This is a genomic window from Microbispora bryophytorum (assembly GCF_043197435.1).
Taxonomy (GTDB): Bacteria; Actinomycetota; Actinomycetes; order Streptosporangiales; family Streptosporangiaceae; genus Microbispora; species Microbispora bryophytorum.
The window spans coordinates 113854-171083 of record NZ_JBICTF010000011.1 but is presented as its reverse complement, the minus strand read 5'-3'; the positions used below and the strand labels follow the sequence as shown (position 1 = coordinate 171083).

The following is a 57230-nucleotide window of genomic DNA, read 5'->3' as shown; positions in this document are numbered from 1 at the left end:
GCCCGTGCCGGTGCCGGGAGCGCCCGTGGTGCAGGCGGTGGCTGGAGTGCTGGCGGTGCCGGTGCCGGGAGCGCCGGTGGTGGTCAGGCCGGTCCCGGTCAGGGCAAGGGCCGGTCGTCGTGGGTGCTCGTGAGTTCATTGCGCGAGTCGGCGCAGGCGTTGGCGCTGGCACCGTTGCCGGACGATGCGGACATCTGCGTGGCCGAGGCCGAGGATTTGCTGTTCGCGCGGGATCGGATCACGTGCGCTCTTGCCGATCGGGTGGGGCAGGTGCATCGGGCGGGGCAGGCCAAACAGCATGGGCATGCCTCCACCCGCAGCTGGCTGCGCACCGCCGCGGGAATGAGCGTGGCCGGAGCGGGCCGTCTGCTGACCCTGGCGGTGGAGCTGGCCCGCCTGCCGAGGGTGCGGGAGAAGTTCGCCGCCGGGGTGTTGTCGGCGGGGGTGGTGGAGGCGATCTGCACGGCCACCGCGCGGTTGAGTGACGAGCACGCGGGGCTGGCCGAGCCGATTTTGCTGGAGTTGGCGGGTAGGGCGGGGCCGGCGGAGGTGGCCAAGGCCGGGCGGTATCTGCGGGCGGTGTTGGACCCTGATGGTGAGGAGCGGGACGAGCAGGCGGACTACGGGCGGCGGTTTCTGCGGGTCCGCCCCACTGCGGGTGGGGGCTTGGAGGGGGAGTTCTATCTGCCGCGTGAGGCGGCGGCGCGGTTGCGGGCGCTGCTGGATGCTTACGCCAAGCCACGCGCGGAGGGCGATGACCGGCCGCTGCGGGTCCGCCAGGCGGATGCGTTCATCGCGTTGATGGAGCAGAAGATCGTCGCTGAGCTTCTGGTCCTGGTCAACGCCGAATCCCTCCCCACCGACCCCGAACCCGACCACCCCGATCACCCCGAAGACCCCGCCCCCGACCCCGGCCCCGGCCACCCCGAAGACGCCCAGGACGCCCAGAACGCCGAGGACGGCCGCGACGCCCATGGTACGGACAGCGCCGAGAAGGGCGAGGGCATCGAGGGTGCGCAGGGCGGCGAGGGTGTCGGCGACGGTCAGGACGCTCAGGCTGCCGGGGGCGCGGACAGTGCCGAGGATGGCGACAGTGAGGACACCGGCGCGTTCGGCGACCCCGGTAGCGTTGACGGGCCGTGCCCTGTGGAAGACGGCGACGTCGAAGACGCCATCCCCACCGACGAGGCCCCCGGCAACCTCGGCGACGGTGAGGCCGACAGCCTCGGCGACGCGGACCCCGGCGACGTGGGCATAACCGACGCTGCCGCACCTGCTCAGGGTGAGGGCCCCCACCGGCCAGATGACCCGGGCACCGCCGAAGCCGAGACAGCAGCCGCTCCGGCAGCCGATGCCGAGGCGGCAGCCGGTCCGGCAGCCGATGCCGAGGCGGCAGCCGGTCCGGCAGCCGATGCCGATGCCGGGGCAGCCGCGGACGCCGCCGCCGGGAGCACCGACCTTGACCTTGCGTCTGCCGAGGGCGACGACACCGCACCGCCCAGGGGCGCAGACCGCGACCATGCCGCGGCCCACGCTGAAACAAACCCCGAGCCCGCAGCGGCATGGCCTGCCTACGGTGGTGGCACGCCTCCACACGCAGCATCTCCACACGCAGCATCTCCACACGCAGCATCTCCACACGCAGCACCTCCACACGCGGTGCCTCCCAGCGGAGCGCATTCCTGCGCGGCGCAATGGCCGGATCCTCCTCCCGAGGACGCCGCTGCGCATCACGCCCACGCAGGGCATCGGCCTGCGGGGGGTCGCCGGCATGCGCAGGGCACGCCTGAGAACCAGAGCGACATGCGCCACGAGCCGGACCGCCGTCGTGAGCCAGGCCGCCATGAGGCTGGCTTCGATGAGCAGGGCCGGGATCAGCAGGACGCGGCAGATGGCCAGAGCGCGTGCGGGTGCGTCGGCGAGGCGCGGTGCCCCTGCAGGTCGGGGACAACGGGAACAGCACCGGGCACAGGGCCGGAAGCAGCGCCGGGCGCGCCGAGGCCAGGGACACCCCCGGGGACGCCACCGGGGACAGCGCCCGGAACACCGCCGGGCGAGCCGGGGCCGAGGACTCCGCCGGGGGCACCGCAGGGGAGGCCAGCGGAAACAGCGTCGGAGACGCTGCTCGGGGCTGTGCCGGGGGCCCTGCTGGGGGCGGCGCCGGGGTTGTTGCTGGCGACCGGGCAGATGCTGCCGGTTTCCAGTGTGCATCGCCTGGCCCGCACCTCTGCTCTGGTGCGGCTGGTGATGGACGCCCAGGGGCAGGTGCTGGACATGGGCCGCAAGGTCCGCCTGGCCACCCCCACCCAGCGACGGGCCGTCTACGCCCGCTACGCCACCTGCTGGATCGACGGCTGTCCGCTGCCCGCCACCATGTGCCAGATCGACCACGCCGACAACTGGAGCACCGGCGGCCTGACCGACCTGAAACTCCTCGGCCCGGCCTGCCAGTTCCACAACCGCGACCGCTACCAGCACCCCGACCGCTACACCCGCCACAAGACCGGCACCGACCGCTGGGCCTTCACCTACCACCGCCAGGTGGGAGCCCGGCGACTACGGATCTAGGCGAGCATGCGCCGGCGCGCCGCAGGGGTCCGTGGGGGGCCGTGGGAGGCCGTACAGTCCCGCGCCGCACGACAGGGGTAGCGGCGCTCTGTGGCTGGGTGCTGCGTGGCGGCTGCTGTGTGGCTGGCTGCTATTGGCCGGCTGCTCTGTGACACGGTCGGGAGGATGACCGCGTGATGACCGTGTGCTGAAAGGGTGATCACCCGATGGATCGGAGTAAGTTGCTGTGATCGAATCGGGGTGAGGAGGCTGTCGATGTCACGGTTCATCGGGAAGTTCGCGGTGGTCACCGGCGCGGCGCGGGGGATCGGCGCGGCGATCGCACGCCGGTTGGCTGCGGAGGGTGCGACGGTGGCTTGCGTGGACCTCACCGCGGACCGGTGCGCTCCGATCGTGGACGAGATCACCGTCACCGGAGGCAGGGCGGTCGCGTTCGGCTGTGACGTCTCCGACGGCGCTCAGGTCGAGGCGCTCGTGCAGGGGGTGATGGACGAGTTCGGGCGGATCGACGTGCTGGTGAACAACGCCGGGCTGACCCGCGACAACCTGCTGTTCCGCATGTCGGAGGACGACTGGGACAAGGTCGTCGACGTGAACCTCAAGAGCGTCTTCCTCATGAGCCGGGCCGTCCAGAAGCACATGGTGGAGCAGCGGTCGGGGACGATCGTCAACCTGTCGAGCCGGTCGGCGCTGGGAAACCGCGGGCAGGCCAACTACGCGGCGGCCAAGGCGGGCATCCAGGGGCTCACCGCGACCATGGCGATCGAGCTGGGCCCGTTCGGTATCCGGGTGAACGCGGTCGCACCGGGGTACGTCGCGACGCCGATGACCGAGGCGACGGCCATACGACTGGGGGCGACGCCGGAGGAGCACCAGGCCGCCGTGGCGCAGGCCGTGCCGTTGCGGCGGGTCGGCCAGCCGACCGAGATCGCGTCGGTGGTGGCGTTCTTCGCCTCCGGCGACGCGTCGTACGTCACCGGCCAGACGCTCTACGTCAACGGCGGCCCTCGGTAGGGACGCGGCCGCGAGCGACGCGGAGATCGCGCGCGGGCGCTGGAGACCCTCGCGCGCCTCGGCGCGCTGTGATACGGCGAGGGCTGTGAGACGGCGAGGGCCGGGGGCGGCGTGAACGGGAGCCGCCCCCGGCCGGTCGGCGTCAGGTCAGCAGTCGACCAGTTCTGGGCTCTGGTTCAGGATCTGTGCGCGGGGGGTGACGAACTCCCGATAGGCCTCGGTGGCCTCCGGGCGGAACACCGCGACACGGTGGCAGTTCTGGAAGGCCAGGCGTACGCCGAAATGCCTTTCGAGGGCGCCGCGCATCGCGTCGCTGGCCAGGCAGCGCAGCAACTGACCGCGAGCGGCCTCGTCGGGCGGCGGCACGTGGTTGTCGGCGAAGTCGGAGCCGGACCGGTCTCGACGCTCGACCAGCGCGGTGATCGTCGCCCAGGCGTACGGCAGCGAGTCGCGGACGCACGCGACGAAGGCCGCGTCGTCCACCTCACCGGCACGGGCCTGGTCGAGCAGGTCGTTGGACACGGACAGCGACATGAGCTGTTCTCCTCTCGGCGTCTGCTCACTGAGCGGGGACGCAGTAGACGGTAGATCGAACGCTGCGGGCCTCCATCTGGCGCGGAGGCGACACGTTCATGAGGAGGCGACGGCGGGGCCGTACACGAAGCCGGGGTCGATCTGCGCGACCAGGTCCTCTCCCGTCGCCCGGTTGGCCCACGCATGGGCGTTCCTGATGTGGAACTCGGCCGCCTGCCTGCCGAACTTCGTCCAGTCCTTGGGCTGCGCGTCGAGCCGGTCGAGCATGGTGGCCAGGGCCAGATGGCCGGCGGGCTCCAGAGCGTCGAGCGTGAACGGCCGGCCCTGCTCCATCCCGCGGATGGCGGGCGAGTGGCCGAACCAGGTCAGCAGGTCGTCGCCGACGTGCTCGCGGAGGAAGTCGACGTCCTCCGGCGCGTGGATCTTGTTGCCCACGACGGCGATCTCGACGTCGAACCCGGCGGCGTGGTCGCGGTACTGCCGGTAGACGCTCACCCCCTGACGGGTCGGCTCGGCGACCAGGATGGTGAGGTCGAAGCGGGTGAACAACCCGGAGGCGAAGGAGTCCGCCCCCGCGGTCATGTCCACCACGACGTATTCACCGGGGCCGTCGACCAGGTGGTTGAGATAGAGCTCCACCGCGCCCAGCTTGGAGTGGTAGCAGGCGACGCCGAGGTCGTTCTCCTCGAATGGGCCGGTGACCATGAGCGAGACGCCCTCGACGGAGCGCGACGGGAAGAACGGGTCGTTCAGCCGGACCAGCCGCGAGCCACGCCCGGGCGGGGTCGTCTTGACCATGGACGCCGTGTCGCGGATCAGGGGGTTGTCGCCGCGCAGGTAGTCCTTGATCTCGGTCAGCATCCCGCCCAGCGGCGGAGGGTGCCCGGCCGTGCCCCCATCCAGGCCCAGGGCCAGGCCGAGGTGCTGGTTGATGTCGGCGTCGATGGCGACGACCGGCCCCCTTCTCGTCGCGTATCTCGCGAACAGCGACGACAGCGTGGTCTTGCCGCTGCCCCCCTTGCCGACGAACGCCAGGCGCATTCCGACCCCCGATCAGGAATGAAAACCGTTGTCACTTTCATTTGCGCGTCATCATGGCACACGGGTGGAGAGCACGGGGGGATTTCAGGCCGGGGAAGGCGTCGCACCGAGCGGCGGCGGCTGGAAGAGCGAGAGCACCCTGACGAGCGTGGGCCGCAGGGCGTCCCAGTCGGCGGCGGGGGCGGTCCAGGTGAGCACGCTCGTCGTGGTGCCCGTGGAGATCACCCGGCGGTACTGGTGATACTCCACGCCCTTGACCAGGTGGTCCCGCGCCGACGCCCTGCGCGGGGTCCAGGTGAACTCCCAGTCGGCGGAAGGGCCGTGCTCGCCGGTCACGGCCCTGAGCCGCAGTTTGCGATAGGTCCTGGCGTCCGGGCGGAGAATCTCCTCCGCCTCGCCGAGCGCCGCCAGGGGATCGGTGCCGCGCTGCCCGGTCACCTCGACCGTGAACGCCGCCCCGCCGTCCAGCGAGCGCCACGAGGTCGAGTACGGCAGGTCCTCGCGGGTCCAGCCGCGGGGCACGCCGGCCCGCCAGCCGGCGTCGGACGTGTGCCACTTCAGCTTCAACCGCCGCGCGGGCTGCCCGGACGCCGACCCCGACGGGGCGGCCGAGGAGGAGGCCGAGGGGGAGGCCGAGGGGGAGGCCGGAGTTGACGCCGTGAGAGAGGCGACCGCCCCCGCGCCGGCCCGGTTCTCCCCGCCGGGGCGCAGCCCCGCCCAACCGCCCACAGCCCAACCCCCCACAGCCCAACCGCCCACAGCGCACGCGACGAGGACGGCCGCCGCGATCCCGGTGACGAGACGAGCACGGCTGAGGCCGCGGCGTACGGGCGGAGGCGGGGAGGGCGGCTCGATCTCCGCGAGCAGGCGGTCAGCGGTCTCCGCGTCGATCCGCCGCCTGGGCTCCCGGGCCAGCAGCCCGGTGAGCACCGCGCGCAGCTCCCCGGGCACCTCTTCCAGCGGCCCCTGGCCCGGGGGAGGGGTGCCGGTGACGGCCAGATGGAGGGTGGCGCCCAGCGACCACAGATCGGCGGCGGCCGTGCGCGGACCGCCGGCGGCTCGTTCGGGGGCGAGGTAGGTCTCGGTGCCGCGGCCGGCGGGAGGGCCGCCCGGCACAGGATCGCGGGTGAACGCCGGATCGGTGGCCGGCACCGTCATGCCGAAGTCGGCGAGCAGCACCCGGCCGTCGTGCGCGAGCAGCACGTTGGCGGGCCGGACGTCGCCGTGCCGTACGCCGGCGGCGTGGGCGTGCGTGAGCGCGGACAGCACGATGCGGGTGATCCGCGCGGCCTCGGCCGGGGGCAGCGGCCCGTCGCCGGAGACCACCCCGTCGAGCGAGCGCGAGGGGACCAGTTCCGTCACGACGAACGGGGTGTCGCCCTCTTCGCCGACGTCGTAGACGGCGGCGATGTGGGGGTGGTGCAGCCGCTCGGCCTGGCGGGCCTCGCGGGAGATCCGCTGGACGAGCCGCAGTCGCGCGGTCTCGCTCAGGTTCGGGGGCAGCAGGACCTCGCGGATCGCGACGGGCCGGTCGAGCAGCGTGTCGTGGCCCTCCCACACCAGACCGGTGCGGCCCTGCCCGAGGGCGCGGAGCAGCCGGTATCGCCTGACGATGAGCTGCCCAGCAGTACCCATCCCGCCTGCCTCTACGCCCCGGCACGTTCCACCTGAACCCACCTGAACGTGGAGTCTTCCACAACTATCGGGATCAGAGGGGCGGAAGGGAACCGGCCGCGATGTGGGCGAGCGTGACCTCGGCGAGCGTCGCCTGCTCGTGGTCGCGCAGCGCCGTCCAGACGTCGCCGAGGGGCTCCGCGACCCCGTGGAACCCCTCGCTGTCCTGCGGCGCCCCTTCCATGATGAGGACGACGTCGGCGAGCGTGATCTGCTCGGCCGGCCGCGCGAGCCAGTATCCGCCGTCAGGCCCGCGCTGGCTGTGGATCAGACCGGCCCGCCGCATCTGCAGCAGGATGTTGTCGAGGAAACGCCGCGGAATGCGCTGGGCGGCCGCGATCCGCTCGGCCGGGACCGGCCCCGGCGCGGCCGCGGCCAGTTCGGCGGCGGCGCGCAGGGCGTACTGGGTCCGTACGGAGAGCCGCATGTCTCACACTGCGTCTGTCACTGTGTCTGTCACAGCGCGAGGGCCAGGGATCGGGCGCCGGGCGCGGGTCTGAGGTGCACGGTGTCGCCCGGCCCGAGACCGAGCCGGTCGGCCTGCTCCCGCGTCACCTGCACCCACGCCTCGTGCCCGCCGGTCTCCACCTCCACGCGGACCTCGAAGCCGAGCCGTACGACGCGGGACACCACGGCGGGGGAGCCGCCGTCGACGGGGTCCGGGCTGATCTCGATGTCGTGCGGGCGGACCAGGCTGCCGCCGATCTCGGTGACCGGGCCCAGGAAACGCATCACGAACGGGTTGGCCGGGTTGTCGTACACCTCGCCGGGGCTGCCGGCCTGCACGACCTCGCCCCCGGCCAGCACCACGATCGTGTCGGCGACCTCGATGGCCTCCTCCTGGTCGTGGGTGACGAACACGGTGGTGACGTGGACCTCGTCGTGCAGCCGGCGCAGCCACGTGCGCAGCTCCTTGCGCACCTGCGCGTCGAGGGCGCCGAACGGTTCGTCCAGCAGCAGCACCTGGGGCTCCACCGCGAGGGCCCGGGCCAGGGCCATGCGCTGGCGCTGCCCGCCCGACAGCTGGGACGGGTAGCGGTCGGCCAGTTTCTCCAGGTGGACCAGCTCCAGCAGTTCCATGACGCGTCTGCGGATCTCGTCCTTGGGCCGCTTGCGGATCTCCAGCCCGAAGGCCACGTTGCGGAAGACCGTGAGGTGCTTGAAGGCGGCGTAGTGCTGGAACACGAAGCCGACGCCCCGCCGCTGCGGGGACAGCCGGGTGGCGTCGACGCCGGAGATCCGCACCGTGCCGGTGTCGGGCCGCTCCAGGCCGGCGATCACCCGCAGCAGTGTCGACTTCCCCCCGCCGCTCGGGCCGAGCAGGGCGGTGAGCGACCCCGCGGCGACGTCCAGCGACACGTCGTGCAGGACGGGGGTCGTCCCGAACGACTTGTTCACGTCGCGTACCTCAATTGCCATCGATGCGATCCTTCGGGCGCAGGAGCTTGGTGAGCAGCAGGGTGACCACGGCGATCAGGGCGAGGGCCGTGGCGGCGGCGAACGCGGCCGGCTGGTCGAAGTTCTGGAACCGCTCCTCCACGAACAGCGTCAGCGTCTGGGTCTGGTCCACGAGGCGGCCCGAGACCACCGCGACCGCGCCGTACTCGCCGAGCGAACGGGCCAGGCAGAGCACGATGCCGTAGCCGAGGGCCCAGCGGATGCCGGGGAGCGTGATGCGGACGAACGTCTGGAGGTGGCTCGCGCCCAGCGTGTGCGCGGCCTGCTCCTGCTCGTCGCCGAGCTCCTCAAGGACCGGTACGACGGCTCGCACGACGAGGGGCAGCGCCACGAACACCGTGGCGATCACCATGCCGGGAGTGGAGAAGATCACCTGAACTCCCCAGCTCTCCAGCAGGCCGCCGACCGGGGAGAACCGGCCGTACACGAGGATGAGCGCGAGCCCGACGACGACCGGCGAGACGGCCATCGGCAGGTCGATGAACGCCCCCAGCAGGCGCTTGCCCGGGAACTGGTGCCGGACGAGCAGGAGTGCGGCGCCGACCCCGAAGACCGTGTTGGCCAGGACCGCCCAGCCGGCGACGACGATCGTGACCTTGAAGGCGTGCAGGGCCGACGGGGAGGTCAGCGCATCGACGAACGGCCCGAGACCGTCGCCGAAGGTCCGCCAGGTGATCAGCGCGACGGGCAGCACCAGCAGGAACAGAACGTAGACGACGGTGACCCCGCGCAGGACGTGCTTAGCCACGGCGGCTCCCCCAACGCTGCAGGATGTCGAGCGTGATCAGCGCGACCAGGGCCACCACGAGCAGGACCGTCGAGATCGCGGCCGCGCCGGTGGTGTCGTCGCCCTCGATCTGGCTGAAGATGTTCACCGCCGCGACCTGCGTCTTGAACGGCAGGTTGCCCGAGATGAGCACGGTCGAGCCGAACTCGGCGATCGCCCGGGTGAAGGCGAGAGCGGTGCCGGACAGCATCGCGGGGATCAGGTTCGGCAGGATGACCCGGCGGAAGGTCTGGAACGGGCCCGCGCCGAGGGACGCCGCGGCCTGCTCCATCTCCGTGTCGAGCTCCAGCAGGACCGGCTGCACCGTACGGACGACGAACGGCAGCGTGACGAACAGCAGGGCCAGCACGACTCCGGCCCTGCTGTAGGCCAGATTGATCCCGAGCGGGGACTGCGGGCCGTACAACGCGAGCAGGACGAGACCGGCGACGATGGTCGGCAGCGCGAACGGCAGGTCGATGATCGTGTCGAGCACCGCCCGGCCGGGGAAGCGGTCGCGGACCAGCACCCAGGCGATGACCGTGCCCATGACCAGGTTGACCAGGGCGACGAGCGCCGAGGCGCCGATGGTCAGGGTGAGCGCCGCCCAGGCGTCGGGGGTGGTGACCGAACGCCAGAAATACCCGGGCCCCTCACCGGCCGAGCGCCAGACGACGGCGGCCAGTGGGATCAGCACGATCAGGCTCAGGTACAGCACCGCGGTGCCGAGGCCGGCGGCGGTGCCGCCGGTCAGGCGCCGGACCGGGCGTGCGGTGATCGCGGTCGCTTCCCGCGTCACTTCGAGCGTCATTTTTCGGTCGCCACGCCGAGCTTGCGTTCGATCTCCGCGACCTTGCCGGTCGTGGAGTCGAAGAAGTCGGCCGTGAGCTTGTCCCAGCCGCCGAGGTCCTGGATCGTGAACAGCTGCGGCGGGGCGGGCCAGTCGAAGCCGGTCACGCCGTCGACGACCGGGCGGTAGCCGTTCTTGGCGAAGATCGTCTGAGCCTCGTTCGAGTAGAGGTACGTGAGGAAGGCCGCGGCCTCCTGGGGGTGGGCGCTGTTCTTCGTCACGGCCACCGGGTTCTCGATCTGGAGCGTCGAGTCCGGGACCGTGTAGTCGATCTCCTGGTTGTTCTGCTGAGCGAAGATCGCCTCGTTCTCGTACGTGATGATCGCGTCGCCCTTGCCGCCCGTGAAGGTCTGCAGCGACTTGCGTCCGCTGTCGTCCTGGACCGGCACGTTCTTGAGCAGCGCGTCCAGGTAGGCGAGCCCGGCGGCCTGGTCGGCGCCCTTGTTCGACTTGGCGCCGTAGCCCGCGAGCAGGTTCCAGCGGGCGCCGCCAGAGGTGAAGGGGTTCGGCGTGATGACCTCGACTCCGGGCTTGACGAGGTCGTCCCAGGTCTTGATGCCCTTCGGGTTGCCCTTGCGGGTGCCGATGACGACGACGGACTTGGTGAGGATCCCCTTGCTGGGACCGGAGTTCCAGTCCGGCGCGACGATGCCGGCCTTCACGAGACGGGTGATGTCGGTCTCCAGGGAGAACTCGACGATGTCCGCCTTGAGCCCGTTCGCCACGGCGCGGCTCTGGTCGCCGGACGCGCCGTACGACTGGGTGAAGGTGATGTTCTTGCCTTCGGGCGTCTTCTGGAACGCCTTGATGACGTCCTCGAACGCCGCCTGGGGGGTGGAGTAGGCGACCAGCGCCAACTGGACCTTGTCGCCGCCGCCGTTGCCCCCGCCGGCGTTGTCGTCTCCCCCGCAGGCGGTGACCAGGGTGGTCGTCGCCATGACGGCGGCTGCGATGGCCCCGAGCCTGCGTACTGTCATGCCCGTCCTCTATTCCGGAGATTCCTACCAAGTCAGTCGGTTTAGTCGATATTAAAGACCGTTCCAGGAATCCCGTCAAGCCCGATGGGTTTGCTGGGTTTGTGACGGACGTGACAAACCTGCTTCCAGTGATTGTTGTGAAATTTCCAGACAGGACGTGTCGACCAGTGCTAGGAACGTTCGCTATTGGGACACGACCCAAAAGCTCACTGAGGAAGGACCTTCATGCGCGACCCGGTCACCGAGGACGCCTACGAGCAGGACGGCTCATACATCCGGCCGTACATCACGGGCGAAGGCCAATACGGCGGGGAGGGAGACCGGTTCTGGTCCGAGGAGCAGGACGAACACGCTCTCGACGGCAGGCCGGACGACGGCGGGGACGTGTTGTCGGAGGACTGGCGGCCGGACCAGCCCGCGCAGACTCCCGCCGACCACGCCGACTACGACGACTACGCCGCCGGGCGCACCGCCCGGCTCCACGCGGAGCATCCGGTGGACGACGAGTACCCGGTGGGCGACGACTACCCGGTGGGCGACGAGCACCTGGCGCGCGAGGAGCGCCTGACGGGCGACGGCGACACCGATCCGCGCGGCTTCCTCGGCTCGGGCTGGCGCAACGCCCCCGACCCCGACGATGACGACGACGAGCGTTCAGGGCGCGGCGGGATGCTGCTGCGGACCGGGCTGATCGCCGTCGGCGCCCTGGGCGTGATCTGGGCGCTGGCGCTGTGGGTCGGGCAGCCCTCCGGAACGGAGTGCGAGGACGGGGCGAGCTGCGCGGCCAAGGCGGGGACGGCCGCGACGGCACCGGTCTCGCCCGCACCCGGCGACGACGCCGCGGCGGGGGAGCCGACCGACGAGCCCACGGACGTCACCGACGACGCGGCGCCCACCGACGCCCCTACCGGCCTCCCCACCGACGCCCCCACGGCCGAACCCGTACGGACCCGGCCCGGCACGTCCGGGACCTCGGCGCCGGCCGCGTCGTCGGCGCCCACACACGCGTCCCGGTCCCACGGGCAGGATTCCGGCTCCCGGGCCGACTCCACCCCGCGCCCGGTGCGCTCCCGCGTGTCGGTCGACACGCAACGGTCGTCCGCCGACGAGCGGTCGGACGGGCAGACCTCGCGGACGGACACCGGGAGGTCCGAGGAGCAGGCGGCCACGGCCCCCACGTCCGAGCCGGTCACCGAGCAGCCGACCACCGCGCCCGCTCCCGCCGAGGACACGTCGAACCGCGGCGGCGGTCTGTTCGGCTGGCTCTTCGGCTAGAACTCTTCCCGGACTCTTCTCCTAGGAGGCCGTGCAGCTGTCCTGGGTGGCGTCGAAGCCCTCCACGTCCTCGAGCGTCCTGGGGGGCTTCATCCCGTTCCAGTCGGCTCCGATCCCCAGCACGAGGGTCTGCGTGGTGGCCGTGCGCACCAGGCGGGACCGTGACTTCTTGAGTTCGCGGAACAGCCGGGACGCCCGGCTCTCGCCGTTGCCCGAGTAGGCCACCACGGTCTTGGCGTACGGCGTGGGCGCCTGCTCGACCTTGACGATGTGGTAGCCGCGCTGTTCCAGCTCGGCGGCCACCTGGGTGCCGAGCCCCTGCTGCCCGCTGCCGTTGCGCACCAGGACGTGGATCTGCGACTTCGGGATCTTCTGCTCGCCGCTCTTGACGTTCTTGGCGATCTGGTCGGCGGCGATCATCCTGAACAACCGCTGGGCCTGCGGCTGCACCCACTCGACCCGGCCGGGGTTGGTGATCGAGTAGCGCCAGGGGGTGGTGACGAAGCGGATCTGCCCCGCGGTCAGACCCTCCGCGCTCGTCGCGAGGTCCTTCATCACGCCGATCGTGAGGTCGGGGTCGGTGGTGATCGACTTGGTCGCCGCGTCGAGGAACCCGAACAGCGTCGCGGGGTTGGTCAGCGTCTCGCCGCTCATGGCCTCCTTGGCCATCGACGCGAGGAACATCTGCTGGCGCTGGATCCGGCCGATGTCGGAGCCGTCGCCGAGCGAGTAGCGGGCACGGACGTATCCGAGTGCCTGCTCGCCCTTGAGCGTCTGCCTGCCCGCGGGCAGGTCGAGCAGCGCCTTCTTGTCGTGGACGGCCTGCGGCAGGCAGACCTGCACGCCGCCCAGCGCGTTCACCATCGCCTTGAAGCCGGTGAAGTCGACCTTCACGAAGTGGTCGATGTGGATGTCGGTGAGGCCCTCGATCGTTCTCCAGGTGCAGGCGATGCCGCCGGAGTTGAACGACTCGTTGATCATTCCGACGTGCGGCCGCTGGCCCGGCAGGTTGCCCTTCGCCGGGCAGGCGGGGAGGCGGACGAGTGAGTCGCGCGGGAAGCTGATGAGCACCGCGCCGTCCCGGTTCGGGGAGATGTGCGCCACGATGATCGTGTCGGTGCGCTCGCCGGGGAACTTGCCGTATCTGGCGTTGGCGCCGTTGCGCTGGTCCGAGCCCACGATCAGCACGTTGAGCGCCTTGCTGATCTTCTGTGGGCGGGCCTCGCCCCCGAGATCCTTCTGGGTCACCGCCTCGTGCTTGACGTTGCCGCTCAGCGTGACGTAGCCGCCGACGGCGAACGTGGCGGCGCCGGTGAGCGCGCCCAGCGCTCCCGACACCGTGACCCACAGCCATGCCCGCCATTTGGGCGGTGTCCGGGGCGGCGGCGCCGGGAGGTCCTCCACCGGGGGGGCGGGACGGACGTCGACGTGACCCACTGTCGTGCTCCTGAGGGTCGGACCAGGCATTTCTCACCAGGTCGAGAGCCAGTAGCGGCAAACGGGGCCAAGTGTAGCGATCTCCCCTGAACGTCACCTTTCAAACGTAGTAACCACCGCGCAAGATCAAGCGGGCGGCGCCGTGCTGCCGCGGGTGGTCAGGCGCGGGGCCTGGTCCTCCAGCGGCCTGGTCTCCGCGCCGTCGATCAGCGCGAGCAGCCGCTGCGCCGCGTGCGCGCCGTACGCCGGGATGTCGCGGGTGAGCACGGTCAACGGCGGGCGGACGACCTGGCAGAGCGGGGAGTCGTCCCAGGCGACGATGGACAGGTCGCCCGGCACGTCGAGCCGCATCTCCTGGGCGACCGACAGGCCGGCCACGGCCATGATGTCGTTGTCGAAGACGATCGCCGTGGGCCGCTCGGATGAGCTGAGCAGCCGCCGTGTGGCCCGCGCGCCCTCCTCGCCCGTGTAGTCGGTGTGCACGATCGGGCAGGTGTCCAGCCCGAGGCCCGCGCAGACGTCGCCGAACGCCCGGTCGCGGATCGCCGTGTGCGACAGCCGGGGCAGTCCGGCGACGCGGGCGATCCGCCGGTGCCCGAGCGCGACGAGATACTCCACCGTCTCGCGCACGGCCGCGCTGTCGTCGGCCCAGACCGGCACGAGCGATCCGGCGGCCGAGGGATGCCCGAGGACGACGACGGGCATGCCCATCTCCTCCACCTGCGGCACGCGGGGATCGTCGAGGTGGAGGTCGACGAGGATGGCGCCGTCCACCCGGCCCTCCCCCCACCAGCGGCGGTAGACGCCCATCTCGGCCTCGTGGCCGCCGACCACCTGGAGCAGCAGCGCGTAGGAGCGGGCGGAGAGCTCCGCCTCGATGCCGCTGATCAGCTCCATGAAGAACGGCTCGACGCCGAGGAACCGGGCGGGCCGGCACAGGGCGAGGCCCACGGCGTGTGCGCGTGCGCCGTTGAGCGCCCTGGCCGCGATGTTGGGACGCCAGCCGATCTCGTTCGCAATGGCCAGGATGCGGGCCCTGGTGGCCTCGGACACCCCCGGCTGGCCGTTCAGGGCGTACGAGACCGCGCCCTTGGAGACTCCCGCCTGGCGTGCGATGTCCGCGATAGTCGGTCTTCTCACGTGTCCCCTCGAACTGAACCGGTCCAGTGACGCTCACCCTACTACCGTTACTTTGCCTCCATCTTGTTCCTATTGACACCGGCGACATCCGGATTTTACGGTCTCGGTACTTATCCGGTTCAGCACCAGCGAGCCGAACGTCATCGGGGCCTGGAAGGAGAGTCACCATGCGAAACCGATCGCGGTTTCTCATACCGGTGCTGGCGGCCGGCCTGCTGAGCGCGGCCTGCTCGGGAGGGAGCGGATCGTCCACGCCGACCGGCCCCGGAGGTGCGGCGGGAGGCGGCGCAGCCCCGGCGGATGGCGGCAGCGGGGCGCTGCCCCGCAACCAGACTCTCTACACCAGCGGCACCCAGTGGGGCCCGCCCGCGAACTGGAACCCGCTGCGCGAGTGGGACTTCGCCACCGGGACCAAGGGCCTGGTCTACGAGACGCTGTTCATGTACGACCCGAACACCGACAAGTTCACGCCCTGGCTGGCCGAGAGCGGCGACTGGACCGGCGAACTGGAGTACACGCTCAAGCTGCGCAAGGGCATCACCTGGTCGGACGGCAAGCCGTTCACGGCCGACGACGTGATCTTCACCTTCGAGCTCGGCAAGATGGAGACCGTCCCCTACCACCCGCTCTGGGACTGGATGAAGAGCGCCGAGAAGGTCGACGACTACACCGTCACGTTCACCTTCACCACGGCCAACCACCAGGAGTGGGCCAACCATCTCTACAGCCGGGCCATCGTCCCCAAGCACCTGTGGGAGGGGCGGTCCGAGGACGAGGTGATGAACGGCGTCAACGACAAGCCCGTCGGCACCGGTCCGTACGCCTACCAGTCCCACGACCAGGACCGCATGGTCTGGGTCAAGCGCGACGGCTGGTGGGCGACGAAGGCGTTGAACAAGGACGTCAAGCCCAAGTACGTCGTCGACATCGTCAACTCCAGCAACGAGGTCGCGATGGGCCTGCTGCTGCAGAAGGGCCTCGACGTCAGCAACAACTTCCTGCCGGGCATCGCCAATCTGGTCAAGGGCAGTTTCGGCATCAAGACCTACTACGACCAGCCGCCGTACATGCTGCCGGCGAACACCACCTGGATGTGGTTCAACACGGTGAAGAAGCCGATGGACGACAGGGAGTTCCGCAAGGCGGTCGCCTACGCCATCGACACCAAGAAGATCGTCGAGGGCGTCTACGGCAACCTGGTCAAGGCGTCCGACCCGTCCGGGCTGCTGCCGCAGTGGGACAAGTACGTCGACAAGAACGTCACCTCCAGGCTCGGCTTCTCCTACAACCCCGACAAGGCCAAGCAGCTGCTCGCCGACGCCGGCTACAAGGACCGCAACGGCGACGGGCTGGTGGAGTCGCCGAGCGGCGGCAGGATCTCGCTGAAGCTGATCGTGCCCGCCGGGTGGACCGACTGGATGGAGGCGGCCCGGGTCATCAGCTCCAGCGCCAAGGCCGCCGGCATCGACATCGAGGCCGACTTCCCCGACTACAACGCGCTCGTCGATGTGCGCAACCAGGGTAAGTACGACATCGTCCTCAACAACGACAAGCAGCTCGCGAACACCCCCTGGCTGTACTACGACTACCTGTTCCGCCTGCCGGTGCAGAAGCTGCAGACCACGACGAACTTCGGCCGGTACGAGAACAAGCGGGCGTGGGAGCTCACGCAGCAGCTCGACCAGGTCAAGCCCGAGGACGTCGCGGGCATGAAGAAGATCACCTCTGAGCTGCAGAAGATCCAGCTTGAGGACATGCCGGTCGTCCCGCTCTGGTACAACGGCCTGTGGTCCCAGACCACCGACTCGGCCTGGAAGAACTGGCCCAGCAGTGCGCCGAACACGCCGAAATACCCGCCGACGGTGTGGCGCAACTGGCTGGAGATGGGCGGCACGCTCATGCTCACCGAACTCCAGCCGGCCTCCGGAAGCTGATCTCCTCGCGCCTCCCTTCCACCCTGAGCACGGGAGGGGGGCGCCGTTCCGCGACCGGGAGGTCGAACCTTGCGCCGCTATTTCGGCAGAAAACTTCTCATCTACGGCCTGACGTTCTTCGTGGCCGTGACCATCAACTGGATGATTCCGCGGTTCATGCCGGGCGACCCCGTGCAGAGCATGCTCTCGCGGGCGAACGTCGCGCAGCCGGCGGCCGTCGAAGCCATGCGGGCGCACTACACCGCGATGTTCGGCTTCGACCTGCCGCTGTGGCAGCAGTACCTCAACTTCTGGGGCTCGCTGCTGAAGGGCGACCTCGGCATCAGCATCTGGCTGTTCCCGACGCCGGTGTCCGACGTGATCATCCGGGCGGTTCCGTACACGCTGGGCCTGCTGATCCCGTCCATCCTGCTGAGCTGGTTCGCGGGCAACCGGTTCGGCGCCTTCGCCGCGCGGCGCAAGTGGCTCGACAACACCGTGCTCCCCGTCGGCTACGTGCTGACGGCCACGCCGTACATGTGGCTGGCGATCCTGCTGGCCTGGGCGCTCGGCATCGTCGCGGGCGTGTTCCCGGTCGCCGGGGCCTACGGCTTCGACCTGCGGCCGTCCCTGTCGTGGGAGTTCCTCGGCAGTCTCGCCCAGCACTGGTTCCTCCCGTTCGCCTCGCTGTTCCTGGTCGCGTTCGGCGGCTGGGCCATCGGCATGCGCAACATGATCATCTATGAGCTGGAGGCGGACTACGTCGACTACCTGCGGGCGCTCGGCGCGCCCGCGCGGCTGGTGCGGCGCTACGCCTTCAGGAACGCGATCCTGCCCCAGGTGACCGGCCTGGCCCTGCAACTCGGCGTGCTCGTGGCTGGCGCGCTGGTCACCGAAATCGTCTTCAGTTATCCCGGGCTGGGGCACCTGATCCTCCAGGCCATCCAGAACCAGGACTTCTTCCTGCTGCAGGGCACCTTCCTGTTCATCGTCATCGGCGTGCTGATCGCCAACTTCGTCATCGACATCGCGTACGTCCTGGTGGACCCGCGCACCCGGACCGGGATGGGAGGAGCGGCGTGAGAAACGGTCTTAGAAACGAGGCGCTGCACTTCGCGCTGCGCAACCGCAAACTGGTCGCCGGGACGATCATCGTCGCCGTGCTGCTCGTGGCCGGTCTGGCCGGGCCGATGCTGTTCGACCACGGGCCGAACGACTACGTCGGGCCCTCCATGGCGCCGCCGTCGGGGGAGTTCTGGTTCGGCACCACGACGTTCGGCCAGGACGTCTTCGCCCAGTTCGTGTACGGCCTGCGCTCGACGTTCCTCGTGGGCGTGCTCGGCGGCGTGCTGGCGGCGGTCGTCGGCATGGTCGTGGGGTTCGTCGCGGGCTACCGCGGCGGGTGGGCCGACGAACTGCTCACCATGCTCACCAACATCGTGCTCGTGCTGCCCGCGCTGGTGGTGCTGCTGATCGTCAACGCCTACCTGGGCGTGCGCAGCATCGGCGTGCAGGCGCTGTTCATCGGGCTGACCTCGTGGCCGTGGGCGGCGCGGGCGATCAGGGCGCAGACGTTCTCGCTGCGCTCGCGCGACTTCGTCGACCTCGCCCGGCTGAGCGGCGTGCGCACCCCGAGGATCATCCTCCAGGAGATCGCGCCGAACATGAGCTCGTACCTGTTCCTGACGTTCATCCTGCTGTTCGGCAGCTCGATCCTGATCGCCGCCTCGCTCGACTTCATCGGCCTCGGACCCACTGAAGGGGTCTCGCTCGGCCTGATGCTCAACAACGCCGCGCGCTGGAGCGCGCTCCAGCTCGGCCTGTGGTGGTGGTTCATCCCTCCGGGCGCCGGCATCACGGCGATCGTCGGCGCGCTCTACGTCATGAACGTCGGGCTGGACGAGGTGTTCAACCCGAAGCTGAGGGAGATGTGACGTGGCGCTGAATGTCACCGACCTCCGGGTCTACTACCGGACGCTGCGCGGCGAGGTGAAGGCGCTCGACGGCGTCACGTTCTCCGTCGCGGACGGCGAGATCATGGGCCTGGCCGGGGAGTCCGGCTCGGGCAAGTCCACGCTCGCCAAGAGCCTGATCCGGCTGGACGGCCGCATGCGGCACGCCGGCGGCACGGTGGAGCTGGACGGCAGGCAGATGCCGCTGTCGGACGACAGGGGGATGGACCGGTTCCGCTTCCGCGAGGTCTCGCTCATCCCGCAGTATTCGATGAGCGCGCTCAATCCGACCAGGAAGATCGGCAAGATGGTCGGGGAACTGCTGGAGTCGCGCGGCGAGCGGCCGGACAGGGCCGAGCTGGAGCGGCGGCTCGAACTGGTCGGCCTGTCGGGGGACGTGCTCGACCGCTATCCGATCGAGCTGTCCGGCGGCATGAAGCAGCGGGTGGTCATGGTCGTCTCCACGCTGCTGAACCCCTCGTTGCTGATCGCCGACGAGGTCACCTCCGCGCTCGACGTGTCCAGCCAGAAGGCCGTGGCCACGACGCTGCTCGGGTTCCGCGACCGCGGCCTGGTCACGAGCATGATGGTGGTCACCCACGACATCTCGCTCGTCTACCAGATCGCCGACACGATCATGGTGATGTACGCCGGGCGGCTGGCCGAGAAGGCCCCGGCCGACGTGCTCGTCACCGCCCCGCGGCATCCGTACACCGCGCAGCTCATCTCCGCGCTGCCCGAGGTGGGGGTGCGCCACGAGGACCGCCGGCTGACGGGCATCCCCGGCAGTCCGCCGTCCCTGCTCAAGCCGCCGGAGGGATGTCGGTTCCGCGACCGCTGCCCGCTCGCGTTCGACCGGTGCGCCGAGCAGCCGCCGTTCGCGGAGGTGGCCCCCGGCCACTTCGTCGCCTGCTGGAAGGCCGAATAGATGCTCAAGCTGGACGGTGTGTCCAAGACCTACCGCGTCGGCGCGTTCGGCGGGGGCGAGCTGAAGGCCGTCTCCGACGTCGGCTTCGAGGTCGGCGAGGGCGAGGTGGTCTCGCTCATCGGCGAGAGCGGCAGCGGCAAGAGCACGCTCGGCCGGATGATCCTGCGCCTCGCCTCGGTCAGCTCCGGCACGATCACCCTCGACGGCAGGGACATCTCCTCGATCAGGGACCGCAAGGAGTACTACCGCCAGGTGCAGGGCGTCTTCCAGGACCCCTTCAGCTGCTACAACCCCGTCTTCCGGGCCGACCGCGTCTTCACCATGATCAAGGAGCAGTACTTCCCCCGGGCCGGCGCGGACGAGTGGCGCACGCGTGTGGAGACCGCGCTGGAGAGCGTGCGGCTCGACCCCGGCAACGTGCTCGGCAAGTATCCCCACCAGCTCAGCGGCGGCCAGCTCCAGCGCATGCTGATCGCCAGGGCGGTGCTCCTCGACATCCGGCTGCTGGTCGCCGACGAGATCATCAGCATGCTCGACGCGTCGACCCGCATCGACGTGCTCAACCTGCTCGCCGACCTGCGGGCGCGCGGCCTCGGCATCCTGTTCGTCACGCACGACCTGTCGCTCGGCAACTACGTCAGCGACCGGACTGTCGTGCTCCGGCACGGGAAGGTCGTGGAGATGGGCCGCACAGACCTCGTCTTCGGCGCTCCGGCGCATCCGTACACGCGCTCGCTGCTGGCCTCGGTCCCGCGGCTGCACGCCAAGTGGACGGACGCCGAGGGGACGGACGCCGTGCCTGAGGACATGGTCGAGGACGCGCCGTGCGCGTACCACGAGGCGCCGCAGGAGAGCCGGACCCGTCCCGGGCTGGCCGAGATCGACAGTGATCACTATGTGGCGTGCGCCGGTAAGGAGAAAGCGTGAGCTCGTACCGTCCCCTGCGCGACGGGTGGACCGTCACCGCCGTGTCGTCGACCGGGCAGCTCCGGCCGGTGGTCGCGGGCCTGCCCGCGGCCGTTCCCGGTTGCGTCCACACCGACCTCCTCGCCGCCGGGCTGATCGAGGACCCGTACCTGGACGACAACGAGGACCGGCTGACCTGGATCGGGCGTACGGCGTGGTCGTACGAGACCACCTTCGTGTGGGACGGTACTGACGACGACCGGGCGGACCTCGTCTGCGAGGGACTCGACACGGCCGCCACGCTCGTGCTCAACGGCGTCGAGATCGGCACGACGGCCAACATGCACCGGTCGTACCGGTTCTCCGTGCGGCACCTGCTGCGCGCCGGCGAGAACACGCTCAAGATCCTGTTCGACCCGCCGTACGGGTACGCGGAGGCGCAGAGGGCGGCCCTCGGCGACCGCCCCGGCGCCTACACCGAGCCGTACCAGTTCATCAGGAAGATGGCCTGCAACTTCGGCTGGGACTGGGGACCGACGGTGGTCACCGCCGGGATCTGGCGGCCCATCGGCATCGAGACCTGGAGCGCCGCCCGGATCGCCGAGGTGCGGCCCTTCGCCTCGGCTGACGGCACCGTCGAGGTGCACGTGGCGGTCGAGCGCGCCACCGAGCGGCCGCTCACGCTCACCGCCTCGGTGGGTGGGATCATCGAGACCGTGACCATCGGCGCCGGGCAGCGCCGCGCGGTCGTCACGCTGACCGTGCCGGACCCGGAGCTGTGGTGGCCGCGCGGGTACGGCGAGCAGCCGCTGTACGACCTCGTGGTCCGGCTGGAGGACCAGGAGTGGACGGGCAGGATCGGATTCCGGTCGGTCGAACTCGACCGCGCCGACGACGCGTTCACCTTCGTGATCAACGGGAGGCCGGTCTTCGTCAAGGGCTTCAACTGGATTCCCGACGACTGCTTCCCCTCGCGCGTCACCCGCGAGCGTCTCGCCGAGCGGTTCGCCCAGGCGGCCGCCGCGGGCGCCAACTGCCTGCGGGTGTGGGGCGGCGGGATGTACGAGAGCGAGGACTTCTACGACCTCGCCGACGAGATGGGCCTGCTCGTCTGGCAGGACTTCCCGTTCGCCTGCGCCGCCTATCCCGAGGAGGGCCGCTTCACGGCGGAGGTGGAGGCCGAGGCCCGCGAGCACGTCGCCCGCCTGGCCCGCCACGCGAGCCTCGTGCTGTGGTGCGGCAACAACGAGAACATCGAGGGCCACGCCGACTGGGGCTGGCAGGACACGCTGGAGGGCCGCAGCTGGGGCGGCGGCTTCTACTACGACCTGCTGCCGCGCGTCGTCGCCGAACTCGACCCGACCCGGCCGTACTGGCCGGGCAGCCCCTACTCCGGATCCCCCGGCCTGCCGCCGAACGACCCGTCCAAGGGCACGGTCCACATCTGGACGGTCTGGAACCACCAGGACTACACCCACTACGCGACCTACACGCCGAGGTTCGTGGCCGAGTTCGGCTTCCAGGGGCCGCCGACGTACGCGACGCTGCGCGCCGCGGTCTCCGACGACCCGCTGACGCCGGTCTCCCCGGGGGTGACCCACCACCAGAAGGCCGTCGACGGCAACCTCAAGCTGCTGCGCGGCCTCGGCGCGCACCTGCCGCAGCCGGACGGGTTCGACGACTGGCACTACTACACCCAGCTCAACCAGGCCAGGGCGATGGCGTTCGGCATCGAGCGGTTCCGGGCGCTCGCGCCCCACTGCATGGGCACGATCGTGTGGCAGCTCAACGACTGCTGGCCGGTCACCTCCTGGGCGGCCGTGGACGGCGGCGGGCGGCGCAAGCCGCTGTGGCACGCGCTGCGCCGGGCGTACGCCGACCGGTTGCTGACCTTCCAGGGCGACCAGGGCGGCACGGTGGCGGTCGTCAACGACACCGACGAGCCGTGGTCGGGCGAGCTCGCCGTCGACCGGCTCACCCTGGCGGGGGAGATCCTGGCCAAGGAGCGCCTCGACGTGTCGGTCCCGGCGCGCGGCACGATGTCGGTGAAGCTGCCCGAGGGGGTCGCGCGCGCCGGGAACCCGGCGGGCGAGGTGCTGGTGGCCGCCCTCGACGACGTACGCGCGCTGCGGTTCCCGGGCGAGGACCCGGCCATGGACTACCCGCCGGCCGAGATGGACACGGTGGTCGAGGAAATCGAGGGCGGGCTGCGGGTGCGGGTGACCGCGCGGACGATCGTGCGCGAGCTGGCGCTCTTCCCCGACCGGCTCGACCCCCGCGCGACCGTGGACGACCAGCTCGTGACGCTGCTGCCGGGGGAGACCGCGGTCTTCCACGTGACGGGCGGCGAGGTGGACCCGGGCGCGCTGGTCCGTCACCCCGTGCTTCGATGCGTCAACGAATCCCGTTAGTCTCGGAACTCCCCCTTGACGCCCTAAGGACGCACGTGGACCTGCTCATCAACCCCATAAAGGACTACCCCTGGGGCTCCCGGACGGCCATCGCCGAGCTGACCGGGCGGTCCGCCTCGGGGCCGGAGGCCGAGTTGTGGATGGGCGCCCACCCGGCGGCGTCGTCCCGGCTGGTCAGGGACGGGGTCGAGACCGCGCTCGCCGACGCGGTGGCGGCCGACCCGGTGGGAACCCTCGGGGAGGCGGTCGCCGGGCGGTTCGGGGAGCGGCTGCCGTACCTGATGAAGCTGATCGCGGTGGACGCGCCGCTGTCGCTGCAGGTCCACCCCGACGCCGGGCAGGCCGCCGACGGTCACGCCCGGGGGGACGCGAACTACACCGACCCCTGGCACAAGCCGGAGCTGGTCTGCGCGCTCACGCCGTTCACCGGGCTGGCCGGGTTCCGGCCGCCCGAGCAGTCGGCGATGCTGGTCGAGCGGCTGCACGTCGACGCGCTGCGGCCCGTGGTCGCGGCGCTGCGGGGCGGCGACGTGCTCGGCGCGCTGCGGGTGCTGCTGGAGTGGCCCCGATCCGGGGGCACGTCGCGGCGCGAGCTGGTCGAGGCGGTGGTGTGGGCGGCCTCCGCCGTCCACACGCCCGACTACGCGCTGGTGGTGCGGCTGGCCCGGCGTTATCCGGAGGACCCGGCCGTGCTGGCGCCGCTGCTGATGCGTCGCCACACGCTGGCCCCCGGCGAGGCGCTGTTCCTCGGGGCCGGGGTGCTGCACTGCTACCTCGACGGCTTCGCCGTGGAGATCATGGCCTGCTCCGACAACGTGCTGCGGGCGGGCCTGACCGGCAAGCACATTGACGTGGAGGAGCTGCTGCGGATCACCGACGCCGGGAAGCAGCCCGTGGCGGTGGAGCCGGTCGGCGGTGCGTACGTGCCGCCGGTCCCGGAGTTCCTGCTCCGCAGGATCGTGCCCGGCGCGGCCGAGACGCTCCCGGGGGGCCTGCCGAGGATCGTGCTGTGCACCGAGGGCGTGGTGAACGTGGGCACGGCCGGCTCGGAGGTCAAGCTGCGGCCCGGCGAGTCGGCGTTCGCCGCCGCGTCGGAGGGCTCGGTCGAGCTCGGCGGGGACGGCGTCGCCTTCTGCGCCGAACCTCACCTGTGACTCACTTAGCGTGATGTTTGTCCTACGCCGCGTGATGTGAACACGTTCCGCGGGTAGGAGCCCCTCGTTGTCAAGCGCAACCCGACGAGGGGGATCCATGGGGCGCTTCAGGGTTGCCGGTATCGCTGCGGCGTCGTTGGGGGCGGTCGCGCTCTCCGCCTGCGCCGCAGGCGGGAGCAAGCACGTCACACACGCGAGCCCGGCCGGTCACCAGCAGAGCAACGCGGCGGCCGGTGCGGCGCAGCGCAAGTCCGAGACCGCCGCCGCCGCTCAGGTGAAGGCCAACGAGCTGGGGCAGGTCCCGGTGATCATGTATCACCGGATCGTCAATAACCCGCCACCGGGCGACGACCGCAGCCCGAAGGACTTCCGCGACGAGCTGGAACGGCTCGCGGCGGAGGACTACGTGCCGGTCACCGCGGCCGAGTACACCACCGGCAAGATCGACATTCCGGCGGGCAAGCACCCGGTGGTGCTGACCTTCGACGACTCCTCGCCCTCCCAGCTCACACTCGACGGCATGGGCAATCCGGCGCCGGACTGCGCGGTCGGCATCCTCATGGACGTCGCGAAGAAGCATCCGGGCTTCCGGCCGGTGGCGACCATGTACGTGATCAAGGACCTGTTCGGCAAGGCCCGGCAGGAGGAGCAGATCCAGGTCCTGCAGTGGCTCAAGGACCACAACTTCGACATCGGCAACCACACCCGCGACCATCTCAACCTGCTCGGCAAGCCGAAGGCCGAGGTGGAGAAGCAGGTCGCGGCCGGGCAGACGCTGATCACCGCACTGATCAAGACGCCGCCGGTCACGCTCGCCCTGCCGTACGGCAACCAGCCGCACGAGAAGAAGTGGGCGCTGCAGGGCGCGGACGGCGGCACCCGCTACGACTACAAGGGTGTGTTCCTCGCGGGCTACACCCCGTCGCCGTCGCCGTTCACCAAGGACTTCGACCCGGTCGGCATCCCGCGGATCAGGTCGAAGGAGAAGGTCGGCGACTGCAAGAAGTTCTGCTCGATGGCGTGGCTCGACTGGCTCAAGGCGAACCCCACCGACCGCTACACCTCGGACGGCAACCCCAACACGGTCGCCTTCCCGAAGTTCAAGGCGGCCTTCGTCGCGCCGTCGTTCACGTCCCGTGCACTGCCGTACTGACGGGGACGGATGACCGTGCGGGGGCGGCTACCCTGCCAGCATGGACGACGCCACCGCCGACGCGACCGCCCTGCGCGGACTCACCCCGCGGCTGATCGGCCCGGAGATCTTCGCGGTCTTCGCGGTATCGCTCGGCGCCAGCGCGCTGCTGTCGCTCATCCGCCTCATCGGCGCGCTGACCGCGCCGAAGGACCTGGGCGACCAGCACGCGGTGCTGGTCGGCTCGCTGGCCCCCGGCCGCCCGTGGCTGGATCTCTCGCTGCACCTCGCGGGGATCGCGGTGAACGTGGCGCCCGTGGGGCTCGTCGCCTACCTGCTGGCCCGATCGGGCGAGTCGATGGGCACGATCGGGGCCGACTGGCGCGAGCCGGGCCGCGACACGCTGCGCGGCGCCGTGCTGGCGGCGGTGATCGGCGGCAGCGGGCTGCTGTTCTACCTGTTCGCCTTCCAGTCCGGGATCAACCTGAACGTCGTGCCCGACAGCCTGCCGGACATCTGGTGGCGGATCCCGGTCCTGGTGGCCGAGGCGGCCCAGAACGGCGTGCTGGAGGAGGTGCTGGTCGCCGGTTATCTGCTGCATCGGCTGCGGCAGCGGGGCTGGTCGCCGTGGCGAGCGCTGGGGGCGTCGGCCGTCCTGCGCGGCTCCTACCACCTCTACCAGGGCTTCGGCGGCTTCGTCGGCAACATCGTGATGGGTGTGGTCTTCGGCCGGCTCTACCAGCGCTGGGGGCGGACCATGCCGCTGATCATCGCGCACACGCTGATCGACGTGGTGGCCTTCGTCGGGTACGGCCTGCTGCGCGGTCGCGTTTCCTGGCTGCCCTGATCTCCTGTCTAATCGGGCGGAATGCGTTCTCTCCGGCGCGCCTGATTGATTTGGGCCCGATCCCGGTACATCGTTGACGGGCCGCCGCACGTCCGGATCCCCCCGGGCAAAACCGGCCTGTCCTGGCCGCATTTTTCATTCGGGGAATTCGCATGAAGCGTTTATCGATACGCATTTCATATTCGGTGCGCCGGCGCGCCGCCGTCGACCGCCGGCCCGGTGGTCCCACCCGGCCGCCCGGCCGCGAACGTCCGGCCGGCCTGCCGTACCGGCGCCCAGTTGGAGGCCCGGTAGGAGGCGCTGCGGGAGGGCCGGTGAGAGGTGGAGCCGCATGCCGGGGCTCCGCCGCGCCCGTCACCGCGCGTGCCGTCACTCCGAGGGCTGTGACCGTGTGTGCGGCCGTGTCCGCGCGGCCCGCTTCCGGGAACACCGGGTCGTGGGCGGCGGTCCCGCCGCGACAGGGGACGAGTGGCTTATTACCACCGGTGCCGAGGGCGCGGTCCGATCCGTTATGTCCGCACGCCGGGTGCCCGTAGGGGCGCCCGGCGTGTTGTCTTTGTGCCGGTTGTCTTCGCGCCGGGTCCCGGTCTCCCGCGGGCCGCTCAGGCGAGGCAGCGCAGCGCGCTCCTGACGCGATCGTCGAGACGATGCCCGGCGGGCAGACGCCCGACCGTCGCCTCGACGAACTCCTCGGGGGAGAGATCGGCGGTCAGGCCGTCGTCCACCTGCACCTGCACCCGGCCGCAGGCGCGTTCGACCCGCGCCGGGGACCCCTGCTCCTCCAGCACGAACATGCCGAATCGGACCCGCCAGCCGAGACGGTCGCCGGCCTCGTCGGGCGGCACAGGGGCTGCGACGTCGTCGGCGTGCGTGGCGTACTCCGAGGCGTAGTGGAAGGCCTGGAGACCGGCCGGGTAGGGGCCGGCCGACGTGTGCAGCGTGCCGTCGCGGCCGAGGGCGCGCATCCGCCTTCGCGTCTCCCCGTTCCTGGTCCGCCACTCGTCGAGCACCTGCTCCACCGGCAGGCCCTGCCGCTTGCGCACGCACCATTCGTTGAAGCCGTCGAAGCCGCCGCCCACACCCTCGTGTTCGAGCAGTTCGTAGAACCCGTCGATGTCGTCGTCCAGGCACGCGTGGTTGTACGACTCCTCGCCGGCCAGGTGGGCGAGCACGTCGCGCACGGTCCAGCCGTCGCACCGGGAGGGGCGGTTCCAGCCGTCCTCGTCGAGGGAGGAGCCGAGGGAGGAGAAGAAGCGGTCCAGCCGCGCCGCCTCGGTGTCGAAGATGTCGAAGGGGTCGAGCCCCGCCAGTTCGTCCCGTGCTGAGGTCATGCCTGGGCCGTACCCTGACCTGCCCCGCCCTCACTTCGCGACCGTACGGCCAGCGGCATCGGGCGGTGTCATGACATTTCTCTTATAAAGCGGACATTTAAACCTGCGGTGGCCTCAACAATGCGTAGGGGAAGGGAAAGATCGGGCTTAGCTCGTTTGTCCGGTGATCTGTGTGGAAACCCCGAGATCGATACGCACGGTGGTTGTTCTCTGGTTGTTCTAGGGGGAAAACGAAATGGCAAAAAGCACGAGCGTCGCCGGGGTCCTCGCGATCGGCGCCGTCCTCGCCGGTGGCGCCGTGATCGCGAGCGTTCCTCTCGTCGCGGCTCCGGCGGGGGCCGCCACGATGTCCGCACAGCACAGCCTCGTCCGGCTCGGCCATCCGCACTCCCGGGGGCGGAACAACCGCCAGAAGAACGGGCACCGGCACAATCAGCGGCTGCGGGAGCAGCAGCGCCAGCACCAGTTCCTGATGCGCGACCTCACGCTGGTCCTCGTCCCCTTCCAGAAGGAGACGACGTCCGCGGCCGCGCTGCCGTACAACTGGCAGAACGACAGCGTCTCCGCCCAGACGTACAGCGACCAGGACCAGTGGGCCGCGTTGCAGGACACTTCCGAGGCGGCCGAGCTCGTCCGCGACGGCCAGGAGGGGGACTCCAAGACGATGGTCTCCCCGCGGACGGAAGAGCACGACGTGGATCGGTCCGTCGCCGTGGACGGGAAGAAGGACGGCAAGCGGGACCGCCCGGCGCCCCGGCCGCTCACGCCCACACCCACGCCCACGCCCACGACACCGCCGACGACGCCGCCGACGACGCCGCCCACGGTCGTTCAGCCCGTCGTGCAGTCGGCCGCCAAGCCGGCCGTCAAGCCGGTGGTGAAGCCCGTGGTGAAGGCGGCCGTCAAGCCCGCCGTTAAGCCTGTCGCGCAGCCTGTCGTGAAGCCCGCGCTCGCGCCCGCGACGTGCGCTCCCGCCTGTTCGCCCGGCCTCACCCTGCCCCTGACCCTCTCGCTCACGGCCAAGGTGTCCCTCGCGCCGGGCGCGGGTGCGAACACGGCCGCGAAGCCGGCCACCGGTACGACCGGGACCACCGCGACCACCGGAGCCTGCGTGCCGCTGAGCGCGAGCTGAGCCGTCAGACGTCCCTGCGGGCCAGCAGGACGGCGGCCACCGCGTACGGCACCGCCACCCAGGCGGCCATCGCCGCGAGCGCGGCGAGCGGCGACAGGAGCGCGCCGCCGAGTGACTGGGGGTTGCCGGTGCCGGCCAGCTGGCCCGCCAGGGCGCCTGGCAGGATCGAGCCGATGCGCTCGTTCCAGGGCGCCGGGATGTTGTTGACGATGATCGGAAGCACGTACCAGACCGCCACGAGTGCGGCGACGGCGGCGACGGCCGACCGGGTGATCGCGGCCAGGCACAGGCCGAGCAGCGCGAACATCGCGATGGACAGGCTCAACGCGAGGAAGAGCGGCATCTGACGGCTCAGCGTTTCGGCCGACTGCCCCTGGATGGGCCGATCGCCGATGATGAGCCGCCCGGCGGCGTACGTCGCGAGCACGGCCGCGAGTCCCGTGCAGAAGGCGACGACCGCGACGACGCCCGCCTTGGCGGCGAGCACCCGCCCGCGCGACGGCAGCACGGTGAACGTGGTGCGGATCATGCCGGTGCCGTACTCGCCGGAGAAGGCGAGGACGCCCAGCACGGCCAGGCACAGCGAGGCGAGCCAGTTGGCGAGCTCGGGCAGCGACGACACCTCAAGGCGGTCGCGCTGGTCGGGCGGCAGGCCCTCCCACAGGTGGACGGCGTACCACGCCAGCAGGGCCATGAGAGCGACGACGACGGCGACCACGCCGAAGACGACGGAGGTGGACCGGAGGGTGCGGAGCTTGAGCCATTCGGCGGCCAGGGCGTCGATCACCGGTCCGCACCCCCACCCGTGAGCCGCATGTAGGTCTCCTCAAGTGAGACGCCGCGCGGGGTGACCTCGTGGAGGGGGATCGCGTGCCGGGCGGCGAGGTCGCCGATCTCCTCAGGATCCAGGCCGCGCACCGACAGGCCCCCGTCGTCCTCGGCGGCGACCGTCCCGCCCGCGGCCAACAGCGCGCCGGCGAGGTCACCGGCGCGGCTGCTGCGGACGAGGACGTCTCGCACGGCGGTCAGCTCCCGCATCGGGGTGTCCGCGATGAGCCGCCCGCCGCCGATGATGACGAGGTGGTCCGCGGTGAGCTCCATCTCGCTCATCAAATGGCTCGACAGGAGCACCGTGCGTCCCTCGGCGGCGAGGCCGCGCAGCAGTTCGCGGATCCAGCGCACGCCGTCCGGATCGAGGCCGTTGACGGGCTCGTCCAGCAGCAGCACCGCGGGGTCGCCGAGGAGCGCGGCGGCGATTCCGAGACGCTGGCGCATGCCGAGCGAGAAGCCCCCGACTCGCTTGCGGGCAACGCCGGCCAGGCCCACCTGCTCGATGGCGGACACGACTCGCCCAATCCCGATGCGGTTGGCGCGGGCCATCCAGCTCAGGTGGCCGAGGGGCGTACGGCCGCCCTGGACGGCGCCGGCGTCCAGGAGCGCGCCCACCTCCCGCATCGGGTGCCGGATGCGGTCGTAGCGGCGGCCGTTCACCAGCGCCTCGCCGCTCGCCGGGCGGTCCAGGCCCAGGATCACCCGCATGGTCGTGGACTTGCCCGCGCCGTTCGGCCCGAGGAACCCGGTCACGCGGCCTGGTTTCACGTGGAACGTCAGCCCGTCCACGGCGACCGTGCGCCCGTAGCGCTTGGTCAGCTCTCTCACTTCGATCATGTCCCGACGGTCTCGCGCGCCGCCCGTCTCCCGCGTCGGAGCGAGGTGCGATCCGCCGGACGCGCCTCAGACCGTGGCATGACAGACCGGGGGAGGAGGCGGAGCGCGCCCGCGTATGGCTAGCGTGGGCGCGTGGACGATCCGGACGTGCGGCCGTTGTTCCCCCGGCCGCTGCGCCCCCGTGAGCTGGTCGCGCTCGACCTGCCGGTCGCGCTGGGTTACGCGTTCGTGCTGGTCGTCGACTCCCCGGCCGTGCATCATCCCGTGGCCTGGGTTCTGATCGCCGCGATGACGCTGCCGCTCGCGGTCCGGCGGCGGTGGCCGCTGACGGTCTTCTGCGTCGTCGCGGTCGCGTCCGTGGCGGCCATGGCGCTCGGTGTCACGCGGGAGCCGCTGGCCGCCGCGGCGTACGCGCTCTATCCGGTCGCGCTCACCACGCGGCGGCGCCGGTGGGAGCCGACGGCGGCGATCGGCGCGCTGACCGTCGGGGCGCTGCTGCTGGCGGCGTTCGGCGGCGTGGCGGGCGAGCCGGAGGTCAGGCGGATCGTGGAGACCGTCGTGCTCGGCTCGCTCGCGCTGGGCGGCGCCTGGACGATCGGCAGGGCGGTGCGGGAGCGCCGGGCGTACGCCGCGCACCGGGCCGAGCAGGCCGCCGAGCGCGCGGTGACCGAGGAGCGGCTGCGCATCGCCAGGGAGATGCACGACGTGGTCTCCCACACGCTCAGCCTCATCGGGGTCAAGGCCGGGGTCGCGGCGCACGTGGCGGACCGGCGGCCGGAGGAGGCCCTGGAGGCGCTGCGGGTCATCGAGAGCACGAGCAGGCAGGCGCTGACCGAGATGCGGCACATGCTCGGCGTGCTGCGTACGGCCCCCGGAGAGGTCACCGGCGCGCTGTCTCCGGCGCCGGGCCTCGCGGCGCTGCCGGACATCGCCGAGCGCGCGGCGGCCGCGGGCGTACGCGTGGATCTGGACGTGCGGGTGACGGACGGCGGCCTGCCCCCGGCGTTGGAGCTGGCGGTCCACCGGATCGTTCAGGAGGCCGTGACCAACGTGGTCAGGCACGCCGCTCCGGCGGCCTGCCGGGTTTCGGTGCACGACGAGGGAGAACGGGTGCGGATCGAGGTGACCGACGACGGGCCGGGCCGCCGGGTCCTGCCCCCCGGCCCGCCCGGGGACGGGTTGATCGGGCACGGGGTGGTCGGGCACGGGGTGGTCGGGATGCGCGAGCGCGTCGCGGCGTACGGCGGGGAGTTCGCGGCCGGTCCGCTGCCCGGCGGCGGGTTCCGCGTGCTCGCCCGCCTGCCGCTGGAAAGGGAGGGGACGTGAACGAGCCGATCCGGGTGCTGCTCGCCGACGACCAGGAACTGCTGCGCGGCAGCCTGCGCCTGCTGGTCGACAGCACGCCGGGGCTGGTCGCGGTCGGCGAGGCGGGCACCGGGGCGCGGGCCGTCGAACTGGCTCGCGCCGAGCGTCCCGACGTCGTGCTGATGGACGTGCGGATGCCCGGCATGGACGGCATCGAGGCGACCCGGCGGATCTGCGCCGAGCCATCCGGCGTGAAGGTGCTGATCCTCACGACGTTCGACCTCGACGAGTACGTCTACGCGGGGCTGCGGGCCGGGGCGAGCGGGTTCCTGCTGAAGAACACCCCGCCCGCCGACCTGTTGACGGCGATCCGCGTCATCGCCGCCGGCGAGGGGCTGCTGGCGCCGAGCGTGACGCGGCGGCTGATCGCCCAGTTCACACAGTTCGCCCAGTCAACACAGTTCGGCCGGACCGCCGCGGACCGGCCTCGATCCGGCCCCTCGCTCGACGGCCTCACCGCTCGGGAGCGTGAGGTGCTCACGCTCGTCGCGCGCGGCCTGTCCAACCTGGAGATCGCCGCGAGCCTGCATGTGAGCACGGCCACCGTGAAGACCCACATCGGCCACCTGCTCGCCAAGCTCGGCGCGCGCGACCGGGCCCAGCTGGTCATCGCCGCCTACGAAGGGGGGCTCGTCTCCACGTCACGGCCGCCCTCGTGACAGGGTGGAATCCGTGGAAGCCTTCGATGTGATCGTGATTGGTGCCGGTCCCGCGGGAGAGGTCGCGGCGGGACGGGTGGCGGCGGCCGGCCTGAGCACCGCCATCGTGGAGAGCGAGCTGGCGGGAGGGGAGTGCACCTACTGGGCCTGCATACCGAGCAAGGCGCTCCTGCGCCCGGTGGACCTCGCGGGAGAGGTGCGCCGGGTCACGGGGCTGCGGCTGGACGACACAGCCGAGGGCGGGCCGATCGACGCCGCCGCGGTGCTGGCCCGGCGTGACGCCGCGGTCTCCGACTACGACGACGCGGGGCAGGTCCGGTGGCTCGACTCGGCGGGTGTGACGCTCGTGCGCGGCACGGGACGGCTCGCCGGCCCCCGGCGGGTCGAGGTCACGACGGCCGACGGCGGCGTCCGGACGCTCGTCGCGAACCACGCCGTCATGCTGGCCACCGGGTCCGGCCCGGTGATCCCGCCCGTGCCCGGCCTCGCCGCAGCCGAGCCGTGGACGAACCGTGAGGCGACCGGCATGCGTGCCGTACCGGAGCGGCTCGTGGTGATCGGCGGCGGCGTGGTCGCGTGCGAGATGGCTCAGGCCATGCGCGGGCTCGGGGCCAGGGAGGTCACGATGCTCGTCCGGGGCGGCGAGCTGCTGACGAGGATGGAGCCCTTCGCCGGGGAGACGGTCGCCCGGTCGCTGACGGACCAGGGGATCGACATCCGCACGCACGAGAGCGCCGAGAAGGTCGAGCGGCCGGAGCCGGGAGGCGAGGTCACGGTGCGGCTCGCGAGCGGGGGAACGGTCACGGCCGACGAGATCCTGGTCGCCACCGGCCGCAGGTCCGCCGTCGGCGACCTCGGCCTGGCCTCGGTCGGGCTGCCGGAGTCCGGTCCCGTCGAGGTGGACGAGAGCATGCGGGCCACCGGCGTGGCGGACGGCTGGCTCTACGCGGTGGGCGACGTCAACGGCCACGCGCTCCTCACGCACATGGGCAAGTACCAGGCGCGGGTGGCCTCCGACGTGATCGTCGCCCGGGCGCGGGGCGAGGCGGACGACCGGCCCGGCATGCGCGACCGCGCGGGCCGTGCCGGGGCGCCGCAGGTGGTCTTCACCGATCCCCAGGTGTGCGCGGTGGGCCGCACGGAGGCGCAGGCCCGCGCCGAGGGCTTCGACGTGCGGGTCGTGGAATATGACATGGAGCAGGTGGCGGGCGGCTACCTCCTCGGCGACGGCTACCGGGGCAAGGCCAAGGCGGTGGTGGACGAGCGCCGCCGGGTGCTGCTCGGCGTGACCTTCGTGGCCCCGGGGGCGGCCGAGCTGCTGCACGCCGCGACGATCGCGGTCACGACAGGGGTGACCCTGGACGACCTGTGGCACGCCGTCCCGGCGTTCCCGACCGTCAGCGAGGTGTGGCTGCGCCTGCTGGAGGAGTACGGGCTCTAGAGACTGATCACGGCGGGGTGGCGCGGGTCCTCGACGCGGACGACCACGTCGGCGGCCCGCACCGGGCCGGTCTCGCGCTCGTACCGCTCGTAGGCGGGCAGCGTCCACCGCTCCCCGGGCGGCGTCCGGCGGGTCAGCGCGGCGGGCGATATGGCCAGATGGACGGTCAGGTCGAACGGCAGGCCGCGCCCGAGTAGCAGCGCGCCGTCGAGCAGCACCACCCCGCCCGGCTTCAGCGTCACGTAGTCCGCGCGGGTGGCCCGGTCGCGCTCGCTGTCCCACAGCGAGGGCAGCACCCGGCCCGTACGGCCGGGTTCGAGCGGTCCGAGCACCTCGCGGGTGAGGCCGCCCACGTCCAGCCACTCGTCGTAGAACGCGTCGGGGTCGGTGCGGCCGAACTCCAGCCGGAGCGAGGCCGGGCGCAGGAACCCGGCCACGGGCACCCGCAGGACCTCCCGGCCCCGCAGGCGCAGCGGCTCCACCAGGTCGTCGGCCACCCGTCCCGGTCCTGCGGCGGGAGCGCCGTCCACGGCGACGCGCACCCACGCGTCGCGCGGCCGGTCGGCGATCAGGTCGGCGAGTTCCTCCACGAGCAGGGACGGGGAGACGGGACGCGCACGCACGTTCCCATCATCCACCGGTTCGGATTACCGGCTCAGCCGGCGGCCGGAGATCTGCTCGGGCGCCATCACGATGAAGTGGTCGTGGCTTCCGGGCACCCACGGCGTGAGCGGCAGCGCCGACAGGCGGGCGATCTCCTCCGGTTCCGAGACCGCGCGGGCGTGCCCGACCGCGGTCACCGACCAGCCCGTACGGAACGTCGCGTCGAAGTCGTCGGCCTCGAAGGCGACGACGGCGTTGCGCGCCGCGGCGGCCAGTTTGGAGCCGGGGGCGGTGCGGATGACGATGTTCCCGTCGAGCAGGCAGAAGTTGACCGGTTGGACGGCGGGGAGGGCGCGATCGGTGAAGACGATCCTGCCGATCGGGGCGGAGGCCAGCAGGTTCAGGCACTCCCCTCCGCTGAGGATCTCCAGGCCGGCCGAGTCGAGCTTCATGTCTGCAAGCTTGGGGGATCGGCCGCCGAGCGGGTTAGGGACGAAGGTCCCGTCGTCGACGTCGATCGGCCCCGGCTCAGCTCTCCCGCCCGGCCTTGAGGCGGGCGGCGAGCGCGGCGGCCTGGGTGCGGCGCTGCATGTCGAGCTTGCTCAGCAGGTTGGACACGTAGTTCTTGACCGTCTTCTCGGCCAGGAACATCCGCTCGCCGATCTGGCGGTTGGTCAGGCCCTCGCCGATCAGCTCCAGGATCTGCCGCTCCTGGTCCGACAGCGCGGCCAGCGGGTCCTTCTTCGCGGCCTGGTCGCGCAGCCGGTGCAGCATCGCGGCGGTGGTCTGCGGGTCGAGCAACGACTGCCCGCCGGCCACCGTGCGCACCGCGCCGACCAGGTCCGAGCCGTGGATCTGCTTGAGCACGTACCCGGCCGCGCCGGCCATGACCGCGTTGAACAGCGCCTCGTCGTCGGCGTAGGAGGTCAGCATCAGGCAGGCCAGGCCGGGCACCTTCGAGCGCACCTCACGGCAGACGTCCACCCCGCTGCCGTCGGGCAGGCGCACGTCGAGCACCGCCACATCCGGCTTCAGCGCGGGGATGCGGGCCACCGCCGACTCGGCCGTCCCCGCCTCGCCGACGATCTCGATGTCGTCCTCGGCGTCCAGCAACGCCGCCACCCCACGCCGCACGACCTCGTGGTCGTCCACCAGGAACACCCGAATCATGAACCGGACCCTAGCCTTCCCCGCGCCGCGGGAGAAGTGCCGAAGGTCCCGCGTGACCGTCCCGGTCTCAGCGGCGGGACAGGCGACGCAGGGCGCTCCTGATCCTGCCGCCGAACGGCGCGCGCCGCCGCCGCGGCTGGGCGTCGCGGGCCACCCGCAGCTCCACGAGGGCCGTGGCCGCGTCCGGGCGCTTGGCCGGCGTGGGGTCGCGCATTCGCCGTACGAGGTCCATGACCTCGGGGGCGACGCCGCCGGCGTCCGGCTCGGCGTCCACGCCGGGCGTGGGAAGCTCGCCGGTGAGGAGCTGGAAGGCGATGACCCCGGCCGAGTACACGTCGGCGGCGGGGGTCATCCGGTCGGGGCGCGCCCGGCATTCGGGGGCGACGTAGTGGACGTCGAGGATGTTGGGCAGCTCGTTGGCCACGGTGTGCTTGCGCGAGCCGGGCTTGGCGTAGTCGAAGCCGGTCAGCATCGCGTTCCCGTCGTCGGTGACGAGCACGCAGGCAGGGGTCAGCGCCCGGTGGATGACGTTGTTGGCGTGGACGTGCGCGAGGCCGTCCAGCATGTCCTCCATCACGCCGAGCTTGGCGTCGATGCCCAGCCTCCGCCCGGTCAGGTGCAGGTGCAGGGCCTGCCCGTGGACGTCGTCGAGCACGAGCACGAACCGGCTCTCGTCGTCGATCGCGAAGAAGTCCCGCGAGCGTACGACGCAGGGGTGCGGCGGGATCTTCGCGAGCGACTGGTAGGCGTTGGCGATCCGGCGCTGCTCGGCCACCCGCCGGCGCTGCTCGGCCATCGGGTCGGCGCGGTAGACCCGCAGCAGCACGGTCCCGCTGGCCGGGGCCGTCGAGTTGACGGCGCGATACTCGGTGACCCGGATGTCGCCGCCGAGCTGCTCCTCCACCTCCCAGTTGCCGAAGCGCGGCGGCGCGGTCGAGCGGCGCACGGTGCCGTTCAGCGCCTCCAGGATCGCCGTGCGGTACGGCTCGGCGTCGCGGCTGCACCCGTGCCGCACCCGGGACGCGTCGCTGAGCATGGGGATGACCCCGGCGATCGTGGTGACGTGCCGGGCGTCGCGGCCGCTGGGGTCGACGAGGACGGCTCCGGGGGCGGTCAGCACCACCACGTTGTCGACATACAACCGCTCCAGCTCGCGGTGCTCCTCGATCAGCAGGCCCTTCAGCGCCCGCGCGGTGCCGCGCAGCTTGGCGACCGGTGAGCCGAACGCCTCCCGGTGCTGGGGGAACCATCGCGTGCCCGACACCTCGAACCGGCCCCGGGCGCCCTTCACGTCGATCACCACGAGCGAGTGGCCGGTGAGCACAACCACGTCCACCTCGAACAGGTCCGCGCCGCGCGGGATCTCGATGTTGTGCAGCAGCAGCCAGTCGTCAGGGGCGTTGTCCCGCAGGTGGGCGATGACCCTTCGCTCGGCGTCATTGACGGGGCGTCCGCCACCGACGATCTGAGCCATCTCTGCCGCTCCGCCTCTCTGACCAGATTGAGAACTTAATCCTCCTAGGTAGCGGTATTCCCGCGCCACCACTGATTCCCCCGCATTGTCCCAGGGGAAATCTGGAACACCATCTTCGGGCCCGCTCCAGCCGGGCAACCACGAAGCGCGTGATCACCGATTGGTCGGGGATGTGGGTCATCGCGGTTTGTGGCGGCTGATGCCAGGAAACGGAGTATTTCATGCGAGTTGTCGTGATTGGTGCGAGCGGAAACGTCGGCACGAGCGTGCTCGCCGCCCTCGAGTCCGAGCCGAGCGTGACCTCGATCGTCGGGGTCGCCAGGCGGATGCCGAGCCGGCAGCCGGCGAAGACCGAGTGGCATACGGCCGACGTCTTCCGGGACGATCTCGATCCGATCCTCGCCGGCGCCGACGCGGTCGTGCATCTGGCCTGGCTGTTCCAGCCCACGCACGACCCGGTCACCACCTGGAACTCCAATGTGCTGGGCAGCAAGCGCGTCTTCGACGCCGCCGTCCGGGCCGGGGTCTCCGTCCTCGTCCACTCGTCGTCGGTCGGGGCGTACTCGCCGGGGCCCAAGGACCCGCCCGTCGACGAGTCCTGGCCGACCAACGGCTGGCCGAACGCCGCGTACGGGCGGGAGAAGGCCTACGTCGAGCGCATGCTCGACATCTTCGAGCGCGACCACCCGGACATCCGCGTCGTGCGGATGCGGCCGGGGTTCATCTTCAAGGAGGAGGCCGCGACCGAGCAGCGGCGGCTGTTCGCCGGGCCGTTCCTGCCGCGGCGGCTGATGCGGCCGGGGCTGATCCCGTTCGTGCCGGACATGCCGCGGCTGCGGTTCCAGGCGCTCCACTCGCGGGACGCCGGCGAGGCGTTCCGGCTGGCGCTCACCCGCGACGTGCGGGGCGCGTTCAACATCGCCGCCGACCCCGTGATCGATCCCGCCGTGCTGGCGGACCTGCTCGGCGCGCGGCTGGTGCCGGTCCCGGCCGCGGTGGTGCGCACGGCGGTGTCGGCCGGTTGGCACCTGCGGCTGATCCCGGCCTCGCCGGGCATGGTGGAGATGGTCCTGCAGATCCCGATCATGGACACCACCCGCGCCCGGCGGGAGCTGGGCTGGCAGCCCCGGCACAGCGCGGTGGACGCCCTGCGCGCGGTGATCGAGGGCATGCGGCGCGGTGCGGGCATGGAGACCCCGCCGCTCGCGCCCGACTCGAGCCGGAGGCGGATCAAGGAGGTCACGACCGGCGTGGGCACGCGGCCGTAGCAGGCCGCGGCGAGGGAGGCGCGATGGTGCTGCTCGACCCCGACTGCGTACGGCGGCTGCTGGAGTCGGCCGACCCGGACGTCGCGCTGGTCTTCGTCCGGGGCGAGTGCCTCGTGCTGCCGCTCGGCGAGATCGACGAGAGGCACCGCACGCTCGTGGTGGTGCGCCGCGCGGACCTGCCCGAGGCCTGCGGCGACGAGCCGGTGACGGAGGAGCGGGTGGAGGCGCTGACGCGGTGCCTTGAGAACGCCGTACGCGACCTCGGGTCCTGAAGCCGCCACCCGGCCGGTGATGCGTGACGAGGGCGTCACGCACGGTAACATCGTCTCGTACACCCCCTCTCGAAGTGGGCCCGGACGTCGTGCGGACGTGCCGTGGGCGGCCCTGACATGCCGCCCGATGCCGTCCTCTGAGACAAATGACGGCGTGTCGCGCGCTGACCCAAAATTCCGGAAAGCGCTGCGGACAAAACGGACAGCCAACTTCGCATCGACGGACAAATCAGGATCAAAAGCTATCGCATGCTGTGATCTGATCGTCACTCTTCGTACGGAACCTAGAATGCCGCTCGTATGCGTTGCGTGCACGGTGGGTCACCTGTGAACATCAGGGAAAGGTCCGGAATCCCTCCTACCGGGTCGGCGGCGCGACGGCGGCGGGGATTCCGCCCATGGCGCGCCCCGGACCGGCCGGGAACGGATTCCTGATCGGGCCGACCGACAGATCCGGGAGATCGATCCCGGACAGCGCATATGGGGAGGGGGCCCCGATGACTGCTATCAGGCCCCGCGCGAGCGGGGGACGCCGTCATGAAGGGCGGATTCACGACCCGGAGTTCGGCTCGTGGATCGGCGAGGTGGCCAGAGCGGTCCGGGACGTGGTTGACAGCACACCCCGGACCATCCGCCTCTGCGCCCTGATCGCGGTTGCCGCCGCGTCATGGGCATTCCTCAAGTAGCCGTCCAGCAGCCATGAGGAGGTGGTCGCGGACCCAGGTTAAGGCGGCCGGACAGCCGTGATGGCCCGGTTTACGGGATCGGGACGATACCCAGGGCCAACCAGGGCTCAATCCGGACTCAACCTGGCTCAACCCGGGTCCGCGACGGGCCGCCGGTGCCGACAGGGCCGGCGCCCGCTCAGACGGGGCGGGCGCTGCGCCCGACGGGGGCGGCGCCCTCGTCGGCGGCGCCGTCGTCAACCTGCATCGACAGCCGGATCGTCGACTGTCCGGGGACTTGGTCGATGGTCACCGCGTCGCACAGCTCACCCATGAGCCACAGGCCGAAGCCGCGGTCGCCGCGACCGGTGGGCCGTTCGTCCGGCACCGCACCGGGCCGCAGGACGCCGACATGGTCGGCGACGTCGACGGCGAGCACGCCGCCGTCGCAGGAGATCGCCAGGGTGCCGGCTCCCCCTCCGTGTTCGAGCACGTTGATGGCGGCCTCGTTGGCGGCGATGACGAGGTCGTCCAGCCGGGAGCCGGTCAGGCCTGCCCGCAGGGCGTACCGCTGGATGTTCTCGCGCAGCGCCGCGAGATCATCCGTTATCGGCCACTGCCGGCGGTGATCCACCACCTGTCCTCCTCGCCGCTGTCTTCCTGGCTGGGTCTGCCGCCCGATGTCTTCGAGGCTACCGTCTCGTTACCCGTTCCCTGCCTTCACCTGCCTGCCCTCACCTGGGGGTTGACCGCGCGCCGACCGCGGCGACGGCCTCCGCCAGGCTCGCCGTGAGCGTGAAGGCGCTGGTCAGTCCGGTGAGTTTGAAGATCCTCGTCAGCCGGGCGTTCAGGCTCGCCATCGTCACCGCGCCGTCGCGCTCCTGCATCAGCTTCCGTACGGACAGCAGGATCCGGATGCCGGTGGAGTCGCAGAAGTCCATGCCGCTCAGGTCGAGGACGAGCTCGCGGTGCTCCTCGCCGAGGGCCGCCTCGACGTCCTGGCGCAACCGTTCGGCGTTCGTGTAGTCCAGGGCGCCGTCGAGCGCGACGACCAGCACATGGTCGGCGACCGGGGCGGACACGGGGGTCAGTACGACGGCGGCGGTCACGGAGCACACCTCGGCGGACGTTGTGGGGACGGTCGGGCGTGGGGGGAAGGGGAAGACGGGACCTGGCCGGAGCCCCGGCCAGGTTCGCCAGTCTAGAGCAGCGGCCCCCCTCCGAACCGGGGCGTACGGCCTGCGGAAAGCCGCGACGGAGGGCCAAGCCGGACGATCGAGCTGGACGGTCAAGAAACGCCATATGTGGGTTTTTGCCCGATGGCCAGGGGGAATGGGGGACTGACCGACTGGACCCCTCCTGAAAAGACCGCTTATGCCAGACGTGACAAGGGAGGTCCGGTTCGACACCGTGCACGGACCCTCCCTCGTCGCGCAGGCAACCGTGAGTCCGACGACGCTCACGCTCGGGGTCGAGGAGGAGTTCCTGCTCGCCGATCCGCGAACCGGGCGGGTCGTCCCGGCGGCGCGGGAGATCCGCGAGCGGGCGGCCGGGCCGGGGGCGGACCGGCTGGTGTTCGAACTGACACAGTTCCAACTGGAGAGCAACACCGCCGTGCACACCAGCCTGCGGGACCTGCACGGCGACCTGCTCGAAATGCGCCGCGCGGCCGCGGGCGCCGCCGCGAGCATCGGGCTCGCGCTCGTCGCGTGCGGCACCGCTCTGGACGGCAACCCGGGAGTGCCGCCCCTCTCGCCGTGCCCTCGCTATCAGGCCATGCTCCGCGAGTTCGGGGCGATCATGGATGGTCAGGGCGTCTGCGGCTGCCACGTCCACGTCGGGATCGCCGACCGCGAGGAGGCGCTGCGCGTCAGCAACCACCTGCGGCCCTGGCTCCCGGTCCTGCAGGCGCTGGCGGCGAATTCGCCGATCGCGGACGGCAGGGACACCGGGTATGCGAGCTGGCGTGCGCCGATGATGGGCAGATGGCCGAGCGCGGAGCCGCCGCCGTTCTTCCGGTCGGTCGAGCACTACGAGAGCCTGGTGGCCGGCATGCTGGCCGGGGGCACCATCCTCGACCGCGGAATGATCTATTGGATGGTCCGCCCGTCCGATCATGTGCCGACGCTGGAGATCCGCGCGGCCGACGTGTGCCCGACGGCCGGGGAGACCGTGCTGCTGGCCGGGCTGGTGCGGGGGCTGGCCGAGACGGCGCTGCGCGACGTGCGGGCCGGAGTGCCCGCCCCCGAGGTCGAGGACACCCTGCTGCGGGCGGCCTACTGGAGGGCCGCCCGCGACGGCGTGGACGGCGAGGCCCTCGATCTGCTCGCCGGAGCCGGGGTCTCCGGAGACAAGGTTTGCGGAAACAGGGTTTGCGGAAACAGGGTGCCGGCCTGGCGGCTGGTCGACCGCCTGCTCGATCATGTGCGGCCGGTGCTGGAGGAGAACGGCGACTGGACGCCGTTGACCGACCAGATCGAGCGCCTGCGCCGCAGCGGGTCCGGGGCGGCGCGTCAGCGCGCGGCGTACGCCCGGCGCGGCCGGCTGTGCGACGTGGCCGAGCTGCTCATGGCGCAGACGGCCGCCTCCTGCTGGGCCTGACCGTGCCGGACGTGGGTCCGTTCCCTAGCGCCGAGCGATAGCAAGCCCCCGCCCTCGGCGAGAGGGCGGGGGCGGCGGTCAAACGGTGAGGTCTGTCTCAGACCATGGACACGTCGTGCGATCCGGCCACCACCATGGCGGCGACGGCCTCGACGGGCGTGCCGTCGATGACAAACGTGTCGCGCAGCCGGGTCGCCTCAAGGACGATCTTCAAGATGCCGTGAACGCCGGTGAGCCGCATGGAACCGGCGGCCTTCTCGATTTCGTCCTGTGCGTCCAGCAGCGCTTCCAGGCCGCATGAGTCGCAGAACCGCAGACCGGACGCATCCGCCACGATCTTGACGCGACCCTGGCGAACGAGATGTCTGATCGCCCGGCGGAGCGTGTCCCCGCTGGCGATGTCGAGTTCACCCCGCAGCGCGACCACGACGGCCGGCTGGTGATCGCTCACAGTAATCTCGAGCTGCTGCGTTGTCATATACGCGCCTTCATCCATATTTATCGGGCGTACTGTCTTGAACGACGCTACCCGGCCGAGTGTCAGGTCTCGGTAATGCGCGACGGTCGATGGCATGCGGGTCCGTCCGGCAATCCCACCTGTATGCCAGATTGTGGCAAACAAGTAAAGAAGTCGGGCTTTGTGGCGATCTTCGACAGTGTCTCCCGAACCTTCCGGAATCAGGGCAAAACCCCTGTCCCGTAAGGGCTCCGGCCTTCGGATGACCGCCGAGGCGGGTGCCCGGACGCGGTGACCGCCGCGGGCCGCCCGGTCTCGCGGGGGTGGAGACTGGAGCACTTCAAACATACCAGCCGGCCAAACAAATGAGCCATATCCCCCCTTTCTTCGAAAAATGCTTACTATTCCTATTCTTTCTTTGTGGGCACATTACCGATGATTCGGGCGCGTCTGTGCAGGGACGACGACGTATCCGCCGGGGCCGAGGCTGCCGTCGACGGGTCTGCCGGTGATCAGGTCGATGCCGTCGACCGGCACGGGCTGCTCGTCCTCCGTGTGGTTGATGGCGAAGACCCGGTCCCGCTGCCGTACGACCTCGACGCCGGGGGTGCCGCTCCCGGCCGGCCCGGCGAGCGCGAGGACGCGGGCGTAGCCGGAGTCGTCGAGCCGGGTCGAGACGTACCAGGCCGTGCCGGCGCCGAACCGGTGGCGCGTCACGGCGGGTCCGCCGCCGGGGTAGCGGGCGACCGCCTCCGCCCCGTCCAGGTGGACGACCTCGCTCCACACCGTCGCGGGGCCGAGTTCCGGCAGTTCGACCGGCTCGGCGAGCGGGCGGAACTCCTCCACGCGGACGCCGAGGATCTCGCGCAGCGCCCCCGGGTAGCCGCCCAGCCTGATCCGGGTGCGCTCGTCGGCGATCCCGCTGAAGAACGACACGACGAGCGTGCCGCCGCCCTCCACGTACGCCGCGAGGTTCCGGGCGGCCACGTCGGAGATCAGGTAGAGGCTCGGCACGAGGACGGCCCGGTACGCCGGCAGATCGTGCGACGGATGGGCGAAGCAGACGGCGACGCCCTGCCGCCACAGCACCCGATGGGCCTGCTGGACGGCCGCGAGGTAGTCGATCTCGGCGCTCGGCAGGCCGGGCCCCTGGACGGCCCACCACGCCTCCTCGTCCCACAGGATCGCGACCTCCGCCTCGGCGACCGGCGGCCCGTCGGGTGACCCGCCGGCCGGCGCGGGAATGCGCCCCAGCGCCTCGCCCAGGGCGCAGACCTCACGGAAGACGCGGGAGTCCGGGCCGGCGTGCGGAACCATGCCGGGATGCCACTGCTCGGCGCCGCCGCGGGAGGCCCGCCACTGGAAGAACATCGCGCCCTGCGAGCCCCGGGCGACGTGCTGCAGGCTGTGCCTGGCGATCTCGCCGGGCTCCTTGGGCGACGCGCGCGGGCCCAGCACATACCCCGTGGCCTGCTCCATCAGCAGCCAGGGCCGCCCGCCCGCCCACGATCGGGCCAGGTCGGCGGTGAAGGCGGTCTGCTCGGCCGCCGCCATGCCCCGACCGGAGGGATAGTCGTCGACGGAGACCAGGTCCACCTCGCGCGACCACTTCCAGTGGTCGACGCAGGCCCAGCCGGCCAGCACGTAGTTGGTGGTAACGGGCACGCCGGGGGTCAGCTCGCGAAGCAGGTCGCGCTGCTCGGTGAAGTGGGCGAGCATCTCGTCGGAGACGAACCGGCGGAAGTCGAGCGCCTGCCCCGGATTGGGGAGATACTGCGTCGCCCGGGGCGGGGTGATCTGCGCCCAGTCCGAGTAGTGCTGCCCCCAGAACGCGGTCGTCCAGGCGTCGTTCAGCGCGTCGAGGCCGCCGTACCGCCTGCGCAGCCAGGCCCGGAACGCCGCGGCGGCGTGGTCGCAGTGGCAGGGCGTGCCGTACTCGTTGTGCACGTGCCACATGACCGGCGCGCGGTGGTCGCGGTAGCGCTCGGCGAGGGCGCGGGTGATCCGCAGCGACGCCTCGCGGTACGCCGGGGCGCTCACGCAGTAGGTGTCGCGGCTGCCGTGCGTGAGCCGTACGCCGTCGCGGGTGACGGTCAGGGCATCGGGGTGCGCCAGGGAGAACCACGGCGGGGGAGAGGCGGTCGGGACGGCCAGGTCCACGCCGATCCCTCCGCCGGCGAGCAGGTCGAGCACCCGGTCGAGCCAGCCGAAGGTGTAGCGGCCCTCGGCCGGCTCCAGCCGCGACCAGGAGAAGACGCCGACGGTGACGAGGGTGACCCCCGCCCGGCGCATGAGCGCGACGTCCTCGGCCCACACCTCCTCGGGCCACTGCTCCGGGTTGTAGTCCCCTCCGTACCACAGCGGCATGCGCATCAGCCCTTGATGGCGCCGATGATGACGCCCTTGGTGAAGTGACGCTGCACGAACGGGTAGACGACCAGGGCGGGCAGCACGGCGACGGCGACGATGGCCATCTTGATCGCGAGGGTCGGCGGCGCGACATGGCCGAAGCCGCTCACGCCGACCGTGGCCGTCGGCAGCGGGTTGGAGTCCACGACGTACGACCGCAGGACCAGCGCCAGCGGCCACCTGCGGGTGTCGTCGACGTAGAGCATGGCGTTGAACCACGCGTTCCAGTAGCCGACCGCGTAGAACAGGCCGATGACCGCCGTGACCGCCTTCGCCAGCGGCAGCACGATCCGCCACAGGATGCGGAACTCGCCGGCGCCGTCGATGCGGGCGCTGTCGAGCAGCTCGCGCGGGATGTTCATGAAGAACGCGCGCAGCACGACCACGTTGAACGCCGACACGGCCGACGGCAGGATCAGCGACCAGTACGAGTCCTTCAGCCCGAGCGAGGCCACCATCAGGTAGGTCGGGATCAGGCCGGGGAAGAACACGAACATCAGCAGCACGCAGAACAGGATCGGCCGGTGGAACAGCGTTCCCGGCCGCGACAGCGCGTACGCCCCGAGGACGCTCACGCCGAGGCTGACCGCCGTTCCCACGACGGTGACGCCGGTGCTGACCAGCACCGCGCGGCTGACCACGCTGTCGGAGAAGATCTGGCGGTAGGCGTCGAACGTGATGCCGTCCGGCACCAGCACCAGGCCGCCGACCCGGTTCACCGTGTCGGCCGACGACAGGCTGGTCAGCACGATCGTGTAGAGCGGCAGCAGCACGGCGAGCACGACGAGCACCAGCACGCCGCCCTTGCCGATCCGGCCGGCGGCCGATCCCGGCTCCTCCCAGGGCGCGAGCCCGGACACCTTCGTTGTGTTCATGATCGCGAATACACCCCTCGCTCGCCGAGGGCGTGCGCCACCCGGTTGGCCGCCAGGATGAGCGCCAGCCCGACCAGGCCCTTGAACAGTCCGGCCGCCGCGCCGTAGCCGAAGTCGCCGGTGCGCAGGCCGGACCAGTAGACGAAGGTGTCGAAGACCTCCGACACCTTGCTGCCGACCGCGCCGCGCTGCAGCATGAACTGCTCGAAGCCGACGTTGAGCGCGTCGCCGAGCCGCAGGATCAGCAGCAGCACGATGACCGGCCGCAGGCCCGGCAGCGTGATGTGCCACATCCGGCGCCACCGGCGGGCGCCGTCGACCGCGGCGGCCTCGTACAGGTTCTGGTCGATCGTGCTGAGCGCGGCGAGGAACACGATCGTGCCCCAGCCGGCGTCCTTCCAGACCGTTTGCGCGGTCACGAGCAGGATGAACGTGTCGGAGTTCGTCATCCAGTCGATGCCCGCGTGCCCGTGGTCGCGCAGGATCTGCGCGAGGAGGCCGGCGCCGCCGAACATCTGCTGGAAGATCGCGACCACCAGCACCCACGAGAAGAAGTGGGGCAGGTAGACGACGCCCTGGATGAAGGCCCGCAGCCGCCCGGAGACCACGCTGTTGAGCAGCAGCGCCAGCGCGATCGGCAGCGGGAAGTAGAAGACGAGCTGGAACGCGGTGATGCCGAGTGTGTTCACCACCGCCCGGATGAACTGCGCGTCGCCGAACAGCTGGGCGAAGTTGGTGAACCCGATGATCGGGCTGCCCAGGATGCCGCCGCTGAACGGGTTGTAGTCCTGGAAGGCGATGACGTTCCCCAGCGCCGGGACCCACCAGAACGCGGTGACCAGCACCAGCATCGGCATGGCCATGACCAGCAGCGGCCAGTCCCGGCGCAACCGCGCCGCGAAGGAGTCCTGCCGCGGGCCGGCGGCCGGGCCGGCCTGGGTCGCCCCGGGCCGGACCTCCGTCACACTCCTCGTGTCCGCGTCGGCGCTCACAGCCGCCCGTTCTCCCTGGCGACCTTCATGTAGAACTCGCGGGCCTCGTTGCCGCCCTGCTCCTGCCAGTCCTTGAGGATCGTGGCCCACTCCGAGACCGGCCGCTTGCCGCGGAAGATCTCGTTCATCTTGTCCTCGGTCGGCTGGGTCAGCCCGGCCATCTTGGACGGCCTCTCCACCCGGATGCCGACGAACGGGTCGTTCTCCAGGTATCGCGAGGCCGTCTGCTCCCAGCCGTGGTAGGCCTCGACGTAGCCGGGGTACTGGTTCTCGGTGATCGCGCCGGGCCGTCCGGCCAGGAACAGGTACGTCGGGGCGACCTCCTTGCGGCCGAGCGCGGTCTGCTGGACCTGCCCGTCCTTGATCGTGAAGTGCTCGCCCTCGACGCCGTTGTTCACCAGGTCGTACTCCTGCGTGCCGTACGGCGCGGAGCACCAGTCGGCGATGCCGAGCAGCTCGCGGGTGCGGGCGTCGCCGAGGCCCTTCCTGATGAAGCAGAACATGCCGGCGGGCTCGTTGCGCCAGACGATGACCTTGCCGCCCGGGTGGGCCGGGTAGGGGTCCACGGCCCGCACGTCGATCTTCGGGTTGCCGGGCAGATAGTTGCCGAGGATCTCGTGGATCGCGCCGAGCCCGTCCTTGTACATGACGAGCTGCCCGGTGCCGAAGAGCTCCTTGTGGTCGGCGAACTGGTTGGCCACGACGTCCGGATGGACGTATCCCGCCTCGAACAGCTTTGTCAGGAGCTCGATGGACTGCTGCCACTCCGGCGTCTCGTACTTGTAGATCAGGGTGCCGTCGGGCTGCTTGCGCCACTCGCGCGGGGCGCCGAACGCCCGCTGGACCTCCTGGCCCATGTCGCCGAACGCCCAGCGCTTCTTCTTCGGGTCGGTCAGCTCCCTGCCCAGGGTGAGCAGGTCGTCGGCGCTCTTGGGCACGGACAGGCCGAGCTCGTCGAGGATGTCCGTGCGGACGATCGTGGCGAACGGGTAGGGCGCGTTCTGCCACGGGATGCCCTGGAGCACGCCGCCGAACACGCCGTACGTCCACGCGGCGGTGTCGTAGTTGGCCAGCAGCGGGAACTCCTTGGCCTTGTCGCCCGCGAGATAGGGCGACAGGTCGGCGAAGAGCTTGTTGGCCGCCTCGGTGAAGTGGGCGATGGAGTCGATGTTCCAGCCCGGGATCTGGATCATCTCGGGCACGTCGCCGCTGGCGAGGATCGTGTTCAGCTTGTCGACGTAGGTGTTGCCGTCGGAGATGTTGAACCGGACGACCCCGCCGAGCCGCTCGTTGACGGCGTCGTAGTAGGAGTTGTCGCCGAGACCGGGAGGGACGGTGCCCCACAGCGGGGTCATCGCCCTGACCTCCGCGCCGCTGGTGATCGGCTTGGTGGTGACGGCCTGGACCATCGTGCCCGGCCTGGTCAGGAAGCCGGGTTCGACGAACTCCGAGCCGGGCAGGTCGGGCGTCAGGCCGGTCACCTGGAACGGCACGCGGGCGGGCACGAGGCCCTTGAGCTTGTCGGCGGCGACGGCGGTGCCCTTGGACACCTCTTTCTTGGCCGCGCAGCCGGTGAGGCCGGCGGCGGCGAACGCGCCCGCGCCGACCATCCCGAGGAATCCGCGGCGGCTGGTCAGGGGGCCGCCGGGAGGTTGGCTCATGGGTGCGGTCCTTCCGGGAATCGAGTCATTTAGTTCGTCAATTGGCCAAACAAACTAACCCCGTGAGCGGGGCGGCGACAAGATTCCATGAAACGTTCACCGCCATCGCGGCCGGTGGGCATCCCGTCCTGCGGGCGCCCCGGCCGGCCGCGTGAGACGTCAGGCGCAGCCGACGCGCCGGGTGCTCAGAGCGATGTCGTCCACCCAGAGGTCGTACGCCGCGGGGGAGGGGTTCGGCTGGTAGAGCTGCCAGCCGATCTTGACGGTGTCGAAGCGGGGGAAGACGAAGTCGACGTCGTTGCCGCCGTGGGCGCGGGTGGACACGGTGAGGTCGGGCTTGGGCACCCCGTCGAACCAGAGCGAGATCGCGTTGTCGGCGGGGTCCATCCGCCACTCGACGCACTGCCACCCCCCGGCGTTGGAGGGGGCCGACTCGCGCCAGTTGGTCCAGTCGCCGGTCGGGCCGCCGTCCGCGCCGACGCCCCACAGGTCCTCGCGCAGCGTGGGGACGTACTGGCCGCCGAGCGGCCGGACGATCTCCGGGCCCGCCCCGGTGGCCTCGACCAGCGTGTAGTGGGCCCAGTCGGGCGCGGTCGGGAACGCCTTCACGCGCAGCCGCAGGCGGCCGTAGAAGCCGTTGCCGGGCGGGGCGAAGTCGTCCACCTTGAGGAACGCCCGCCCGTTGCCCTCGGTGTGGACGTGCAGCACCTTCTGCCCGCGTTCGGCGTGCTCCACGGTGAGCGTGCCGTGCTTGGTGTCGACGCCCCAGCCGAGGCTCGCCGCGCCGCCGACCGGCAGCGACTGGAAGTCCTCGCAGAACAGCGTGCCGCCCTTCGCGCAGGTCCCCGGCCCGTGCGGCGGGGGCGGGGGCGCCGCGGAGGCGGCCGGCGCGGCCGTCAGCGGCAGCAGCAGAGCCAGACAGGACAACACCACGCGTGACAGTCGTCGCACGACGCGCTCCTTTTCCCGGTGACAACGGCAGAAGTAAGGTACGTCAGTTGGGAGCGCTCCCATAGAGGCGCGTGGAAGATCGATGAAAGGGAGGGATCGCGCGGATAATCTACGCGTGAAAGGACCTTCCCGGCGATTATTTCTCCAGCTCGGCGGGCTCGCCGCGCTGGCCGTGGCCTGTGCCGCCCCGCGTGCGAAGGCCACCCCTGAGGACGCCGGAACCTTCATCCTGCTGCGCCGCCGATGGCGGGAGGTCACGCTCGGCTGGCCGGGGACGTTCGACCCGGAGCGGGAGCCGTACCGGACCCGGCTGGCGCGGCTGGGCGCGCAGGCCGCCCGGCACCGCGACGCGATGACGCCCACGCGCCGGTCGCTCTGGCCGGACCTGCCCTTCCCCTCTCTCGACGCCACCCCGGCGCGGCTGCGGGCGATGGCCCGGGCGTACGCGCTGCCGGGCACCGGGCTGACCGCCGAGCCGGGCCTCGGCACGGCGGTCGCCGCGGGCGTCGAGCACTACGTGCGGCACGTGTACGCCGCGGACGCCGAGCAGACCGGCAACTGGTGGGACTGGCGGATCGGGACGCCCAGGGCGCTGCTCGACGCGGCCGTGCTGGCCGCCCCGCACCTGACGGACACCCAGGTCTCGGCGCTGTGCGAGGCGGTGGACACCTTCGTGCCGGAAAGCCGCCTGGACGACTACGAGGGCAACAGCACCGGGGCGAACCGGGTCGATCTGTGCACGGTGACGCTGCTGCGGGCGATCGCGGGCGGTGACCCCGGCCGTGCCGCGCTCGCCGCGTCGGCGCTCTCTCCGGTGTTCCCCTACGTCACCGAGGGCGACGGCTTCTACCGCGACGGCTCGTTCATCCAACACGGCTCCGTCGCCTACCAGGGTGGGTACGGCGCGGTGCTGCTGACCGGCCTCGCCACGCTGTTCGCCGTGCTGCGGGGCACACCGTGGGAGATCACCGACCCGGCGGCGGGCACCGTCCTCGACGCGGTGGACAGGGCGTTCGCGCCCTTCGTCCACGACGGCGCCTGCATGGACCTCGTACGCGGACGGGGCATCGACAGGCGGTCGTACGGCGACCACAGGAGGGGCAGGGAGATCGCCGCGGCGGTCCTGCTGCTGGCCGAGACCGCTCCCGACGCGGAGCGGGCCCGCTGGCGGGCCATGGTCAAGGGCTGGGCCCTACGCGACACCGCCGAGCCCATGCTCCAGGTGGCGGAGGGGGCGACACAGGGCGGCGACCTGGCGTTCCACGCGCGCCTGTCGGCCGTGCTGGACGACGCGGCCGTCCCGGCCGCCGCCGAGCCCACCGGGCACCGCCTGTTCCCCATGAGCGCCCGCGCCGTGCACCGCAGGCCCGGCTGGTGCGCGGCGGTCAGCATGGCCTCCTCCCGCGTCGCGCACTACGAGCACGGCAACGGCGAGAACCTGCGCGGCTGGCACACCGGCTCGGGGATGCTCTATTGGTGGACCACCGGCCAGGGGGATCAGTACTCCGACTCCTTCTGGCCCACCGTGGACCCCTACCGGCTGCCGGGCACGACGGTCTCCACCCGGCGGCTGCCGGACGGCGCGGGCGGCGGGTGGGGCGACACCCGCCCGCCGGCCGAATGGGTGGGCGGCGCGACCGACGGGGTGTGCGCCGCCGTGGGTCAGCACCTGTTCGGCCTGGAGAGCACGCTGGAGGCGTTCAAGTCGTGGTTCTTCCTCGACGACGCCGTGGTCTGCCTCGGCGCGGGCATCACCTGCCGCGACGGCGTGCCGGTCGAGACCGTCGTGGACAACCGCAGGGCCGGCGCCCGGCTCACCGTGGGCACCGGATGGGCTCATCTGGACGGCCACGGCGGTTACGTCGTGCCCGCCGGGCAGTCGCTGCGCACGCTGCGCGAGGACCGTACGGCCGCGGGGGTCACCCGGCCCTACGCGACACTGTGGCTGGACCACGGCGTGGACCCTGGCATGGACAGTGGCGCGGCCGGTTACGTCTACCACCTCATGCCGGGGGCGGGCCCGGCGGAGACCGCCGCCCGCGCCGCCGATCCCGGCTGGGCCCGGGTGCTCGCCAACACCTCCGCGCAGCAGGGGATCGAGGTCCCGTCGCTGGGCGTCACCGCGGTGAACTTCTGGACGGGCGGCCGGGCCGGGGGGCGGGCGGGCGGCCTGACGGCCTCCGATCCGTGCGCGGTCCTCGTGCGCGACCTCGGCGACGGCACGGCCACGGTGACGGTGGCCGATCCCCGGTGCGCCCTCGACGGGCTGACGGTGACGTGGGACCACCCGGTGGCCGGGGTCACGCGGGGTCACCCGCTGCTGCGCCGCGTGGAGACCGGCGCCCGGCTCGCGCTCACGTTCGGCGGGCTGGCCGATCAGCAGGGCGCCTCCTGCCAGGTGATCGTGCGACTCGGCGTTTCGACAGCCTGAGCGGAGCGGGGCATCATGAACGCCGTGTCCACCCTGCCCGATGACCTGGACGACGCGCTGGAAGCGTCGCTCGGACGCTTCCCGGCGGCCGAGCTGACGCGAAGCGTGCAGACGCTCATCCGGCAGTACCGGGAGGGCTTCGACCGGAGCGTGCCCGCGCTGAGCTCGGAGGTCGCGGTCGCCGCGTACGCCGGATACCGCATGCCGGCGACCTACAGCGCCGTGCGCGCGGCGCTGCGCCAGGTCGCCCTGTTCGCCCCCGGTTTCGCGCCGCGTACGCAGGTCGACGTGGGCGGCGGCACGGGCAGCGCGCTGTGGGCCGCGAGCGCGGTCTGGCCGACGCTGCGCACGGTCACCGTCCTGGAGCAGTCCCCCTCCGCCATCGCCTTTGGGCAGCGGCTGGCCGGTCACGCGCCCGCGGCGGCCGTACGGGAGGCGCGCTGGCAGCGGGCGTTCGTCGACCGGAGCACGCCCGCGCCGGTGGCCGACCTGGTCACGATGTCCTACGTGCTCGGCGAGCTGTCGCCCGCCGTCCAGGAGGACGTGGTCGGGTCTCTGGCGTCGGAGACGGCCCGCGCCGCGGGCATGCTGGTGATCGTCGAGCCCGGCACGCCCGCCGGCTACGCCCGGATCGCGGCGGCCCGGCAGCTCCTGACGAAGTCGGGCCTGCACCTGGTCGCCCCCTGCCCGCACGACGGACAGTGCCCGATCCGCCCGGACCAGGACTGGTGTCACTTCGCGGTCCGCCTCAGCCGGACCGCCCTGCACCGGCGGATAAAGGACGGCACGCTGAGCTTCGAGGACGAGAAGTTCTCCTACATCGCGGCGTCGGCCCGGCCGTGGCCGCGAGCGGAGAGCCGGATCCTGCGCCACCCCCTCAAGCGCAAGGGACTGGTGACGCTGCGCCTGTGCACGGCCGAGGACGGGCTGGCCGACCGTGCGGTCTCCAAGCGCCAGGGCGAGACCTACCGCGAGGCGCGCGACGTCATCTGGGGCGACGCCTGGCCGCCACCCGCCGATGAGTCACCGAGTCCGGCAGGCCAGGAAGGAGACAGTTCAACGATTTCGTAGGATAGGGCAAATCATTCACCGGCCAGGCGGCCGCCCAAGGCCCCACCCGGTGCGACGGAAGGAGCTCACGGTCAGCACCGTCGACGAAGCGCCAGGCAGGCCGATGCCGCTCACCTCCGCCCCGGAGGCGAGCCGTCTCACGGCCGTGCGCCGCTACGCGGCCCTGGAGACCGCCTCCGGCGCCGCGCTCGACCGGGTGGCCGGCCTGGCCGCGCGGATCTTCCACGCTCCCTTCGCCACCGTCACGATCGTCGGCGACGACACGGTCCGCGCCATCGCCGCGCACGGGCTGCCCCCGCGCCGCGGGCTCGTCGAGAGCCTGTGCGCCGCGGCCGTGCGGCACGGCGGTCCGTACGTCGTCCACGACGCGCTGCTGGACCCTCAGGCGGCCGGCGACCCGGCGGTGCGCGGTGAGCCGGGCATCCGTTTCTTCGCCGCCGCGCTGATCACGACGCCCGACGGCGAGGCGCTGGGCAGCGTCAACGTCATGGACGTCCGCCCCCGTGAGGCCGGCGACGAGGAGCTGGACTGCCTGCGGGACCTGGCCGGCCTCGTCATGGACGAACTCGAGGTGCGGCTGGCCACACACCGTACGGTCGAGATCGAGAGGGAGCTGCGCGCGGGCGCAGAGCGGCTGGCCCGCACTCTGCAGCGCACCTTGCTCCCGCCGGTGTTGCCCCGGGTGCCGGGACTGCGCGCGGCCGCCGCCTATCACCCCGTCTCGGCCGACGAGGTGGGTGGCGACTTCTACGACCTGTTCCCCCTCGACGGCGACCGGTGGGGGTTCTTCCTCGGCGACGTCTGCGGCAAGGGCGCCGACGCCGCCGCGCTGACGTCGCTGGTCCGCTACACCCTGCGCGCCGCGGCGGTCTACGACGCCGACCCGCACGCGGTGCTGGCCAATCTCGACGCGGTCCTGCAACAGGAGCACGCGGGCGGCGAGGCCCCGGTGCCGTACTGCACGGCGGTCTTCGGCGTCCTGCAGCCCGACGATGACGGGTTCGGCGTCACGCTCGCCACCGGGGGCCATCCCCCGGCGCTGGCGGTGCGGTCGAACGGCCTCGTCGAGCCGATCCACCCGGCCGGGGGTCAGCTGATCGGCATCCTGCGCGATCCCCACTTCGCCCAGGTGAGCGCGCGCCTGAACGCCGGCGACGCGCTGCTGCTCTACACCGACGGCCTCACCGAGGCGCGGACGCCGACCGGCTCGATGCTCGACGAAGACGGACTGACCGCCTACCTCGCCGCCGCCAGGCCCACAAGCGCCGACGCCCTCCTCACCACCGTGCACGACCTGATCACGGCCCTGGGCAAGGGGGTCTCGGACGACACCGCGATCCTCGCCCTCTCCGTCCCGCCCGCCACTCGAACGCCGTCCTCCGGGAGTCTCGGTGCAGCATGACAACGGTCTGACCGTCAGCCTCCAGCCGCATACCTCCGGGCCGCACCTGCTGGTCGTGGCCGGTGACCTGGATCATCACACGACGCCACGCCTGCGGGCGGCCCTGGAGGAGGTGAAGTTCGGTCCGGACGCCGACCTGGTGATCGACCTGTCCGGCCTGACCTTCTGCGACTCCACGGGCATCGCCACGCTGGTCGCGGCCCACCAGCGCGCCGCCGACGCGGGCGCCGCCCTGTTCCTGGCCGGCCTGGACGCCGACATCGCCCGCGTCTTCCAGATCATGGGCCTGGACCAGCTGCTCTCCTTCTACGACAGCCCGGAAGAGGCCGTACGCGCGCTGAGTGAATGACGCTGAGTGAGTGAGTGGGGCGGGTGAGGGCTACAGGGGCGCCGCGACGGCGACCGCGATGTTCTGCCTGATGTCGCAGTGGCTGGTCCGGCGGCAGAAACCGTCGGCCACGCTGGTCGCTCCGCCCGCGGTGCTGGCCGCGGTGTGCTGGTGACCGCGATTGCGCGTGGGACTGCGCAGATAGACGATGTTCCGGTTGCGGGTGCCGTTGCCGACGGACGCCGGGCCGTCTCCGTCCCCCCGCCCGGCCCGCGCGTGCGCGGGAGCGGTGAGGAGGACCTGCGCGGCGGCGGCGACCGCGACGAGGACGAGGACGACGGCGAACGGCGGGACACGCCGAGATGCACCGCAGGAATGAAGCATCCGCCACCACCCGTCCGCCCGCCCGTTCGAAGCCCGGTCACTCGAAGCCTCGTCACTCGAAGCCCGGTCACTCGAAGCCTCGTCACACGGTAGCCTCCGCCGGGGTCCGGCCGATGTCTTCGACGCGCCGGGTCCCGCCGCGTTCCCGGCGCGGCGCGTCAGCGCCCGTTGATCACGGTGCCGCTCGTCCGGGGAGAGCTCTGGTTGCGGCCCCGGAGATTCTGGGAGCCCCTGCAGCCGGGTCGGCGCATGCAGTTGGAGGCCTGGGTGTTCACCGACGCGTCCACGCCCGTGACGACCTGCTGGGCGCCCGACATGTTCCGCTGGCTGCCGACGAGCAGGGAGTTGAGGTTGTTCTGGCCGTTGTTGATCACATACCTGGAGTTGGCGCCGTTTCCGTCGCCGCCGCCCCGGCTCGTCGCCGCGTCCGCGCTCGCGGGGGCGAGCGCGAGGCCGGCGCTCGTGAGCGTCAGCGCGGTCAGCGCCAGCAGTCGCGCCGCCGGGCCGGTGAGCGCGTGCCGCCCCCTGTGACGAGCCATGTTCCCCCGCGCCTTCCCCGTCGTCCGTCAAGGAGATCCGCTCGTACGGACCTTCCGGGCATCTACCCCGGGCAGCCGCGCCGGTCACGGCCGCTGGACGAGGATTAGGACCTCCCAGCGGAACGATCTCCGTTGGGCTCTGGTCGCGGGCCGGCCGTGGAGGCCCGGCCTCCGGACGACGATCCGCTGTGCCGCCGGGGTCGTGCCTCCGGAAGGCGGACCACGTCGCTCTGCCGGTCCGACGCGCGCACCCGCTGGGTCAGGTCGCAGAGCCGGGACCACCGGCGGCACATGATGCTCTGCGCGTTGGCCAGGCCGCCGACGCCGATCGTGTTCTGCTGGATGCCGGTCCCGCTTCGCGCGCTCCCCACCGTCAGCTGACTGACGTTGCGGACCCCGTTGCCGAGGCGGACGGTGGCGCTGTTGCCGTTGCGGTCGCCGTTCCCGGCGGCGGAGGAGGGTGAGGCGGCGAGCGCCGCCGTCGCGATCGCGACCGCCGCCAGGGCGAGACCGTCCCGCATCAGCGGTTCACCGCCCGCGTCCGGGGACTGTGCGCGCGGACGTTCTGCGACAGCGCGCAGAGCCGGCCGCGCGGCCTGCACAGTCCGCCCTGCACGCTGCTGAGCCCGCCCACTTCCGCCGAGAACTGGTGGAGGGCGCCGCGCAGGTGTGTGCTGCCCATCGCCACCAGGTTGCGGTTGGCCGAGCCGTTGCCCACGCGTACGGCGGAGCGGTTCCCGTTGCCGTCACCGGCCGCCGCCGCGCCCGCGGGCGCCACCAGAGGCAGTGACAGGGCCAGAGACAGGGCCAGTGCGAGGGCGAGCGCCGTCGCGGGCCGTCGCGGCAGGGAGCCGGGGAATGCCCTGAGGGTGTGAATGATCGGCATCGAGGTGGCTGTACCCCGCCCGCCGGTTCGTGTCCCGCCCCCGGCGGAAACCGGGCCGGATCATGCCCCGATCGACGAACGGCCGCCCCTTGGGTGAAGGGACGGCCGCTCGGCGGTTATCGGCGGGTCACCTCGTACGTCCGCGGGAGCGACCGGATGCCGCCCCGGATCGGCGCCCGGTCCGCCTCGCCGGCAGACGGCCGAGCTACTTGCCGAAACCGGCGGTCAGGCCGCTGAGCAGCTGACGGCGGCCGACCGTGTAGAGGATCAGAATCGGCAGGATGGTCAGCACGACGGAGGCCAGCACAGCGGGCACGTTCACGCCGTAAGGCCCGCCCTGGAACGCCGCCAGCGCCAGCGGGAGCGTGCGCTTGTCGGGGCTCTGGGTGAGGATCAGCGGAAGCAGGAACCCGTTCCAGACCTGCAACGCGTTGTAGATCGACACCGTCACCACGGCCGGCCGCGTGAGCGGGAAGGCCAGGCCCCACAGGGTCTTCCACTCGGACGCGCCGTCCAGCCGCATCGACTCGAACAGCTCCTTCGGCACGTCCCTGATGAAGTTGGACAGCACCAGCACCGACAGCGGGATCGCGAAGGCGATCGACGGCAGGATCAGCGCCGTCAGCGAGTCGTAGAGCTGCATCTTGATGATCAGCAGGTAGACGGGGATGACCGTCGCCTGCAGGGGGATGGCCAGGCCCATGAGGAACAGCGAGTTGACGCCGCGCAGGAAGCGGTTGGCGCCGCTGCTCCGGACGATCGCGTACGCCGCCATGAACGAGAACAGCACCGACGGGATCACCGTGCCGATGGCGACGATGAGGCTGTTCAGGAAGTACAGCGGGAAGTCCATCTCGATCACGAGCCGGTAGTTGTCCAGCGTCGGATCACCGGGCGGCGCGAACGGGTTGGTCAGGTAGTAGTTGGACTGCGTCTTGAGACTGGTGATCACGATCCAGTAGATCGGGATGAGCACCACGGCCAGCCAGAGCCAGCTCACCAGCCCACCCAGCCAGTTCGGGCGCTGCCGGCTCTTCGCCGGATGGCGTCCGTGCGCCCCGGACGTGGCGGGGCGCTTGGCCGCCCTCGATGTGTGGGTCGTGGTCACGGTCAGGCCCCTTCCAACTGACTGGCGTAGGGGTCGCGGCCGCCGATACGGCGTAGCAGCAGCGCCAGAGCGAGGCCCACGAGGACGAGGATGACACCGATCACGCAGGC

At 71.4% G+C, this 57230-nt stretch carries 54 protein-coding genes (2 of these 54 only partly in view); 23 read left to right on the top strand and 31 right to left on the bottom strand.

Annotated elements, in window-relative coordinates; genetic code table 11:
• Together ACGFIB_RS31060 and ACGFIB_RS31055 are read left to right on the top strand one after the other, a co-directional pair.
• A protein-coding gene (locus ACGFIB_RS31060; protein WP_393376654.1) for an HNH endonuclease signature motif containing protein crosses the window boundary here: on the top strand, positions 1-2568 show its 3' portion. 342 nt of this gene lie to the left of the window's left edge; 2568 of the gene's 2910 nt are visible here — the last part of the coding sequence; its start codon lies beyond the left edge, outside the window; it ends in the stop codon at positions 2566-2568.
• Positions 2569-2823: 255 nt separating this feature from the next.
• On the top strand, positions 2824-3582 hold the full coding sequence (locus ACGFIB_RS31055) for a glucose 1-dehydrogenase (RefSeq protein ID WP_393376652.1): 759 nt from the start codon (positions 2824-2826) through the stop codon (positions 3580-3582).
• Between the two features lie 147 nt (positions 3583-3729).
• Here the strand turns inward: ACGFIB_RS31055 and ACGFIB_RS31050 are convergent, their stop codons facing one another.
• The 8 genes from ACGFIB_RS31050 to ACGFIB_RS31015 form a co-directional block, all read right to left on the bottom strand.
• Complete coding sequence (locus ACGFIB_RS31050) at positions 3730-4116, bottom strand: SCO5389 family protein (protein WP_142573525.1); 387 nt, start codon at positions 4114-4116, stop codon at positions 3730-3732.
• A 96-nt stretch (positions 4117-4212) separates the two neighbouring features.
• Positions 4213-5157, bottom strand: coding sequence for an ATP-binding protein (locus tag ACGFIB_RS31045; RefSeq protein ID WP_393376650.1), 945 nt, complete (start codon positions 5155-5157; stop codon positions 4213-4215).
• An 84-nt stretch (positions 5158-5241) separates the two neighbouring features.
• Complete coding sequence (locus ACGFIB_RS31040) at positions 5242-6792, bottom strand: serine/threonine-protein kinase (protein WP_393376648.1); 1551 nt, start codon at positions 6790-6792, stop codon at positions 5242-5244.
• Positions 6793-6865: 73 nt separating this feature from the next.
• Positions 6866-7258: an RrF2 family transcriptional regulator gene (locus ACGFIB_RS31035; protein ID WP_142573530.1), complete on the bottom strand. Its 393-nt coding sequence runs from the start codon at positions 7256-7258 to the stop codon at positions 6866-6868.
• A gap of 29 nt (positions 7259-7287) precedes the next feature.
• Positions 7288-8250 carry a sulfate/molybdate ABC transporter ATP-binding protein gene (locus ACGFIB_RS31030; protein WP_357238545.1) on the bottom strand — a complete coding sequence of 321 codons (963 nt, stop codon included), beginning with the start codon at positions 8248-8250 and terminating at the stop codon, positions 7288-7290.
• On the bottom strand, positions 8240-9037 hold the full coding sequence (locus ACGFIB_RS31025) for a sulfate ABC transporter permease subunit (protein WP_393376647.1): 798 nt from the start codon (positions 9035-9037) through the stop codon (positions 8240-8242). Before ACGFIB_RS31025 ends, ACGFIB_RS31030 begins: the two co-directional genes overlap by 11 nt.
• Positions 9030-9854, bottom strand: coding sequence for a sulfate ABC transporter permease subunit CysT (gene cysT, locus ACGFIB_RS31020; protein WP_393376646.1), 825 nt, complete (start codon positions 9852-9854; stop codon positions 9030-9032). Before cysT ends, ACGFIB_RS31025 begins: the two co-directional genes overlap by 8 nt.
• A gap of 8 nt (positions 9855-9862) precedes the next feature.
• Entirely contained in the window at positions 9863-10882 is a 1020-nt protein-coding gene (locus ACGFIB_RS31015; RefSeq protein WP_357238549.1) for a sulfate ABC transporter substrate-binding protein, read from the bottom strand.
• 225 nt (positions 10883-11107) lie between these two features.
• On the opposite strand from ACGFIB_RS31015, the gene ACGFIB_RS31010 reads away from it, so the two are divergent.
• Entirely contained in the window at positions 11108-12157 is a 1050-nt protein-coding gene (locus ACGFIB_RS31010; protein ID WP_393376644.1) for a chromosomal replication initiator protein DnaA, read from the top strand.
• Between the two features lie 21 nt (positions 12158-12178).
• Here ACGFIB_RS31010 and ACGFIB_RS31005 read toward each other — a convergent pair whose 3' ends face one another.
• Positions 12179-13594 (bottom strand): LCP family protein, encoded by a 1416-nt coding sequence (locus ACGFIB_RS31005; protein ID WP_393376642.1) that lies wholly within the window; start codon positions 13592-13594, stop codon positions 12179-12181.
• A gap of 126 nt (positions 13595-13720) precedes the next feature.
• The gene (locus tag ACGFIB_RS31000; RefSeq protein ID WP_357238555.1) at positions 13721-14734 is read right to left on the bottom strand and encodes a LacI family DNA-binding transcriptional regulator; all 1014 of its coding nucleotides are present in this window, start codon (positions 14732-14734) and stop codon (positions 13721-13723) included.
• Between the two features lie 167 nt (positions 14735-14901).
• On the opposite strand from ACGFIB_RS31000, the gene ACGFIB_RS30995 reads away from it, so the two are divergent.
• The 9 genes from ACGFIB_RS30995 (at position 14902) to ACGFIB_RS30955 (ending at position 25977) form a co-directional block, all read left to right on the top strand.
• The gene (locus ACGFIB_RS30995) at positions 14902-16668 is read left to right on the top strand and encodes an ABC transporter substrate-binding protein (RefSeq protein ID WP_393376640.1); all 1767 of its coding nucleotides are present in this window, start codon (positions 14902-14904) and stop codon (positions 16666-16668) included.
• A gap of 69 nt (positions 16669-16737) precedes the next feature.
• The gene (locus ACGFIB_RS30990) at positions 16738-17730 is read left to right on the top strand and encodes an ABC transporter permease (RefSeq protein ID WP_142573546.1); all 993 of its coding nucleotides are present in this window, start codon (positions 16738-16740) and stop codon (positions 17728-17730) included.
• The gene (locus tag ACGFIB_RS30985) at positions 17727-18581 is read left to right on the top strand and encodes an ABC transporter permease (protein ID WP_393376638.1); all 855 of its coding nucleotides are present in this window, start codon (positions 17727-17729) and stop codon (positions 18579-18581) included. The genes ACGFIB_RS30990 and ACGFIB_RS30985 overlap by 4 nt, the downstream gene beginning before the upstream one ends.
• A 1-nt stretch (position 18582) precedes the next feature.
• A complete protein-coding gene (locus tag ACGFIB_RS30980; protein ID WP_357238561.1) occupies positions 18583-19527 on the top strand; it encodes an ABC transporter ATP-binding protein in 945 nt (314 codons plus the stop codon).
• On the top strand, positions 19528-20454 hold the full coding sequence (locus tag ACGFIB_RS30975; protein WP_357238563.1) for an ABC transporter ATP-binding protein: 927 nt from the start codon (positions 19528-19530) through the stop codon (positions 20452-20454).
• The gene (locus tag ACGFIB_RS30970; RefSeq protein ID WP_393376636.1) at positions 20451-22844 is read left to right on the top strand and encodes a glycoside hydrolase family 2 protein; all 2394 of its coding nucleotides are present in this window, start codon (positions 20451-20453) and stop codon (positions 22842-22844) included. Before ACGFIB_RS30975 ends, ACGFIB_RS30970 begins: the two co-directional genes overlap by 4 nt.
• Positions 22845-22879: 35 nt before the next feature.
• Positions 22880-23998 carry a mannose-6-phosphate isomerase, class I gene (manA, locus tag ACGFIB_RS30965; RefSeq protein ID WP_357238567.1) on the top strand — a complete coding sequence of 373 codons (1119 nt, stop codon included), beginning with the start codon at positions 22880-22882 and terminating at the stop codon, positions 23996-23998.
• Between the two features lie 97 nt (positions 23999-24095).
• The gene (locus ACGFIB_RS30960; protein WP_357265257.1) at positions 24096-25151 is read left to right on the top strand and encodes a polysaccharide deacetylase family protein; all 1056 of its coding nucleotides are present in this window, start codon (positions 24096-24098) and stop codon (positions 25149-25151) included.
• 40 nt (positions 25152-25191) lie between these two features.
• On the top strand, positions 25192-25977 hold the full coding sequence (locus ACGFIB_RS30955) for a CPBP family intramembrane glutamic endopeptidase (RefSeq protein WP_357265255.1): 786 nt from the start codon (positions 25192-25194) through the stop codon (positions 25975-25977).
• A 602-nt stretch (positions 25978-26579) separates the two neighbouring features.
• Here the strand turns inward: ACGFIB_RS30955 and ACGFIB_RS30950 are convergent.
• On the bottom strand, positions 26580-27308 hold the full coding sequence (locus tag ACGFIB_RS30950; protein ID WP_357265253.1) for a maleylpyruvate isomerase family mycothiol-dependent enzyme: 729 nt from the start codon (positions 27306-27308) through the stop codon (positions 26580-26582).
• 235 nt (positions 27309-27543) lie between these two features.
• Between ACGFIB_RS30950 and ACGFIB_RS30945 the strand changes: the two genes are divergently transcribed.
• Positions 27544-28440: a hypothetical protein gene (locus ACGFIB_RS30945; RefSeq protein ID WP_393376635.1), complete on the top strand. Its 897-nt coding sequence runs from the start codon at positions 27544-27546 to the stop codon at positions 28438-28440.
• Positions 28441-28444: 4 nt separating this feature from the next.
• On the opposite strand, the gene ACGFIB_RS30940 is transcribed toward ACGFIB_RS30945, so the two are convergent.
• A complete protein-coding gene (locus ACGFIB_RS30940; RefSeq protein ID WP_357238576.1) occupies positions 28445-29227 on the bottom strand; it encodes an ABC transporter permease in 783 nt (260 codons plus the stop codon).
• Positions 29224-30108 (bottom strand): ABC transporter ATP-binding protein, encoded by an 885-nt coding sequence (locus ACGFIB_RS30935; protein ID WP_393376633.1) that lies wholly within the window; start codon positions 30106-30108, stop codon positions 29224-29226. The genes ACGFIB_RS30940 and ACGFIB_RS30935 overlap by 4 nt, the downstream gene beginning before the upstream one ends.
• Positions 30109-30240: 132 nt before the next feature.
• Here ACGFIB_RS30935 and ACGFIB_RS30930 point away from each other — a divergent pair, with 132 nt between their 5' ends.
• The 3 genes from ACGFIB_RS30930 to ACGFIB_RS30920 are packed head-to-tail and all read left to right on the top strand — an operon-like array spanning position 30241 to position 33573.
• Positions 30241-31434 (top strand): sensor histidine kinase, encoded by a 1194-nt coding sequence (locus ACGFIB_RS30930; RefSeq protein ID WP_393376632.1) that lies wholly within the window; start codon positions 30241-30243, stop codon positions 31432-31434.
• Complete coding sequence (locus tag ACGFIB_RS30925) at positions 31431-32132, top strand: response regulator (RefSeq protein ID WP_393376630.1); 702 nt, start codon at positions 31431-31433, stop codon at positions 32130-32132. Before ACGFIB_RS30930 ends, ACGFIB_RS30925 begins: the two co-directional genes overlap by 4 nt.
• Before the next feature lie 13 nt (positions 32133-32145).
• Positions 32146-33573: a dihydrolipoyl dehydrogenase family protein gene (locus tag ACGFIB_RS30920; protein WP_393376628.1), complete on the top strand. Its 1428-nt coding sequence runs from the start codon at positions 32146-32148 to the stop codon at positions 33571-33573.
• Here the strand turns inward: ACGFIB_RS30920 and ACGFIB_RS30915 are convergent.
• From ACGFIB_RS30915 to mads6, 4 genes are all read right to left on the bottom strand, one after another.
• A complete protein-coding gene (locus ACGFIB_RS30915; protein WP_393376626.1) occupies positions 33570-34196 on the bottom strand; it encodes a nucleoside/nucleotide kinase family protein in 627 nt (208 codons plus the stop codon). The genes ACGFIB_RS30920 and ACGFIB_RS30915 overlap by 4 nt on opposite strands.
• 24 nt (positions 34197-34220) lie before the next feature.
• A complete protein-coding gene (locus ACGFIB_RS30910) occupies positions 34221-34628 on the bottom strand; it encodes a pyridoxamine 5'-phosphate oxidase family protein (protein ID WP_357020470.1) in 408 nt (135 codons plus the stop codon).
• A 76-nt stretch (positions 34629-34704) separates the two neighbouring features.
• Positions 34705-35346, bottom strand: a complete 642-nt coding sequence (locus tag ACGFIB_RS30905) for a response regulator transcription factor (RefSeq protein WP_142573580.1) — start codon at positions 35344-35346, stop codon at positions 34705-34707.
• 67 nt (positions 35347-35413) lie between these two features.
• The gene (gene mads6 / locus ACGFIB_RS30900) at positions 35414-36820 is read right to left on the bottom strand and encodes a methylation-associated defense system protein kinase MAD6 (protein ID WP_357238589.1); all 1407 of its coding nucleotides are present in this window, start codon (positions 36818-36820) and stop codon (positions 35414-35416) included.
• A gap of 221 nt (positions 36821-37041) precedes the next feature.
• On the opposite strand from mads6, the gene ACGFIB_RS30895 reads away from it, so the two are divergent.
• Positions 37042-38088, top strand: a complete 1047-nt coding sequence (locus ACGFIB_RS30895) for an NAD-dependent epimerase/dehydratase family protein (RefSeq protein ID WP_357238591.1) — start codon at positions 37042-37044, stop codon at positions 38086-38088.
• Positions 38089-38111: 23 nt separating this feature from the next.
• Entirely contained in the window at positions 38112-38360 is a 249-nt protein-coding gene (locus tag ACGFIB_RS30890; RefSeq protein WP_142573585.1) for a hypothetical protein, read from the top strand.
• Positions 38361-39224: 864 nt separating this feature from the next.
• Here ACGFIB_RS30890 and ACGFIB_RS30885 read toward each other — a convergent pair.
• Together ACGFIB_RS30885 and ACGFIB_RS30880 are read right to left on the bottom strand one after the other, a co-directional pair.
• Positions 39225-39662, bottom strand: coding sequence for an ATP-binding protein (locus tag ACGFIB_RS30885; RefSeq protein WP_357238593.1), 438 nt, complete (start codon positions 39660-39662; stop codon positions 39225-39227).
• Positions 39663-39759: 97 nt separating this feature from the next.
• Complete coding sequence (locus ACGFIB_RS30880; protein WP_357238595.1) at positions 39760-40134, bottom strand: STAS domain-containing protein; 375 nt, start codon at positions 40132-40134, stop codon at positions 39760-39762.
• Positions 40135-40399: 265 nt separating this feature from the next.
• Between ACGFIB_RS30880 and ACGFIB_RS30875 the strand changes: the two genes are divergently transcribed.
• Positions 40400-41626 (top strand): carboxylate-amine ligase, encoded by a 1227-nt coding sequence (locus tag ACGFIB_RS30875; protein ID WP_357265238.1) that lies wholly within the window; start codon positions 40400-40402, stop codon positions 41624-41626.
• Positions 41627-41723: 97 nt separating this feature from the next.
• Here the strand turns inward: ACGFIB_RS30875 and ACGFIB_RS30870 are convergent, their stop codons facing one another.
• From ACGFIB_RS30870 to ACGFIB_RS30845, 6 genes are all read right to left on the bottom strand, one after another.
• Positions 41724-42104, bottom strand: a complete 381-nt coding sequence (locus tag ACGFIB_RS30870; RefSeq protein ID WP_357238599.1) for an STAS domain-containing protein — start codon at positions 42102-42104, stop codon at positions 41724-41726.
• A 408-nt stretch (positions 42105-42512) separates the two neighbouring features.
• Complete coding sequence (locus ACGFIB_RS30865) at positions 42513-44456, bottom strand: beta-galactosidase (RefSeq protein ID WP_357238601.1); 1944 nt, start codon at positions 44454-44456, stop codon at positions 42513-42515.
• Positions 44456-45367: a carbohydrate ABC transporter permease gene (locus tag ACGFIB_RS30860; protein ID WP_191053079.1), complete on the bottom strand. Its 912-nt coding sequence runs from the start codon at positions 45365-45367 to the stop codon at positions 44456-44458. Before ACGFIB_RS30860 ends, ACGFIB_RS30865 begins: the two co-directional genes overlap by 1 nt.
• Positions 45364-46359 carry an ABC transporter permease gene (locus tag ACGFIB_RS30855; protein ID WP_393376623.1) on the bottom strand — a complete coding sequence of 332 codons (996 nt, stop codon included), beginning with the start codon at positions 46357-46359 and terminating at the stop codon, positions 45364-45366. The genes ACGFIB_RS30860 and ACGFIB_RS30855 overlap by 4 nt, the downstream gene beginning before the upstream one ends.
• A complete protein-coding gene (locus ACGFIB_RS30850; RefSeq protein WP_357238603.1) occupies positions 46356-48020 on the bottom strand; it encodes an extracellular solute-binding protein in 1665 nt (554 codons plus the stop codon). Before ACGFIB_RS30850 ends, ACGFIB_RS30855 begins: the two co-directional genes overlap by 4 nt.
• Positions 48021-48179: 159 nt before the next feature.
• Positions 48180-48971, bottom strand: a complete 792-nt coding sequence (locus ACGFIB_RS30845; protein ID WP_357238605.1) for a hypothetical protein — start codon at positions 48969-48971, stop codon at positions 48180-48182.
• A gap of 115 nt (positions 48972-49086) precedes the next feature.
• Here ACGFIB_RS30845 and ACGFIB_RS30840 point away from each other — a divergent pair, with 115 nt between their 5' ends.
• Genes ACGFIB_RS30840 through ACGFIB_RS30825 form a run of 4 tightly spaced genes read left to right on the top strand, consistent with a single transcriptional unit; the run spans position 49087 to position 54224 of the window.
• Complete coding sequence (locus ACGFIB_RS30840) at positions 49087-51402, top strand: polysaccharide lyase 8 family protein (RefSeq protein ID WP_357238607.1); 2316 nt, start codon at positions 49087-49089, stop codon at positions 51400-51402.
• A 15-nt stretch (positions 51403-51417) separates the two neighbouring features.
• Positions 51418-52473, top strand: coding sequence for a small ribosomal subunit Rsm22 family protein (locus ACGFIB_RS30835; protein ID WP_357238609.1), 1056 nt, complete (start codon positions 51418-51420; stop codon positions 52471-52473).
• Between the two features lie 49 nt (positions 52474-52522).
• Entirely contained in the window at positions 52523-53875 is a 1353-nt protein-coding gene (locus ACGFIB_RS30830; protein ID WP_357238611.1) for a PP2C family protein-serine/threonine phosphatase, read from the top strand.
• Positions 53865-54224: an STAS domain-containing protein gene (locus ACGFIB_RS30825; protein WP_229689493.1), complete on the top strand. Its 360-nt coding sequence runs from the start codon at positions 53865-53867 to the stop codon at positions 54222-54224. Before ACGFIB_RS30830 ends, ACGFIB_RS30825 begins: the two co-directional genes overlap by 11 nt.
• 30 nt (positions 54225-54254) lie before the next feature.
• Here the strand turns inward: ACGFIB_RS30825 and ACGFIB_RS30820 are convergent, their stop codons facing one another.
• The 6 genes from ACGFIB_RS30820 to ACGFIB_RS30795 form a co-directional block, all read right to left on the bottom strand.
• Positions 54255-54587, bottom strand: coding sequence for a hypothetical protein (locus ACGFIB_RS30820; protein WP_357238613.1), 333 nt, complete (start codon positions 54585-54587; stop codon positions 54255-54257).
• Between the two features lie 158 nt (positions 54588-54745).
• Positions 54746-55126 (bottom strand): hypothetical protein, encoded by a 381-nt coding sequence (locus ACGFIB_RS30815; RefSeq protein WP_357238615.1) that lies wholly within the window; start codon positions 55124-55126, stop codon positions 54746-54748.
• A 104-nt stretch (positions 55127-55230) separates the two neighbouring features.
• A complete protein-coding gene (locus ACGFIB_RS30810) occupies positions 55231-55647 on the bottom strand; it encodes a hypothetical protein (protein WP_357238617.1) in 417 nt (138 codons plus the stop codon).
• On the bottom strand, positions 55647-56012 hold the full coding sequence (locus tag ACGFIB_RS30805) for a hypothetical protein (RefSeq protein ID WP_357238619.1): 366 nt from the start codon (positions 56010-56012) through the stop codon (positions 55647-55649). Before ACGFIB_RS30805 ends, ACGFIB_RS30810 begins: the two co-directional genes overlap by 1 nt.
• Before the next feature lie 205 nt (positions 56013-56217).
• Positions 56218-57120 carry a carbohydrate ABC transporter permease gene (locus tag ACGFIB_RS30800; RefSeq protein ID WP_393329809.1) on the bottom strand — a complete coding sequence of 301 codons (903 nt, stop codon included), beginning with the start codon at positions 57118-57120 and terminating at the stop codon, positions 56218-56220.
• A gap of 2 nt (positions 57121-57122) precedes the next feature.
• On the bottom strand, positions 57123-57230 hold the end of the coding sequence (locus tag ACGFIB_RS30795; RefSeq protein WP_357238621.1) for a carbohydrate ABC transporter permease. 807 nt of this gene lie beyond the right edge of the window; only the last 108 of its 915 coding nucleotides appear in the window; its start codon lies beyond the right edge, outside the window — the gene reads right to left on this strand; the stop codon is at positions 57123-57125.

Bases quoted from the DNA above. Each gene is read 5' to 3' on its own strand.
- ACGFIB_RS30960 (WP_357265257.1), top strand. From the start codon at position 24,096: ATGGGGCGCTTCAGGGTTGCCGGTATCGCTGCGGCGTCGTTGGGGGCG.
- ACGFIB_RS31045 (WP_393376650.1), bottom strand. From the start codon at position 5,157: ATGCGCCTGGCGTTCGTCGGCAAGGGGGGCAGCGGCAAGACCACGCTG.
- ACGFIB_RS30875 (WP_357265238.1), top strand. From the start codon at position 40,400: ATGCCAGACGTGACAAGGGAGGTCCGGTTCGACACCGTGCACGGACCC.
- mads6 (WP_357238589.1), bottom strand. From the start codon at position 36,820: ATGGCTCAGATCGTCGGTGGCGGACGCCCCGTCAATGACGCCGAGCGA.
- ACGFIB_RS30950 (WP_357265253.1), bottom strand. From the start codon at position 27,308: ATGACCTCAGCACGGGACGAACTGGCGGGGCTCGACCCCTTCGACATC.
- ACGFIB_RS30975 (WP_357238563.1), top strand. From the start codon at position 19,528: ATGCTCAAGCTGGACGGTGTGTCCAAGACCTACCGCGTCGGCGCGTTC.
- ACGFIB_RS30815 (WP_357238615.1), bottom strand. From the start codon at position 55,126: ATGGCTCGTCACAGGGGGCGGCACGCGCTCACCGGCCCGGCGGCGCGA.
- ACGFIB_RS30905 (WP_142573580.1), bottom strand. From the start codon at position 35,346: ATGATTCGGGTGTTCCTGGTGGACGACCACGAGGTCGTGCGGCGTGGG.
- ACGFIB_RS30955 (WP_357265255.1), top strand. From the start codon at position 25,192: ATGGACGACGCCACCGCCGACGCGACCGCCCTGCGCGGACTCACCCCG.
- ACGFIB_RS30945 (WP_393376635.1), top strand. From the start codon at position 27,544: ATGGCAAAAAGCACGAGCGTCGCCGGGGTCCTCGCGATCGGCGCCGTC.
- ACGFIB_RS31055 (WP_393376652.1), top strand. From the start codon at position 2,824: ATGTCACGGTTCATCGGGAAGTTCGCGGTGGTCACCGGCGCGGCGCGG.
- ACGFIB_RS30835 (WP_357238609.1), top strand. From the start codon at position 51,418: ATGAACGCCGTGTCCACCCTGCCCGATGACCTGGACGACGCGCTGGAA.
- ACGFIB_RS31010 (WP_393376644.1), top strand. From the start codon at position 11,108: ATGCGCGACCCGGTCACCGAGGACGCCTACGAGCAGGACGGCTCATAC.
- ACGFIB_RS30820 (WP_357238613.1), bottom strand. From the start codon at position 54,587: ATGCTTCATTCCTGCGGTGCATCTCGGCGTGTCCCGCCGTTCGCCGTC.
- ACGFIB_RS30895 (WP_357238591.1), top strand. From the start codon at position 37,042: ATGCGAGTTGTCGTGATTGGTGCGAGCGGAAACGTCGGCACGAGCGTG.
- ACGFIB_RS30860 (WP_191053079.1), bottom strand. From the start codon at position 45,367: ATGAACACAACGAAGGTGTCCGGGCTCGCGCCCTGGGAGGAGCCGGGA.
- ACGFIB_RS30810 (WP_357238617.1), bottom strand. From the start codon at position 55,647: ATGCGGGACGGTCTCGCCCTGGCGGCGGTCGCGATCGCGACGGCGGCG.
- ACGFIB_RS31015 (WP_357238549.1), bottom strand. From the start codon at position 10,882: ATGACAGTACGCAGGCTCGGGGCCATCGCAGCCGCCGTCATGGCGACG.
- ACGFIB_RS30935 (WP_393376633.1), bottom strand. From the start codon at position 30,108: ATGATCGAAGTGAGAGAGCTGACCAAGCGCTACGGGCGCACGGTCGCC.
- ACGFIB_RS30995 (WP_393376640.1), top strand. From the start codon at position 14,902: ATGCGAAACCGATCGCGGTTTCTCATACCGGTGCTGGCGGCCGGCCTG.
- ACGFIB_RS30910 (WP_357020470.1), bottom strand. From the start codon at position 34,628: ATGAAGCTCGACTCGGCCGGCCTGGAGATCCTCAGCGGAGGGGAGTGC.
- ACGFIB_RS31030 (WP_357238545.1), bottom strand. From the start codon at position 8,250: ATGGCAATTGAGGTACGCGACGTGAACAAGTCGTTCGGGACGACCCCC.
- ACGFIB_RS30870 (WP_357238599.1), bottom strand. From the start codon at position 42,104: ATGACAACGCAGCAGCTCGAGATTACTGTGAGCGATCACCAGCCGGCC.
- ACGFIB_RS30850 (WP_357238603.1), bottom strand. From the start codon at position 48,020: ATGAGCCAACCTCCCGGCGGCCCCCTGACCAGCCGCCGCGGATTCCTC.
- ACGFIB_RS31050 (WP_142573525.1), bottom strand. From the start codon at position 4,116: ATGTCGCTGTCCGTGTCCAACGACCTGCTCGACCAGGCCCGTGCCGGT.
- ACGFIB_RS30805 (WP_357238619.1), bottom strand. From the start codon at position 56,012: ATGCCGATCATTCACACCCTCAGGGCATTCCCCGGCTCCCTGCCGCGA.
- ACGFIB_RS31035 (WP_142573530.1), bottom strand. From the start codon at position 7,258: ATGCGGCTCTCCGTACGGACCCAGTACGCCCTGCGCGCCGCCGCCGAA.
- ACGFIB_RS31040 (WP_393376648.1), bottom strand. From the start codon at position 6,792: ATGGGTACTGCTGGGCAGCTCATCGTCAGGCGATACCGGCTGCTCCGC.
- ACGFIB_RS30890 (WP_142573585.1), top strand. From the start codon at position 38,112: ATGGTGCTGCTCGACCCCGACTGCGTACGGCGGCTGCTGGAGTCGGCC.
- ACGFIB_RS30865 (WP_357238601.1), bottom strand. From the start codon at position 44,456: ATGCGCATGCCGCTGTGGTACGGAGGGGACTACAACCCGGAGCAGTGG.